Source organism: Streptomyces sp. NPDC017448 (assembly GCF_044330565.1).
In the GTDB taxonomy this organism is placed as follows: domain Bacteria; phylum Actinomycetota; class Actinomycetes; order Streptomycetales; family Streptomycetaceae; genus Streptomyces.
The window spans coordinates 115344-160251 of record NZ_JBIRLM010000017.1 but is presented as its reverse complement, the minus strand read 5'-3'; the positions used below and the strand labels follow the sequence as shown (position 1 = coordinate 160251).

The 44908-nt window shown below is 70.9% G+C and carries 41 protein-coding genes and 5 pseudogenes; 30 read left to right on the top strand and 16 right to left on the bottom strand.

Going from position 1 to position 44908, the window contains the following annotated elements; genetic code table 11:
• Positions 1-165 precede the first annotated feature (165 nt).
• A complete protein-coding gene (locus tag ACH4K1_RS25320; RefSeq protein ID WP_398091750.1) occupies positions 166-294 on the bottom strand; it encodes a hypothetical protein in 129 nt (42 codons plus the stop codon).
• Between the two features lie 124 nt (positions 295-418).
• A complete protein-coding gene (gene sigJ, locus ACH4K1_RS25315; protein ID WP_398091749.1) occupies positions 419-1393 on the bottom strand; it encodes an RNA polymerase sigma factor SigJ in 975 nt (324 codons plus the stop codon).
• 96 nt (positions 1394-1489) lie between these two features.
• Here sigJ and ACH4K1_RS25310 point away from each other — a divergent pair, with 96 nt between their 5' ends.
• Both ACH4K1_RS25310 and ACH4K1_RS25305 read left to right on the top strand, forming a co-directional pair.
• Positions 1490-1864, top strand: a complete 375-nt coding sequence (locus ACH4K1_RS25310) for a hypothetical protein (protein ID WP_398091747.1) — start codon at positions 1490-1492, stop codon at positions 1862-1864.
• A 217-nt stretch (positions 1865-2081) separates the two neighbouring features.
• A pseudogene (locus tag ACH4K1_RS25305) lies at positions 2082-2384 on the top strand (ABC transporter ATP-binding protein); the annotation flags it as partial.
• Between the two features lie 93 nt (positions 2385-2477).
• Here the strand turns inward: ACH4K1_RS25305 and ACH4K1_RS25300 are convergent.
• On the bottom strand, positions 2478-4172 hold the full coding sequence (locus ACH4K1_RS25300) for a carboxylesterase/lipase family protein (RefSeq protein ID WP_398091746.1): 1695 nt from the start codon (positions 4170-4172) through the stop codon (positions 2478-2480).
• 363 nt (positions 4173-4535) lie between these two features.
• Here ACH4K1_RS25300 and ACH4K1_RS25295 point away from each other — a divergent pair, with 363 nt between their 5' ends.
• The 5 genes from ACH4K1_RS25295 (at position 4536) to ACH4K1_RS25275 (ending at position 10385) form a co-directional block, all read left to right on the top strand.
• Positions 4536-5081, top strand: coding sequence for a DUF5709 domain-containing protein (locus ACH4K1_RS25295; protein WP_398091744.1), 546 nt, complete (start codon positions 4536-4538; stop codon positions 5079-5081).
• Between the two features lie 82 nt (positions 5082-5163).
• Positions 5164-6606, top strand: coding sequence for an NADP-dependent phosphogluconate dehydrogenase (gndA, locus tag ACH4K1_RS25290; protein WP_398091743.1), 1443 nt, complete (start codon positions 5164-5166; stop codon positions 6604-6606).
• A gap of 374 nt (positions 6607-6980) precedes the next feature.
• The gene (locus ACH4K1_RS25285) at positions 6981-8108 is read left to right on the top strand and encodes a Dyp-type peroxidase (RefSeq protein WP_398091741.1); all 1128 of its coding nucleotides are present in this window, start codon (positions 6981-6983) and stop codon (positions 8106-8108) included.
• The gene (locus ACH4K1_RS25280; RefSeq protein ID WP_398091740.1) at positions 8108-8905 is read left to right on the top strand and encodes a family 1 encapsulin nanocompartment shell protein; all 798 of its coding nucleotides are present in this window, start codon (positions 8108-8110) and stop codon (positions 8903-8905) included. Before ACH4K1_RS25285 ends, ACH4K1_RS25280 begins: the two co-directional genes overlap by 1 nt.
• A 91-nt stretch (positions 8906-8996) precedes the next feature.
• Complete coding sequence (locus ACH4K1_RS25275) at positions 8997-10385, top strand: diaminopimelate decarboxylase (RefSeq protein WP_398091739.1); 1389 nt, start codon at positions 8997-8999, stop codon at positions 10383-10385.
• A 1511-nt stretch (positions 10386-11896) separates the two neighbouring features.
• Here the strand turns inward: ACH4K1_RS25275 and ACH4K1_RS25270 are convergent.
• The 3 genes from ACH4K1_RS25270 to ACH4K1_RS25260 all read right to left on the bottom strand — a co-directional run bounded on the left by ACH4K1_RS25270 (position 11897) and on the right by ACH4K1_RS25260 (position 14397).
• Positions 11897-12250: a GNAT family N-acetyltransferase gene (locus ACH4K1_RS25270; protein ID WP_398091738.1), complete on the bottom strand. Its 354-nt coding sequence runs from the start codon at positions 12248-12250 to the stop codon at positions 11897-11899.
• Positions 12251-12323: 73 nt separating this feature from the next.
• Positions 12324-12749: an aspartate 1-decarboxylase gene (gene panD, locus ACH4K1_RS25265; protein ID WP_398091737.1), complete on the bottom strand. Its 426-nt coding sequence runs from the start codon at positions 12747-12749 to the stop codon at positions 12324-12326.
• Between the two features lie 1000 nt (positions 12750-13749).
• Positions 13750-14397, bottom strand: a complete 648-nt coding sequence (locus ACH4K1_RS25260; RefSeq protein ID WP_398091736.1) for a hypothetical protein — start codon at positions 14395-14397, stop codon at positions 13750-13752.
• A gap of 172 nt (positions 14398-14569) precedes the next feature.
• Between ACH4K1_RS25260 and ACH4K1_RS25255 the strand changes: the two are divergent.
• A pseudogene (locus tag ACH4K1_RS25255) lies at positions 14570-14749 on the top strand (IS5/IS1182 family transposase); the annotation flags it as partial.
• 277 nt (positions 14750-15026) lie between these two features.
• On the opposite strand, the gene ACH4K1_RS25250 reads toward ACH4K1_RS25255, so the two are convergent.
• Positions 15027-15461 carry a hypothetical protein gene (locus ACH4K1_RS25250; RefSeq protein ID WP_398091734.1) on the bottom strand — a complete coding sequence of 145 codons (435 nt, stop codon included), beginning with the start codon at positions 15459-15461 and terminating at the stop codon, positions 15027-15029.
• 190 nt (positions 15462-15651) lie between these two features.
• Here ACH4K1_RS25250 and ACH4K1_RS25245 point away from each other — a divergent pair, with 190 nt between their 5' ends.
• Entirely contained in the window at positions 15652-16137 is a 486-nt protein-coding gene (locus ACH4K1_RS25245) for a MarR family winged helix-turn-helix transcriptional regulator (RefSeq protein ID WP_398091733.1), read from the top strand.
• A gap of 117 nt (positions 16138-16254) precedes the next feature.
• Here ACH4K1_RS25245 and ACH4K1_RS25240 read toward each other — a convergent pair.
• The 3 genes and pseudogenes from ACH4K1_RS25240 to ACH4K1_RS25230 form a co-directional block, all read right to left on the bottom strand.
• Positions 16255-16569 (bottom strand): annotated as a pseudogene (locus ACH4K1_RS25240) (IS5/IS1182 family transposase); the annotation flags it as partial.
• Positions 16518-16691, bottom strand: a pseudogene (locus ACH4K1_RS25235) (RidA family protein); the annotation flags it as partial. The pseudogenes ACH4K1_RS25235 and ACH4K1_RS25240, both read right to left, overlap by 52 nt.
• A 152-nt stretch (positions 16692-16843) precedes the next feature.
• Entirely contained in the window at positions 16844-18301 is a 1458-nt protein-coding gene (locus ACH4K1_RS25230; protein WP_398091732.1) for an FAD-dependent monooxygenase, read from the bottom strand.
• Between the two features lie 68 nt (positions 18302-18369).
• Between ACH4K1_RS25230 and ACH4K1_RS25225 the strand changes: the two genes are divergently transcribed.
• The 4 genes from ACH4K1_RS25225 to ACH4K1_RS25210 all read left to right on the top strand — a co-directional run bounded on the left by ACH4K1_RS25225 (position 18370) and on the right by ACH4K1_RS25210 (position 21820).
• Positions 18370-18993: a TetR/AcrR family transcriptional regulator C-terminal domain-containing protein gene (locus tag ACH4K1_RS25225; protein WP_398091731.1), complete on the top strand. Its 624-nt coding sequence runs from the start codon at positions 18370-18372 to the stop codon at positions 18991-18993.
• 80 nt (positions 18994-19073) lie between these two features.
• Positions 19074-19466: a hypothetical protein gene (locus ACH4K1_RS25220; RefSeq protein WP_398091730.1), complete on the top strand. Its 393-nt coding sequence runs from the start codon at positions 19074-19076 to the stop codon at positions 19464-19466.
• 73 nt (positions 19467-19539) lie between these two features.
• A complete protein-coding gene (locus tag ACH4K1_RS25215; protein ID WP_398091729.1) occupies positions 19540-19746 on the top strand; it encodes a hypothetical protein in 207 nt (68 codons plus the stop codon).
• A gap of 883 nt (positions 19747-20629) precedes the next feature.
• A complete protein-coding gene (locus tag ACH4K1_RS25210; RefSeq protein WP_398091728.1) occupies positions 20630-21820 on the top strand; it encodes a ricin-type beta-trefoil lectin domain protein in 1191 nt (396 codons plus the stop codon).
• Here the strand turns inward: ACH4K1_RS25210 and ACH4K1_RS25205 are convergent.
• Entirely contained in the window at positions 21810-22823 is a 1014-nt protein-coding gene (locus tag ACH4K1_RS25205; RefSeq protein WP_398091727.1) for an XRE family transcriptional regulator, read from the bottom strand. The genes ACH4K1_RS25210 and ACH4K1_RS25205 overlap by 11 nt on opposite strands.
• A 754-nt stretch (positions 22824-23577) precedes the next feature.
• Here ACH4K1_RS25205 and ACH4K1_RS25200 point away from each other — a divergent pair.
• The 9 genes from ACH4K1_RS25200 (at position 23578) to ACH4K1_RS25160 (ending at position 32767) form a co-directional block, all read left to right on the top strand.
• Positions 23578-24402 carry a hypothetical protein gene (locus ACH4K1_RS25200; protein ID WP_398091726.1) on the top strand — a complete coding sequence of 275 codons (825 nt, stop codon included), beginning with the start codon at positions 23578-23580 and terminating at the stop codon, positions 24400-24402.
• Positions 24365-25858 carry a B12-binding domain-containing radical SAM protein gene (locus tag ACH4K1_RS25195; RefSeq protein WP_398091725.1) on the top strand — a complete coding sequence of 498 codons (1494 nt, stop codon included), beginning with the start codon at positions 24365-24367 and terminating at the stop codon, positions 25856-25858. The genes ACH4K1_RS25200 and ACH4K1_RS25195 overlap by 38 nt, the downstream gene beginning before the upstream one ends.
• Entirely contained in the window at positions 25855-26496 is a 642-nt protein-coding gene (locus ACH4K1_RS25190; protein WP_398091724.1) for a dTMP kinase, read from the top strand. The genes ACH4K1_RS25195 and ACH4K1_RS25190 overlap by 4 nt, the downstream gene beginning before the upstream one ends.
• A 7-nt stretch (positions 26497-26503) precedes the next feature.
• Complete coding sequence (locus ACH4K1_RS25185; RefSeq protein ID WP_398091723.1) at positions 26504-26953, top strand: NUDIX domain-containing protein; 450 nt, start codon at positions 26504-26506, stop codon at positions 26951-26953.
• A 290-nt stretch (positions 26954-27243) separates the two neighbouring features.
• The gene (locus tag ACH4K1_RS25180) at positions 27244-27366 is read left to right on the top strand and encodes a hypothetical protein (protein ID WP_398091722.1); all 123 of its coding nucleotides are present in this window, start codon (positions 27244-27246) and stop codon (positions 27364-27366) included.
• A complete protein-coding gene (locus ACH4K1_RS25175; RefSeq protein WP_398091721.1) occupies positions 27363-27962 on the top strand; it encodes a hypothetical protein in 600 nt (199 codons plus the stop codon). Before ACH4K1_RS25180 ends, ACH4K1_RS25175 begins: the two co-directional genes overlap by 4 nt.
• Before the next feature lie 167 nt (positions 27963-28129).
• On the top strand, positions 28130-30097 hold the full coding sequence (locus tag ACH4K1_RS25170; RefSeq protein WP_398091755.1) for an ATP-binding cassette domain-containing protein: 1968 nt from the start codon (positions 28130-28132) through the stop codon (positions 30095-30097).
• 262 nt (positions 30098-30359) lie between these two features.
• Complete coding sequence (locus tag ACH4K1_RS25165; protein WP_398091720.1) at positions 30360-31835, top strand: NUDIX domain-containing protein; 1476 nt, start codon at positions 30360-30362, stop codon at positions 31833-31835.
• Positions 31832-32767, top strand: coding sequence for an NUDIX domain-containing protein (locus tag ACH4K1_RS25160; RefSeq protein WP_398091719.1), 936 nt, complete (start codon positions 31832-31834; stop codon positions 32765-32767). The genes ACH4K1_RS25165 and ACH4K1_RS25160 overlap by 4 nt, the downstream gene beginning before the upstream one ends.
• A 439-nt stretch (positions 32768-33206) precedes the next feature.
• On the opposite strand, the gene ACH4K1_RS25155 is transcribed toward ACH4K1_RS25160, so the two are convergent.
• Positions 33207-34376 carry a hypothetical protein gene (locus ACH4K1_RS25155; RefSeq protein WP_398091718.1) on the bottom strand — a complete coding sequence of 390 codons (1170 nt, stop codon included), beginning with the start codon at positions 34374-34376 and terminating at the stop codon, positions 33207-33209.
• 155 nt (positions 34377-34531) lie between these two features.
• On the opposite strand from ACH4K1_RS25155, the gene ACH4K1_RS25150 reads away from it, so the two are divergent.
• The 8 genes and pseudogenes from ACH4K1_RS25150 (at position 34532) to ACH4K1_RS25115 (ending at position 41450) form a co-directional block, all read left to right on the top strand.
• Positions 34532-34960, top strand: a complete 429-nt coding sequence (locus ACH4K1_RS25150) for a phosphotransferase (RefSeq protein WP_398091717.1) — start codon at positions 34532-34534, stop codon at positions 34958-34960.
• Positions 34961-35022: 62 nt separating this feature from the next.
• The gene (locus ACH4K1_RS25145; RefSeq protein WP_398091716.1) at positions 35023-35829 is read left to right on the top strand and encodes a PIG-L deacetylase family protein; all 807 of its coding nucleotides are present in this window, start codon (positions 35023-35025) and stop codon (positions 35827-35829) included.
• A 104-nt stretch (positions 35830-35933) separates the two neighbouring features.
• Positions 35934-36503: a GNAT family N-acetyltransferase gene (locus ACH4K1_RS25140; protein WP_398091714.1), complete on the top strand. Its 570-nt coding sequence runs from the start codon at positions 35934-35936 to the stop codon at positions 36501-36503.
• 30 nt (positions 36504-36533) lie between these two features.
• Positions 36534-37433 (top strand): annotated as a pseudogene (locus ACH4K1_RS25135) (transposase family protein); the annotation flags it as partial.
• A 180-nt stretch (positions 37434-37613) separates the two neighbouring features.
• Entirely contained in the window at positions 37614-38717 is a 1104-nt protein-coding gene (locus tag ACH4K1_RS25130; protein ID WP_398091713.1) for an NUDIX domain-containing protein, read from the top strand.
• A 178-nt stretch (positions 38718-38895) separates the two neighbouring features.
• The gene (locus ACH4K1_RS25125) at positions 38896-39231 is read left to right on the top strand and encodes a hypothetical protein (RefSeq protein WP_398091712.1); all 336 of its coding nucleotides are present in this window, start codon (positions 38896-38898) and stop codon (positions 39229-39231) included.
• Between the two features lie 846 nt (positions 39232-40077).
• Positions 40078-40395, top strand: a complete 318-nt coding sequence (locus tag ACH4K1_RS25120) for a hypothetical protein (protein WP_398091711.1) — start codon at positions 40078-40080, stop codon at positions 40393-40395.
• On the top strand, positions 40392-41450 hold the full coding sequence (locus tag ACH4K1_RS25115) for a zeta toxin family protein (RefSeq protein ID WP_398091710.1): 1059 nt from the start codon (positions 40392-40394) through the stop codon (positions 41448-41450). Before ACH4K1_RS25120 ends, ACH4K1_RS25115 begins: the two co-directional genes overlap by 4 nt.
• A 108-nt stretch (positions 41451-41558) precedes the next feature.
• Here the strand turns inward: ACH4K1_RS25115 and ACH4K1_RS25110 are convergent, their stop codons facing one another.
• From ACH4K1_RS25110 to ACH4K1_RS25095, 4 genes are all read right to left on the bottom strand, one after another.
• Positions 41559-41957 carry a DUF4913 domain-containing protein gene (locus ACH4K1_RS25110; RefSeq protein WP_398091709.1) on the bottom strand — a complete coding sequence of 133 codons (399 nt, stop codon included), beginning with the start codon at positions 41955-41957 and terminating at the stop codon, positions 41559-41561.
• 42 nt (positions 41958-41999) lie between these two features.
• Positions 42000-42809, bottom strand: a complete 810-nt coding sequence (locus ACH4K1_RS25105; RefSeq protein WP_398091708.1) for a hypothetical protein — start codon at positions 42807-42809, stop codon at positions 42000-42002.
• A 41-nt stretch (positions 42810-42850) separates the two neighbouring features.
• Positions 42851-44443 carry an ISL3 family transposase gene (locus ACH4K1_RS25100; RefSeq protein ID WP_398091707.1) on the bottom strand — a complete coding sequence of 531 codons (1593 nt, stop codon included), beginning with the start codon at positions 44441-44443 and terminating at the stop codon, positions 42851-42853.
• Between the two features lie 166 nt (positions 44444-44609).
• Complete coding sequence (locus tag ACH4K1_RS25095) at positions 44610-44858, bottom strand: hypothetical protein (RefSeq protein ID WP_398091706.1); 249 nt, start codon at positions 44856-44858, stop codon at positions 44610-44612.
• Positions 44859-44908 lie beyond the last annotated feature (50 nt).

Genomic DNA, 44908 nt, shown 5'->3' with positions numbered 1-44908 from the left:
GCCACACTGCACAACCACGCCCTGGCCGCATGATCAACAAGGCCCCGGCCGACAGCTTCGCCTGCCCACTCACAGCCTTCTGCAACACGCTTTAGTCCGTACCAGGCCGTGCATCGAAAATGGATCTTGCGCGCTGCATGGTCGTGGAGATGGGGCGGGGAGATCTCACGGGTGGGCGTTGCCGGAGCCGTAGTCGTCGAGGCGTATCCACTGGACGACGGTGGTGGCACGGTGGACCTGACGACGGCCTACGCCCGGCTCCGGAGGAACTCCGAGCCCACCGGGTCCGCCCACGCCGCCGGCCTCGCCCCGGGGGCTGCGGCGGACGCCTCCGCGTCCGGATGCGGCTCGCCCTGCGGGGGACACGGGGAGCCCGAGGGACCGGTCCGCGTCGGCCGGCGGCGGCCCCGGACCGGCGTCAGCCGACCGTGCACCCGGCCCCGCCCGTCCGCGCGTCGTCGCCCCGGTCCGCCCCCGGCGGGTCTGCCTCCCGCTCGTACGCCGTCGACCACGGGCGCAGCTTCTCCGGGTTGCGGACCACCCAGATCCGGGCGACGCGCCCCTCGGCGACGTCGAACGCGGCCACGGTCACGACGGCTCCGCCGCGCAGGGCCACCAGACCCGGCAGGCCGTTGACCGTACGCTCCACCAACTCCGTCCCGGGGGCCCGATCGGTGACGGCGACCATGTACGGGGCGATGCGTCCGCCCCCTTCGATCGGGCGGAGCGCGGCTCCGGCCACCCCGCCCCCGTCTGCGGTCATCACGGCGGCCGGGTCGAGGACGTCGACGAGAGCCGCGATGTCCTTGTTCTCCCACGCCTCCTTCACGCGCCGTACCGTCTCGGTCCGCGCGTCCGCGGCCTCCGGGGGCCGGGCGGCGGGCACCCGCCGCCGGGCGGAGGCCGCGAGCTGCTTGCAGGCGGCGGGGGTCCGGCCGAGGACACCGGCGATCTCCGCGAACGGGTAGCGGAAGACGTCGTGCAGCACGAACGAGACGCGTTCGGCGGGGGTCATCGCCTCCAGGACGACGAGGAAGGCCATGGTCACCGATTCGTCCAGAACCATCCGGTCGGCGGGATCGGCGCCCGGGCCGTGGCCGTACTCGGCGGGGTCGGGCAGCGGGTCGGGCAACCACGCGCCGACATAGCGTTCGCGCCGCACCCGGGCCGAGCCGAGCACGTCCAGGCAGATGCGACCGGTCACCGTCGTCAGCCAGGCGCCGGGCGACACGATCCCGTCCCGCTTCCCGCACGGCAACGCGTACCAGCGGGTGTACGCCTCCTGCACGGCGTCCTCGGCCTCGGCGAGCGACCCGAGCAACCGGTAGGCCACGTTGATCAGTTGTCCGCGCTCCCCGGGCGGCCGCCCGGCACCCTTCTCCAACGCTCCCATGGTTTCGGCCTCCGCCTCACCTTTCGCCCGCCCGTGTCGTCAGGTGGGTGAGACCTTATCGATCGACCGCCCGCGGGCGGGAAAAGGGGGCGTGGCATGGCCACCCAGGTGACGGCACGACGGACGGCGCGGCACGGATTCTCGTTCCTGCGGATCACGATCGCCCTGCAGACGCTGACCATCTTCCTCCAGGCGGTCTCCTCGGGGCTGCTGATGACCACGTCCTACGGAGAGGCGCTGCACAGCGTCGGGGCACGTGTGATGTACGGAGCGTCGATGCTGTACGTGCTCGCGGCGGCGCTGGCCTGGAAACCGGGCGGCGGCTCGCTCCGGCCCGTCCTTCACGCGTCCGGCTTCCTGGTTCTGGCGTCGGCCCAGGTCGCGGTCGGCATCGCGCACCTGCCGGCGGTCCATCTCCCCCTGGGCGTCCTGATGTTCGGGCTGAGCGTGCTGGCCCTGGCCCGCCGCTGAGGTTCCCCGGCGACGATCGGCGGCGGAACCCGGGGCGGCGACGTGTCCGCGACACAGTCGCCGCGCCGGTAAATGCCGTCTACAGCTGCCCTCCCTGCAGAGCAGGGGCGCCCATCGGCACGAAGGAGCTGGACAAGGGGATGGACGGGAACACCGGCAGCGGTCGCGGGCGCGTCGTCGCCGCCCTCGACGGGGTGCGCATGAGCCGCCCCACCATCTGCTGCTGCTCGACGAGCCGTTCAACGCGCTCGACCTGCCCTCGCGCGAGGACCTCATCGACACCATGCGCCATCACGCCGGGTTGAGCCCGGAGTTGGCGACGGTGACCGTCACCCACCACCGGGAGGAGCTCTCCCCGGCGATCACCCATGCCCTGCTCCTGCGGGAGGGGCGCGTCCTCGCACGAGGAGTGGTCGAGGAAGTCCTCACCCGGGAGCGCATGTCCGCCTGTTTCGGCCGCTCCATCGAGGTGACGCGGCATGCGGGCCGCCGGCTGGCCCGTGCGGGCGGATGGGTGTGAGGGGCGGCACGGTACGCCTCGCTCCCGTGGCGTACCGCGCCGCCCGGCCCCCGGGGCCGCCCGGCGGACGGTGGGTTCTGGGCCGTGGAGGTGTCAGGGGGCCAGCAGGGGCAGTCCGGCCGTACGCCACAGACCGCGGAGGCCGCCCTCGGACGGCTGTTCGCCGTCTGCTCGCGCCCCTTCCGGACGCCGGGCCGCGTCCGTCCCCGTCGCCGCGTCCGTCCCCGTCGCCGGGTCCATCCCCGTCGCCGCGTCCGTTCCTTCCTCCGCCGTACGCCAGATTCGCACCGTCGCACCGCTCCCGGCGGGCCCGGCGTGTCCGGGGGGTCTGGGGGGTCCGGAGGGTCCGTCGAGGGGCGCCCAGCCCGGGTCGCCGTGCGCGGCGAACGCGGCCCAGGCGCCGGTCATCCGCCGGGCCAGCTCCTGGTCGGCCGCGCCGGGTGGGCCGCCGATCAGGAAGTGGACGCTCTCCTCCTGGAGGGTGCCGAACGCGAACGGAACGTCCGCGCAGTGCCAGGCCCGCACCCGCTGCCCGGCACCGCCCCGGCGGCGGTCGAAGCGGGCGAGGTGGGCCCGGCCGCCCGCCGAGACATGGGCTTCGGCCAAGCGGGAGCTGTATTCGGCGAACAGCAGGTCGGAGAAGAGGGAGAGGTAGACGTCGAGAACCGGGGCCTCCGGCAGGCACGCCCGGTACCCCTCCACGAGCGCGGTCGGCAGGCCGAAGTCAGCCGCGAAAACGTCCAGTTGACCCTCTTCCGCGACCTTCGCACTGCTGCCGACCGCGTCCAGCAGCCAGTACTCCTCCGTGGTGTGGCAGACCAGGAGCTCCACCCCGCCGCCCGCTCCGGCCGCCAACGCCTCCAGCGGGTCGGCGCTCAGGAGGACGCCGTCTGCCACCGGGCCGTAGATCGCCGGGTCGTAGTGGCGCTGTCCCGACGCGGGGTCCCGCCGGTACCGCGCGCAGACCCGGTCCGACGCGGCCACCAGAGACTCAGGGGAGGCGGCGAGCAGCCCGGCGCGGGTAGCGGGCACCCCCGCCTCGGCGGCGACCTCGGCGGTGGTGCGGGCCGCGTGTTCCACCGGGGCGAAGGCGTTGACGGCGCTGTGCAGGACGGCCCGCCGGAACAGGCCGCGCGCCCGGTCGGCCACCGTCAGACAGGCCACCGAAGTGGCACCCGAGGACTGTCCGGCCAGGGTGACCCGGTCGGGAGAACCGCCGAAGGCGGCGATGTTGTCACGGACCCATTCCAGGGCGGCGATCTGGTCGAGCAGCCCCCTGTTGTCGGGGAAGGGCGCGGTGGGGGGCCCGCCGCCCGGGTCGGTGTCGAGGACCGGCGTGCCGTGGTCGGCGTCGGGCACGTGGCCGAACCCCTCGAAGCCGAGGCGGCTGTTGAGGGTGACGACGACGAGCCCCAGCCCCGCCAGCACGGTGCCGTCGAAGTCGGGCTGGGCCGAGGACCCGAAGACGTACGCGCCGCCGTGGACCCACACCAGTACGGGGAGGTCCCCGGGGCCGCCGAGGGGCGCCCAGATGTTCAGTGTGAGGATGTCCTCGTCACCGGGCGACCAGGCCGGAGCTCCGGGCAGCTCGGCCGACTGCGGGGCCACGGGGCCGAAGGCGGTGCAGTCGCGTACACCGTCCCAGGGCTCCGCCGACCGCGGCCCCCGGAACCGGAGGGCGCCGAACGGCGGCGCCGCGTACGGGACACCGCGTACCACGACGATGCCGTCGTCGCGTGCCGCGCGCTCTCCTCGTACCCGGCCCGCCCGCGTCGTGAAGACGTCCACTGCTCCCGCTCCCCTGTGCCCGCCGCGACCGGTGGTCGGCGCGGCCGTCACAGGGTCGCAGGCCACCCCGCACCGGTACCACCGGATTGATCGTGAAGCGCGGGCGGGTCCTCTGACGTTCGCGAGCCCGTACGGACGTTCCCGGGGGGCCGTACCGGGCCGGGCCGTCCGACGACGCGGACAGCCGGCCCGGGAAGACTCTCCGGATGCCGGGGAACCGGTCGCGACCTGCGGACGAACCGGTCCGGGCGGCCCGCCCCGGCACCCGGGGGCCGATCTTCCTTTTGCGGCCGGAGCGGTACCGGAGTGGAATTGCGTACAGGGGACAGCGTTTCTCGGCACTCCCGGAGGAAAGGACGCGCCATGAGCGACACCGACCGGGGGGACGAGGTCTACCAGCCCCAGGAGCCCGAGGCTTCCGACCCCACCGAGCAGCTCGGAGCCGAGGACACGCTCATGGATCCGTCCGGCACCGGCGACCCGCTGGACGAGGGCTATGCGCCGCCGGACCGCCCGTGGGTGGTCGAGGGCCTGGGCACCACGGCTGCGGAGCAGAACCACGGCGACTCGTTGGAAACCCGTCTGACCAGGGAGGTCCCCGAGCCGGACGGCACCCTCGGCGACGGGGTGGGCGATCTCGTGGACGGTGACGGCGAGCCCTGGGACGACGAGGTCGGCGTCGCCCGCGCGGGACGGCTGACCCAGCAGGCGGAATGGACTGTTCCGGCCACCCTCACCGCAAGTGACGTGGGCATCGACGGAGCGGCGGCCTCGGCCGAGGAGGCCGCGATGCACGTGATCCCCGAAGCGGGGGACGACGACGCGCTGCTGGAGCCCTGGCCGCCGCCCCCGGGCGCCGCCGGGGCCGGTACCGCCGCCGTCGGTACGGTCACCCCGCCATCGTCCTGAGCGGGCCGTCCCCCGGCACGGGGCCGCGCCCTTCCCGGCCTCCGCCCTCCCCCGACGTCCTCGGACTCCCAGGAGCACCCAGATGAGCGGCACAGCCCAGATCGGCGTCACCGGACTCGCGGTCATGGGCCGCAACCTGGCCCGGAACTTCGCCCGCAACGGCTACACCGTGGCCCTGCACAACCGCACCACCTCCCGGACGGACGCCCTGGTGGAGGAGGCCGGGGGCGAGGGCGACTTCGTGGCGGCCCGCACCCCCGAGGAGTTCGTCGCCGCGCTGGAACGGCCCCGACGCCTGGTGATCATGGTGAAGGCGGGGGATCCCACCGACGCCGTGATCCAGGAGTTCGCCCCGCTGCTGGAGGAGGGCGACATCGTCATCGACGGCGGGAACGCCCACTTCGAGGACACCCGCCGCCGGGAGAGGGAGCTGCGCGAGCGCGGTCTCCACTTCGTCGGGGTAGGGATCTCCGGTGGTGAGGAAGGCGCGCTGAACGGCCCCAGCATCATGCCGGGCGGCTCGGCCGAGTCCTACGCGTCGCTCGGCCCGATGCTGGAGACCATCGCCGCACGGGCGAAGGACGGCACGCCGTGCACCACACACATCGGCCCCGACGGCGCGGGCCACTTCGTGAAGATGGTCCACAACGGCATCGAGTACGCGGACATGCAGCTCATCGCCGAGGCGTACGACCTGCTGCGCTCCGTCGCCGGGTACTCCCCCGCGCAGATCGCCGACGTCTTCCGCACCTGGAACACCGGGAGGCTGGATTCATACCTCATCGAGATCACGGCGGAGGTCCTCGCCCACACGGACGCGGTGACCGGGAAGCCGTTCGTGGACGTCGTGCGGGACCGGGCGGAGCAGAAGGGCACCGGCCGCTGGACCGTCCAGATCGCCCTCGACCTCGGAATCCCCGTCTCAGGGATCGCGGAGGCGGTGTTCGCCCGGTCGCTGTCCGGCCACACCGATCTGCGGGACGCGGCCCGCGACCTGCCCGGGCCCGCCCGGAAACCGCTCGACAAACCGGCGGCCGCGGCGTTCGCGGACCAGGTGGAGCAGGCCCTGTACGCCTCCAAGATCGTCTCGTACACGCAGGGCTTCCACCAGATCAGGGCGGGCAGCGAGGAGTACGGCTGGAACGTCGACCTCGGCTCCGTGGCGGCGGTCTGGCGGGCCGGCTGCATCATCCGGGCGGCCTTCCTGGACCGCATCCGCGCCGCCTACGCCTCCCGTCCGGACCTGGTCAGCCTGCTGTCCGACCCGGAGTTCGAGCAGGAGATCGGCGCGGCGCAGGACGGCTGGCGGGCAGTGGTGGCCGAGGCCGTGCGGCAGGGCGTGCCGACGCCGGGGTTCGCCGCGGCGCTCTCGTACTACGACGGCTTGCGCGCGGACCGGTTGCCGGCGGCGCTCACCCAGGGCCAGCGGGACTTCTTCGGGGCGCACACCTACCGGCGTACGGACCGGGAGGGTTCGTTCCACACCCTCTGGGGCGGCGACCGGTCCGAGGTCGAGACGGGCTGAGGCGGGCCGGGTGGCGGGCGGGGGCGGTGGCGAGCCGGTGGTGCTGACGGGCCGGGACGGTGGCGAGCCGGTGGTGCTGACGGGCCAGGGTGGTGGCGGGCCAGGGTGGTGGCGGGCCAGGGTGGTGGCCGGGACGGTGACCGGGCCGGCCCGCCGCCCCCTCGGCCCCGACCGGTCCACCCCGCGTGCGAGCGGCCGCCGACCGTGGCTTAGTGGCTGCGAGCCCTGTCCGCCGCCCCCGCCGCCCGTCCGCCGTTCCCGTCATCCGTCCGCTGTTCCCGCCATCCGTCCGCTGTTCCCGTCACCCGTCCGCCGCCCCCCGCCGTCCGTCCACTGTTCCTGCCGTCCGTTCACCGTCGTAGGGGAGTACGCCCATGCCCGACGCCGTCCCCGATCCCGTCTCCGTGCAGCCCGTCGTGGCGCCGGTGACCAATGCGGCGCTGTTCCTGGTCGGCACGATCGAGCCGGGCGGTGAGAAGGCGGTACGGGACGTGCTGCCGGATGTCGCGGCCGTCGCCCGGTCGCTCGGCTTCCGGTATCCGAGCGCCGGGCTCGCCTGTGTGGCGGCGTTCGGCTCCAGCGCCTGGGACCGCCTGTTCGACGGGCCCCGCCCCGCCCGTCTCCGCCCGTTCCCGGAGGTGCGGGGGCCGCGCCACCACGCCCCCGCGACCCCGGGCGACCTCCTGCTGCACATCCGGGCCGACCGGATGGACGTCTGCTTCGCGTGGGCGTCCCAGCTGCTCGACAAAGTCGGCGGGGCCGTGCGGATCGTGGACGAGACGCACGGCTTCCGCTATCTCGACCACCGTGACCTGCTCGGCTTCGTCGACGGTACGGCGAACCCGGTGGGCGACGACGCGCGGGCGGCGGCGCTCGTCGGATCGGACGACCCGGACTTCGCGGGCGGCAGCTATGTCGTCGTACAGAAGTACCTCCACGACCTGGCGGCCTGGAGCGCGCTCACCGTGGAGGAGCAGGAGCGCGTCATTGGCCGCACCAAGCTGGACGACGTGGAGTTCCCCGACGACGAGAAGCCCGCCGACTCCCATCTCGCGCTCAACACGATCACCGACCAGGACGGCGTCGAACGGGACATCCTGCGCGCGAACATGCCGTTCGGAAGCTTCGAACAGGGCGATTTCGGCACGTACTTCATCGGGTACGCCGCCGATCCCGACGTCACCGAGCAGATGCTGCGCAACATGTTCCTCGGCGACGGCGCCGGGGCGCATGATCGCATCCTCGACTTCTCCACCGCGGTCACCGGGTCGCTCTTCTTCGCCCCCCGCGCCGACTTCCTCGACTCTCCCCCGCCCCCGCCCCCCTCGGCCCCCGCCCGGGACCGGCTGGAGCCGGCACCCGCACCGGCCTGCCGGAAGACGCCGGAGCCGGGCGCCGCCGACCCCGACCCCGGCTCCGGCTCCGGCTCCGGCTCCGGCTCCGGCTCCGGCTCCGACGATGGTTCGCTGCGCATCGGCAGCCTGCACGAAAGCGCCCCGTGATGAACAATCTGCACCGCGAACTCGCACCCGTCACCCCTGCCGCCTGGGACGAGATCGAGCAGGAGGCCCGGCGCACCTTCCGCCGCCATGTCGCCGGCCGCCGTGTCGTCGACGTCTCCGGCCCGGACGGCCCGACGCTGGCCGCGGTCGGTGACGGCCATCTGCGCGGTATCGATCCGCCCGCCCCGGACGTGACGGCGCACGCCCGCACCTCGATGCCGGTCATCGAGTGGCGGGTGCCGTTCACGGTGACCCGCGCGGCCGTGGACGACGTGGAGCGCGGCTCGGCCGACAGCGACTGGCAACCCGTCAAGGACGCGGCGCGCACCTGCGCGTTCGCCGAGGACATGGCGATCATCGACGGGTACGGGGCGGCCGGGATCACCGGCCTGCGGGACGGCTCCTCGCACGATCCGCTGCCGCTGCCCGCCGACGCGCGGGACTACCCGGTGGCGGTCGGCCAGGCCGTGACCCGGCTGCGGCTGGCCGGGGTCGACGGGCCGTACCGGCTGCTTCTCGGCGCGGACGCGTTCACCGAGGCGGCCGAGACCTCGGACCACGGCTACCCGGTCAAGACGCATCTGAGCCGTCTGGTGGACGACGAGATCCTGTGGGCGCCCGCCGTCAAGGGCGGGGTGCTGCTCTCCACCCGGGGTGGGGACTTCGAACTCCGCCTGGGCCAGGACCTGTCGATCGGTTACACGGACCACGACGCCACCGGCGTCCACCTCTACTTCCAGCAGGCGTTCACCTTCAGGATGCTGACTCCTGAGGCCGTGGTCGGGCTGATCGCCTGACCGCCGCCGCACGCGACCGGTGGGGAAGCCGGGCGCCCCGCACCGTCGAGAACCCTGGCGGGAGGGAAGAGCCGTCAGGCACGCTGGCCTTATGACGCAGACGACTTCCGCACACCACGAGGACGACGCGACACCGCCCGCCCCGGCCGGCCACGCTGCTCACCGTGACTCCCGCTTCGACGCCGTCGTGCGGGCCGCCGTGGGGCAGGGGTTACTGGGCGAGGGCGGCCAGGTAGCCGGATTCATCGACACGGCGGGGGTGCGCGCCTCCGTCGAGACCCTGCACGACGCCTTCTCCGCCGCACCCGAGGTGCTGCACACCTTCGCCGCCAAGGCGTGCTCGCTCATCCCGGTGCTGCGGCTGCTCGCCGACTGCGGCATGGGGTGCGAGGTGGCGAGCCCCGGCGAACTGCGCCTCGCCCTGGACGCCGGGTTCGCCGCGTCCCGCATCGTCCTGGACTCCCCCGCCAAGACCCGCGAGGAGATCCGGCTGGCGCTCGCCCTCGGGGTGTCCGTCAACGCCGACAGCCTCGACGAGCTGCACCGCATCGACGCCCTCCGCGGCCCGGGCGCCGCCTCGGTGGTCGGGCTGCGGATCAACCCCCAGGTGGGCGGCGGCTCGATCGGGGCGATGAGCACGGCGACGAAGACCTCGAAGTTCGGGGTGGCGCTGTGCGACCCGGGAGCCCGGGAGGCGATCGTGCAGGCGTTCCGGGACCGGCCGTGGCTCACTCGGCTGCACGCCCATGTGGGCTCCCAGGGCTGCCCGCTGGAGTTGATCGCGGCCGGGGTGGCCCGGACGTACGAACTGGCCGAGGAGATCAACGCGACCCTGGGAGTCCGCCGGATCACCAGCCTGGACATCGGCGGCGGCCTCCCGGTCAACTTCGCCGACGAGACCGTACGCCCCACCTACCCGGAGTACGTGGCGGCCCTGACCGCGGCCGTCCCCGGCCTCCTCTCCGGACGCTACTCCCTGGTCACGGAGTTCGGCCGGTCCCTGCTGGCGAAGAACGGGTTCATCGGGGCCCGCGTGGAGTACGTGAAGGACGCCGGGGGCCGCCGGATCGCCCTCACCCACGCGGGCGCGCAGACGGCCACCCGTACGGTGCTGATGCCCGACGCCTGGCCGCTTCGGATCGGTGCGTTCGGCCCGGACGGCGCCCCCAAGGACGGCCCGGTGCTGGCGCAGGACGTCGCGGGGCCGTGCTGTTTCGCCGGGGACGTGGTGGCGTACGGCAGGGAGCTGCCGGAGCTGGCCGAGGACGACGTGGTGGTGCTGTACGACACGGGGGCGTACTACTTCTCCACCCCGTGGGCGTACAACAGCCTGCCCCGCCCGGCGGTGTACGGATTCCGGGCGGGGGCGGGGCAGGAGGGGGCGGTGACGTTCGCGACGGTGCGGGAGGCGCAGTCGTTGGACGCCGTCGCCGCGGAGAGCGGGCTCGCGCACGCGGACGCTCTGGTCGAGAGCCCCTGACCGAGCGGGCGGGGCGGCCCAGGGGGCGAGGCGGCTGAGCGGGCGAGGCGGGCGAGGCGGCCGAGGGGGCGGGACGCGCCGGCCCGGCCCCGCCCCGCCCGCACTGGACGCTGGTGGTTAATTCGGGGCTCGGCGTGACGACAGCGTCCAGCCCTCGTGCGGTGATGGTGCTTACAGATCACGCTGCGGCCACGCGCAGAGTACGACACCCTCCGGCAGACTCGTGTGCTCCAGCAGCCCGACGAATGGAAAGAGCGCTAAAAGAGCGCTATAAAATCCGTGCCGGCGTGAGGGCGCCCCCGCTCAAGGGGTCCAACGTGGCGGTATGCGCAGGTCCCGCTGTTGCGGCCTGACCAGGACCAGCCTCCAGCGCCAACTCACGGGCGTTGCGATCAACCTCACGCGCATCGCCGCCTGGCTCACCGGTACCGGCATGCCCGCAGGCGCGTCTCACACTTTGCGGCTCCTCAGCAGAGCGAGGGCTGAGTAGCGCTCACGGGTCGATGACCCCTTACCGCTTTGCCGATGTCGGATGGCCAATTGGGCCTGAATCGGGCAACGAAGTCGGCGAAGTCCTCGCAAAGATACTGCGGGTCAGAGGGTTTCAGCCGTATCTGCTGATGACCGCTGTGCACCCACCAGACCTCGAAATCGGTCACTGTTCCCTCAACAGGCCAGTCCTCGCTTCGACGACAAGGCAAGAGCAGGACGTCGACGAACCCGACGACGCTGAGGCCAATGTCCACGAAGACACCGATCGCCCCCCGGCCTGGGCACCCGGACGACAGTGCCTGTGAAGACCTGCCCGAAGCGCAGTTCACCTTGAACTCGCTCCCACTCTGTCTCCGTCACCACGTACGCATCCTCGCACCTCAGCACTGGCAGGGACAGGAGAGCCCGGTGCGAGCTTCACCTCACACCGGGCTCAACATCTGCATTCGCCAACAGCGTCCGCTCCGGACGGAGCGGGGCCGGGACGGGCGGGCGGGCGGAAGCCCCGGACGGGCATCGCCGCCGGGTGCTCCCCTCCGCCTGCGCCGCCTCTGCCTCTGCGCGCACGGGCGAACCGGGTCCGGGCCCGGGATGGGACCGGCCCCCGGGTCACGTCCCGGCGGGCTGCGGCTCCGGTTCCGGATCCGGTACGGGGTCCGGGCCGGGTGCCGGGGGCTGCGGGATCGGGTCCGGCGCGGGGCCGGGCGGTACGGGTGCGGGCCCCGGCGGCACCGGCGGCGGACTGGGCACCGGGGTGGGCGGGCCCGGCACGGGTGGAGGCGTCGGCGAGGGCGGTACGGGGTCGGGGTACGGGTGAGTCATCGCGATCCTCCACAGCGGGACGAATGGGACAGATGGAGCTTTCCTCCACCGTCTCCCGGTGCGACTGCCCGCGCCTGCCGAGTCCACACCCGGGCGGGACGACCGTCGTCCATACGGACGTGCGCGGGGCCGCCGGAGCGGGTGAGACACCCCCCGCTCTCCCCCGGAGCCGTCCGAACCGGGGGCCGCCCCGCCGGTCAGAGCAGCTCGGGGTGGTTCCCGAGCTGCCGCTTCGCCTCCTGGACGAGCTCGGTCGACACCTCGGACGCCTCTTCGGGGTGGCGCTGCGCCCACTTCGCCGCGTACGGACACAGGGGCACGACGGGAACCCCCTCACGGTCGGCCATGGCGTAGAACTCGCGCACGAGCCTCCCCGCGATGCCCTTGCCCTCGTGGTCGGGAGGGACGACGGTGTGCACGGCCACCAGTGCGCCGGGGGCCGGGTCCAGGACGAAGTACGCGATGGTCCCGACCGGCTCGCTCCCCTCGTACGCCACGAGGCTGCCCCGCTCCCGGTCGTCCCTGATCTCCACGTCCGCCTTCTCCGCCATGACTCCTGCTCTCTGCCGGCTTCGGGGGCCCTCCGGGCCGGGGCCCCCATGGTCACCTCTGCACGCGGGGGCCTCAGCCGCCCGGGACGACGGCCTGCGGACTCCGCTCCGTGCCGGAGCCGGGGACGGGGGCCGAGGCGTCCGCGCCGAGCGCCACGATCCGGTTGTCCGCGTCCACGTGCACGACACGCGGCACCAGCGCACGGGCCTCCGCGTCGTCGACCTGTGCGTAGCTGATCAGGATGACCAGGTCACCGGGGTGCACGAGGTGTGCGGCGGCGCCATTGATCCCGATGACACCGGAGCCGCGCTCGCCCTCGATCACGTACGTCTCCAAGCGGGCGCCGTTGTCGATGTCGACGATATGGACCAGCTCGCCGGGCAGCAGGTCGGCGGCCTCCATCAGAGCGACGTCGACCGTCACGGACCCCACGTAGTGCAGGTCGGCCTGGGTGACGGTGGCCCGGTGGATCTTGGACTTGAACATGGTGCGCATCATCGAGGTACTCCCGGACGTAGGCTCCCTGCCTGCGTTTTTGCAGGTCAAGGGCTGTTTCCACACCTTACAACGAGTCGCATGCTCGGACAGCGTTCCCCAGGTTTTTCAGGACTCATGCTGACCACTTGCCGACTTTCCTGACACAGCATCAGCTGGCCGAGGGATGGTTTCACCCGCTCTCGCGACCCCACCGCGACGACTGCCCAAGCGTACGCGGCACTCTGCGAACGGCGTCCATGATCACCGTCGCCCTGGCGGCCTGGACGGCGGTCGGGAGCGGGGGCCAGTCGATCGGAAGCCGACCCGCGCAGCGCCATGGGTCAGCGGGCCCACCCCCTCTTTCTTTCTGAAGAAGGAAGGAGGCCCTCTGATGCAACGACGAATGCAGGAAGCGGAGCGGCAACCAGCAGAGGATCGCCGGTTACGCAAACCGGCGATTCTCAGGACCCTGACTATTGCTCGTCCGTCGACTCTTGGCGGCGGCACAGGGCGGGTGCCAAAGACGTTTGGAATTCGGCCGGCACGGAGCGCGAGCCAACCGCGATCAGGCTCAGGCCAGCCTCAAGGAGCTATCTTGCCCATGGAACCGCAGTCGCACTCCGACGAGACCCGCCCCGACAGCATCTCATCGAGCAGGCGCCGTAGCGTCGCGCCTGTCCTCATGGACACGTTTGAGGTCGCTGCGATGCTCAATATGTCCACGAGCTAAGTCTATAGAGAAGCATCGAAACCAGGCTTGAAGGGCTACAACCTCGGCCGAGGCAGGAATGCCAAGGTCCTGCACAAAAGGGCCGAGATTTCCACATGGCTGGAGCAGCAGAAAATCCACTGAGCTTGTCTTTTAACCTGGGGCATTCACGTGACAGCTACGGTTCCTCGCCCGACTCAGGCCCGGTGCCAGGGCAGTGAGCCTTTTCCAACCTCACACTGACGCGTGATGAAGGACCAGAACGGCCTGGACGATCGTGGTGATGCGGTTGGTGCTGCAGGCAAGAGGCCGTCAGTCAAGCGTATTGTGCCGTGCTGCGTACTCCCGGGCCCAGGCGACGAACTCGTCCGCAAGCGGGTAGTCGGTCTCCACCGCCTGGAGCAGGTGTTCCAGGGCCACCGGTGACACCCGGTCCACGTTGAGGAGGGCGGCTGCCCAACCGGGCGGATGGTGATGTCGCAGGCGACCGGAGCGCTGCCGCATCTCGGCCGCCAGGACATCACGGTCCAGGAATCGCCTCATGGCCGGAAACGTGTGCTCACGCAGCACTGCGGCCAACTGCTCGGCACACTCTTCCGGTTCGACGCCGGCTCCGTACGTCCACAAACCGTCCAGCGAGCTGTCATCCGGGGTATCGAAGGCCACACCCGCAGGTGGCTTCACTTCCCACCTGAGCATCCCGGAACCCGAGCTGGGAAGGTGGTCCTTGGCCTGCTCCCAGTGCTGGCGCTGAGTCCAGGCACGTTCCGTCAGCGGAACGACGGACACCCGGACGAAGAAGCTCTGGAGCTTCGGATCCATCGGGTGTGCCCGCAATTCGAGCACCGCGCAGTCGCCGCGTTCCCCCAGCATCCGGAGCACGCCGCCCTCCGGGACAAGCCCGGCTTTTTTGGCGACGGGCACAACATAACGCCGGCGCCAAGCGCTCTGCGAGATCATCGCTCTCCTTCACTTCGGCCACCATGCCGCCAGTTCGAATATCTCCACGGTGACGCCCGCAGCAAGCCGCCTCCAAACTGCCTCTGATGTCCGGCAGTTGGACTGACAACGTGATGAAGCCCCTGGTAGATGGGTTTTCGACCAAGAGAACCGGCTCCCCCAGAGGCTTCACGTGCTTGTCTACCCATCGGGCGTCGACGTGTCCAGTTCCACCCTCCGTTTCCTCACGCAGCAGCTGCGGCTCCACCGCCGTACGATCGGCTCCCGGTGGCGGCGTCTGAGCGCCGGCCGTCAGGCCCTGCTCACCCTCGCCCGACTGCGGGTGGGCTATACCTACGCCCAGCTCGCGGCCGCCGCGCGGTGATCCGTTCCAGCAGCTCGGGATCCATGCACTGGATCGTGGATGGCCGCCTGCCGCCAGCGAGTAGGAACCAGCGAACCGTCCGGCTCTGTCAGACGATCTACTCCGCTGACAACCACCCACGACCAGCGCGAGCACTCCGAGAGCCGGTCACCCCAGACCGTTGACCTGCTGCTTCAGGCTGGCGGAGGCTCACTGGGCCAGCAGCGAGGATCGGGCCGAGCATGCGTGCTGCCCGCATGCCGACCGAGCCGCTGACGAAGGAGTCTCAGTCGACAAGGTCCCTCGCTTCGTAGCCGGCCAGCCCCATGGCAAGCAGGGGCGGTACCAGTGCGTTCAAATACCACGCCGTGTCAATCAGCGCTGGGGCTTCTGAGAGCCCTCGTCGGTCGATCGTCGGGATGAAGGAACAGCGCGATCGGCCAGCATGAAGAAGTAGCTGGCCACCGGTGCCCGCAGCGGAGTGGTAAATGCAGACGCCGACGAGGCAGTTGATGTTGTCTGGTGAATCCACCACGGTCAGGACCGCAGCTGCCTGGTCGGCTGAAGTCGACTGCCAGTCGAACAGATCGTCATTATTGACCATGTAGGAGATCCCAAGCGGCTCCTGCAGCGACCACCCCTCATCGGCCAGAGCTCGCACCACGGCGTCCACTGTGACGGCACGTGCGAACACGAGATCGATGTCGGCGGTCCTGGACATTCGCGGTTCCTGCCGTGGGGCTGGTCGATGTCGGAAGCCTGTCACGCGTTTACATCGGTCATGGAGCGAGGAGGGCACTGTCTGGCTCCGAACATGAGCGAGCGGACGAGCCCACCTGTCGGCCGTCCGGCCCGACTCCTTACCCCAGGGCGCTTGACCTCAAGTCAAGTTGAGTTTCTACGTTCTTCCCATGCCCACTTCGAGCAGCACCTCAGCCCCCTTCGCCCCCTCCCACGACGACGCCGGCCTCATCGCCCAACCCATCGGATACTGGGCCAACGCGGCTGGCCAGGCCGTCGTCCAGAACATCCGGACCGCGCTCGGCGTCCTCGGCCTGACCCAGCCCGCCTGGTGGGTCCTGCACCAACTCAGCGAGCGCCCGAAGGGCTGGGGCCGCGCGGAACTGACCGAGTTCCTCAGCTACTATCCGGGCCCCGACGATGACCTGCCTGGCGACATCGACAGCCTCGTCGCCCGAGGCCTCGTCTTCCAGAACGAGGACGGGCACCTGCTGCGGACCGAGTCGGGCGCGGAGCTGTACTCTCGGGCGGCGGCACGGCAGTCGGAGCTGCGCCGCCAGGTACACGAAGGCATTCCCGACGAAGAGTACGCCCGCACTCTGAAGGTCCTCCAGCGCATGATTCACAACGTGAACGGTGACGCGTGGCACCACTGATCCGAGCCGGGCGGCCCCGGCTCACCGCTCGCGCCGCCCGGTTCCCCGGACCGGTGCCTGTTCAGCATGATCCGCCGGACAGATCTTGGCTGCCCGATCCAAGGCCTGTCCGGCGGATCATGGGCGGAGCCATAAGCGGACTGCCGCTGCGGTGACCGTGCCGTGGAAGACGTAGGCCCTCTTGTCGTAACGGGTGGCGACCGCGCGGGAGTTCTTGAGTCGGTTGATGGTCCGCTCGACCTCGTTGCGCCGCCGGTAGCGGAGTCGGCGACGAGGGCGCGTATCCGGCCGGGAAGGCGTCAGCCGGGGGGCGCGGGGTTGGCGGCGATAACGTCGACCTCGCCGAGGTACTCGGGGGCGAAGAGGGCCGGGACGGTGACGAGGGCGCTGGCGGGTGCGGTGCCGGCACCCTCGCGCAGGGCGGCCAAGACGGGCGGGAGCACCTCGGGGGTGTAGCCAGCGATGTAGATCACCTCCTTGACGATGTCGTCGCGGGTGGCACCGACGGCGGCGAGCGCGGTGGTGATGTTGCGGGCTGGCGGCCTGGGCGGCATGGTCACCGCCGGTGGGGCGGCCGTGGCTGTCCCAGGCGACCTGGCCGGAGAGGTGGACGAGTCGGCGGCCGGTGGTGACGACGAGTTGGCTGATGAGGCCGGGTGCGGCGTGCGGGCCGGGCGGGTCGATGCGCTGGACGGTCACCGGCGGCTCACTTCCGGTGCGTGGTGGCGAGGGCCGCGGCGAGGGCGGTGTCGTTGTGTTCGGCGCCTGCCCAGGCGATGTGGCCGTCGGGGCGGACGAGGACCGCACGGACCTCGGTGAACTCGGCCGGGGGCTGGTACGGCGTGGCGGTGTGGACGTGCAGTGCAGGGTGGGCGTATCCGGCGAGGTGACCACTGCCGGTCAGGTCCAGCAGTAGATACCTGTCGGCGCGCAGCAGCGCGAACAGCCTGGTGTCGCCGAAGGTGAGGTCGGGGGCGCGGGTGCCGGTCAGCGGGTGGGCGTCGGGGGTGGTGGGCGGGTAGGTGACGGCGAGGGAGCTGACCTGGGCGGCCAGGCGGTCGTTGAGGTCGGGCAGGGTGCTGATCAGCCGGGCGAGCAGGCCGCGCAGGTCCAGACCCTCGGGGGTGAAGGCGGTCATCAGGGCGACCTGGGCGCGGCTGATGGCGGTGAGGTCGGCGCCGACGGGGTGGCGTTCGGCGTGGTAGCTGTCCAGCAGGCCCTCGGGGGCCCAGCCGTTGAGCGTGGCGGCGAGCTTCCAGGCGAGGTTGGCGGCGTCCTGGATGCCGACGTTCATGCCGACGCCGCCAGCGGGGAAGTGCTGGTGGGCGGCGTCCCCGGCGAGGAAGACGCGGCCCGCGCGGTACCGGTCGGCGAGGCGGGTGGCGTTGCCGTAGCGGGAGAGCCAAACCGGGTCGCGCATGCCGAAGTCGGTGCTCGCCATGGAGATGACGTTCTCGCGCAGTTCGGCCAGGGTGAGGTCGCCGGGCCAGGTGGTGGTCAGGTCGCGGGGGGTGACGCCGACCAGGCGGTGGATGCCGCCGGGCATGGGGACGGCCATGAGGGTGCCGGCGGGGCCGAAGTAGCTGTAGCCGGGAGCGGGCGGGTTGTCCAGGACCACGTCGCCGAGCCAGCCCAGCACGGTGGACGGGGTGCCGGAGTAGTCGATGCCGGCAGCGGTGCGCACGGCGCTGCGGGCGCCGTCACAGCCGACCAGGTAGGCCGCCTGGAGGGTGGAGGGCCCGTGCGGTCCGGCGGTGTGCACGGCGATGTGGTCGGGGTGCTCGGTGAAGCCGGTGACCTCGTGCCCGCGCCAGATGTCTGCCCCCAGGTCGGCGGCCTGACCTTCCAGCAGTGCCTCGGTGCGCTCCTGGGGCAGGGCGAGGGTGTAGGGGAAGGGGCTGGGCAGGCGGCGGAAGTCGAGCCGGGCGTCGAGGACGCCGAAGTGGCCGCCGGGCAGCGGTATGCCCTCGCTGATGAAGGGCTGGTGCACCCCGCGGGAGGCGAAGGTCTCGATGGTGCGGGGGTGCACGGTCAGGGCGCGGGAGCGGGGGTCGCGCTCGGTGCGCGGCTCGATGACGGCGACGGTGACGCCCGCCCTGCGCAGTTCACCGGCGAGCCACAGGCCCACGGGGCCGGCACCTGCGACAACAACCTGGTAGTTCATGATCTTCCACTTCCTCGACACAACTCTTGGTCGGTGACCAACTGTTTGTGATGCAGTAAACTAGGTCAGTGACCAAGAATCAAATGGGGGAAGAACCCGCGGGCCAACTCACCCGCACCGCCGTGATCGCCGCCGCCCTCCACGTACTGGACGAGCGCGGCCTGGACGGCCTGTCCACCCGTGCGGTCGCCGACCGCCTCGGCGTACGCATGAACACCGTGCTGTGGCACGTGAAGACCAAGGCCCGGATGCTGGAACTGATGGCCGACGCCGTCCTCGCCGGCATCCGCTACGAGGACCTGCCCGACACCGCCCTGGACCGGGCCCGCGAACTCGCCGCCCGCTACCGCCGCACCCTGCTCGCCCACCGCGACGGCGCCGCCCTGGTCACCGGCACCTACCCGGCCGAACCGCACACGCTCCGCTTCGCCGACCACCTGGTCGACGCGCTCCTGAAAGCTGGCACCGACGAGCAGCAGGCGGCCTGGACCGCCTGGACGATCACCTACTTCACCCTCGGCCTGACCCAGGAGGAACAGGCCGCCCCCGAGGAGAGCGACGAAAGGCTCACCCGCGCCGTCGACCCCGAAACGCACCCGGCGCTGCAACGGGCCCTACCCCACCTCCGGCAGAACTTCGAGGAGCGCTTCACCTTCGGCCTGGACGCGGTCCTCTTCCGCATCCGCGCATGACAGCCCGCCCGAGCCGCCCGGCGGCCCGAACCCGACCGAAAAGCACCCGCAGCCCGGTGATCTCGGGGGACAGTGCGGAAGTGACCACGACTTCGGACGCTCCGACTCCTGTACGGCCTGCTCGCCGCCGCCGTCACGCCCGTCTGATCGCCGCGCCGACGACGCCGATCGGGGTGTGTGCGGAGGCGGCGGGGGAGGTGTACGGGCCGATCGCCGCTGTCCCGCCCGCCCAGGAGGGCGTGGCGGTGGAGATGCTGACGTGCACCCGGGCCGCGCTGACCGCGCCGCTGCTGCTGGACATGGTCCACTCCGAGGAAGATGCCCGCCGGCCGGACGAGGTCGTACGGGAAGAGGCGGCGTCCCGGCGGACGTACGCGGCCCGGTGCGCGCCGGCCGACGCCCACGACGCGGTGCACCTCCCGGCCCGGGCCGGGGCCCGGTGCCGCTGCCCACCGCCGGGCAGGGCGCCGTGATGGACCTGGTGGGCGCGGGGGGGGCGAGGCCGCCGCCCGCTGGCGCGAGGACCCGGCAGAAGCCGCCGCCCTGGTGCGGGAGCTGAGGGCCGGCGGCGAGCTGACCATCGAGGAAGTCCTGGACCAGGCGGTGGACGCCGCGGTGGTATGCGGGCTGCCGGCGCTGGCCCAGGCCCGTACCGCCGCCACGTCCGACCCGAGCACAGCGGCCGAGCTGTGCCTGACCGCCGTACCCCACCTCGCGCTCGCCGTCACCCTGGCCAGCGCCGACCTCGACTGACGGACCGCCCGTTGCGGCCGGGGACGGCGAGCGGGGGTGTCCCGGGCGCGGTCAGGCGGGCGACCGATGCACCTGCGGCGGCGAGCACGGCGAGGGTATCGGCGTCGGTGCTGGTGTCGGTCATCCCCCCCCCCCCCCGGACAAGCGGTCTTCGTCGGCGGGGCCGTCGCTCAACTCGACCCGGGCCCCAGAGCTGAAACCGGCGCGGGGTGCCGCCAGCGGGGCGCAGTTCGAGGGTGGCAGTGGTGGGTACGGCGATCTCGTCGTGGGCGAGGAGCCAGGCGGTGATGGCGGAGCGGGTGAAGGTGGGGTAGGTGGGGGCGCCGCTGGCGGGAGTGGGGAAGACGGGGTGGCGGCATCGCCAGTTGACGATGGTGGCGCGGCCGACACCGGCGATCCGGGCGGCCTCCGCCAGGAGCACGGCATCCTCTGCGGGCGGGGTGGGGGCGAGGGCAACGACCAGCGGGCAGGGTTCCGACGCGGTCGGCGGAGGTCGGCACGGGGGAGCCCTTCGATCGACGCCGAGCCGGCCACACCGGGGGCCATTGACGGTGACCGGCTGTGCTGCACAGGGAAGGACCGCATCCACCTGCGGGCCATGAAGCGTCGCAGCCCAGTGCAGGGCGAAGCGGGAGACCGACTGCCGCGTCTACGCGTTCGGAGCCCGCACGTTGTGCCTATATCCGACCGCTGTTTCGACAGTCCGGCGGGCGTAATCTCCCGCCAGATCGGCAAAGATCACCATTACTTTGTGTAGTGATCTCGTTACCCTGTATGGTCCGCAGGGAAATCCTTCATGTGCTTCTCCGTTCCTCGTTCAGTTGGCGCAATTCCCCGCGACCGGGGAATCCCCGCCCTTCGCCGCTCTTGCTGAGGATCCCGCATGCCACATCTTCCACGCCGCTTCGTCTGGCCGGCTATTGTCGTCGCGCTCCTGCCGTTTTCCGGCATGTCCGCCGAGATCTCGACGGCCGCGGCCGCACCCTCGGCTGTGGGCAGCCAGGTCAGGTCCGGCCAGACTCCTGGCGCCTACTCGGACTGGCGCTTCAACACCAGCAGCGCCGTGACGGACGTCGACTTCCGAAACACCGTCGTGACCACTCCGGGGCATGGCGACGTGTTCTGGGCGAACCAGTTCGAGTTCAATGGGAACACTTCCTACATCGGCTTCCAGCTCGCCAAGCAGAACGACGGGCAGTTCCTCTGGTCGACCTGGGCCGACAGCGACCTCCAGTTCAAGGACGGAACCGAGGGATCACACTGTTGGAACAGCGGCGGTGAGGGGCAGCACTTGCAGTGCTCCAACAATGCCGTCAACCACGGCCGCCCGATCACCGGGCACACGTACGCGTTCCACGTGGAGATCAATCCCTTGACGCACTGGGCCAAGGCCACCGTGACCGACGAGACGGCGAACACCAGCTTCGTCCTCGGTGAGGCCCTGCTGCCGAAGTCGTCGCAGATCAACTCGAGTTGGACAAGCTGGGTGGAGTACTGGGACTGGAACAACTCCTACTACGTCTGTAACGACAACGCGTACGCCAAGAACCGGTGGGGGAAGATGACCGCCAACAAGGGCACTCTCACCGCCGAAAACACGGGGACGTCGACCAGCGGCACCTGCCAGGACATGGTCCAGCAGCAGAAGCAGGCCGACGGTACCCTGATTACCGAGACCGGACTCGGTCAGTCCGCCCGCTGGCCCCTGCGCTTCGCCAACGGCGGCTGCCTGGACCGCGGTGGCCGCAACCTGAAGATGATCACCTACTACTGCTCCCTCACCCCTAACAACAACCAGCTGTTCGTCTTCGCCCGCGACGGCAGCCTCCACACCGCGCAGGGCGGCGAATGTCTGCAGGGTTCCTCGCAGTCCGGCGCCGGCGTCGATCTCTACGGCTGTACCGGTGACCTGTCTTCCCAGAAGTGGACGTACGACACCCAGCGCAAGGCCATCGTCAATGCCAAGGGCTGGGCTCTGACGTCCAGTCCGCCGGTAAGCGGAGGCGATGCCCTTGTGACTGCACGGCCCTACGACGGGAGTTCCGAGCAGTTGATCGCCCCCGTCACGGACTAGGGCCTGTCCGGGCGAGGAGTTCGGGAACTCCCTGCGCGCTGGCGAAGGGTTCGAACGCGGGGGTGAGATCGCAGACGAGTTTCACACACCGTGGTGCGCCGATCCGCAGTGCCAGATCGAGGGCCTCGGTCGCCGCAGCGGCAGTCTGCTCCGGCTCCCCCAGTTCCAGGTAGGACCGGGCCTGACAGGTCTGGAAGACGCCGTACGTTTTGATGCGGGCCGGGGGAAGCTCCCCCTGCCCCTCACGGATGAGCTGGTGAGCTCGGCGGGTGTCGCCGAGATCCAGCAGCGCCTGGCCGGAGTCTACGGCGACATCGGCGGTGGAATGCCGGCTGCACCACGAGGGGATCGGGTCAGCGGCCGGTGTGCCCAGGAGGTTCTCGGCAGCGGTCAGCGCCCGCAGGGTGCCCTTGCGGTCGCCCAGGGCGGCGAGTGCACGGGCCAGGCGCAGTTGGAGAAGGGGCTGCGCCGCCGGGTGCCGGGCCCGGCTCAGCGCGCGGCGCAGCAGGTCTGCCGCGGTGGCCGGGCGGCTGCGCCAGGACGCCTGGTAGGCCAGGTCGCTCAACAGGCCGGCGCCCGTGTCGACGTCGCCGAGCTCGTGTGTGCTGTGGAGGCCACCGATCCAGAACCGGACGGCCTCGGCGTGCCGGCTCAAGTCGAAGCGGTGCCAGCCGGCTTCCGAAGCGAGCTTGGCGGCCAGGACGTGGAGGCGTGCCATGTCACGGGTGCCGTGGTTTCGCTCGTCGAGGAGGTCGGTGACGGACTGGAGCAAGGCCTCCAGCACGGAAATGGTACGCACCCGGTTCTCGGTGGCCCGATTCGTGAAAAGCGCTGTCGCCTCCTCCAGGCGACCGGTCTCGTCACCATCGACGAGACCGGCGGCGTCGGACAGTTCCGGTTGTGCCGTGGCGGTGTGGCTGGGCTGGGCCCAGGCCCCGGCCAGGGCGAGCAGGGCGGTGCTGGAGACGGCGGATACGACGAGGCGGCGCCGGGCGTGGTCCACGGTGGCCTGGAATGCCTCTCGCAGTGCTGGGACGGTGTTTGCGGGCCCGGGTTCCACCACGCCGGCGGTGGCTCCCGGCAGCCAGTGCGGCCAGGGTCGGGGGCGACCACGTGAGCGGGGAGACCCAGCGCTTCGGCGATGTAGGCCTGGGAGACGGGGTCGGGCTTCGCGCCCTCCACTTCCCATTTCCACACACGCTGCTTGTCGGCACCGCTGCGCAGCCCTCGGCGCTCTGCGGCGGCGCGGATCCCGTGAGCGAGGTCGACACCGGTCATCCCGCGCGCGGAGCGCGCCGCTACGAGGGGATGTGTTCTCTCAGCCGCCTCTTCATGAAATCAGCAGCCGGCATTTCGCGCGCGGGCAACGGCAAAGCGGGACTACCGCGGGACTACCGCCAACTGCTTTGCACAGGCGCTCTCTTGCTCGACACTCGGTCAACCGGGCGAACGCCGGGGTATGTGCGGCGGCGCTTCTTCTCCCCCAGGTCTCCACTCATACCGCGGCGAAATTCGGGCCGCACCGCGTCCGTACGGGCCACCGCCCGGACCAGCCCCCTGTCGGCCTCACACCGCGCACATGCCGCCCGCATCGCATCACCAAGGAAGGGATTGACGGATGACTTTGTCGCCACCAGCCCGTGCCAGCCGGCTGATCGTACACAGGGCCTATCGGGTTACGGATTGTCCAACCGGTACAGATGGCACGGCCTTTCGCGGCAGGGTGGGGGCACTGACCCATCGCGAGGAGTTCACCCATGAGCGCCGTTCTGACCACCGACCATCCGGCCTGGGGCACGTGTCCCGACGGCCGCTACGTACGAGCCCTACGCAGTGCGAGCGGCCTGTGGTGGGCGTCGTGGGGGCAGCATGAGTTGGAACTGTCCTGCCTGGAGGGGTCAGAGGACGACAAGCCGGTCGCTGTCACGACGGAGCCGGCCGCGTTGCCGCAGAGTGTGCCGAGTGGCCTGCGGGAAGGGCTGGTGAACCTCGGCTTGACAAGGCGGCTCGCCAACCCCTGGCTGTGGGACGCGATCACCACGGCGATCCTGCGGCAGGTCGTACGGGCCGCCCAGGCCCGTCACCTCTACCGCACCTGGTGCCGCACCTACGGCACTGCGGTCCACACACCGACCGGGCAGCTGTACGTGGCGCCCGAGCCCGATCGTGTACTGGAGCTCGACGACGACGAGTTCGCCACCGTGGGGGTGAAGTTCCACCGCACCGCCCTGCGCGCGGCCGCCGCCGCCTACCTCGAACAGAGCGAGTCCTGGCAGAGCCTCCCGCCCGCCGAACTCATCCCTGCACTGATTTCAGTGCCCCGGATCGGCCCGTGGACGGCGTCCGCGGCCGCCTGCGACTTCACCGGCGACTTCACCCACTACCCGCACGCCGACCTTGCCGTACGCACCTGGGCGGCCCGGATCGCCCCGGACCATCCCTGGCCGCAGACCGAGAAGGTCTTCGGCACCTACTGGCGCAACCTCGCGCCCACCGAGCGCGATCTGCACACGCTGACCGTGACCACACTCACCTGGGGGGCCCATGCCCGAACAGCCCAGCACATCGTTACGCGACCATGAGTACGTCGCCGGCCTCGACCCCGACCGCACGGTCGACGCCATATTCGTCAACGCGCCGCTGCGCGACTACACGCTGCGGCCCCGCGTCAACGACTACACCCTGCCCGTCCTCGGCCTCGGCTACATCGCCACTTATGCCAAGGCCCAGGGTTTCAACGTCGGTGTGCTGGACGCCGAGGCTCACGGGCTCGGTATCCAGCACACCGCGCGGATCGTCAACGCGCTGATCCCCCGGTGGGCCGGGTTCAACCTGCTGGCCCCCACCTACCGGATCTCCGCCGAGATCTGCTCGCTGCTGGATCCGCAGATCCTCGTCATGGCCGGCGGCCACCACGCCAAGGCCGCACCCGACCTGGTCCTGGACGACGAGCGGTTTGGCCGCCTGGCCGCCCTGATCATCGGCGAAGGCGAGACCCGGGTGGCCGCGCTCCTCGACGACACGGGCCGCCGCACCGAACTGCCCCAGGTGATGTGGCGCGACCACCTGCTGAACACCACCGGCATCGGCATCCCCCAGGGCGACCGGCACCGGTGGCTGTCCCCCGACATCGACACTCTGCCGTTCGTCGACCGGTCCTTCCTCCCCCAGGACCCCTACCGGGCCGAGGACGGACGTCTGGAGGCGAACCTGGTGTGCTCACGCGGCTGCCCGTACGAGTGCGGGTTCTGCGGCGCCGCCGCGTCGATGAACCCCGACGTACGCATCCGCACCCGCGACCCCCGCAACATCATCGAGGAGATGGACCTCCTCAACGCCCAGTACGGCACGACGGCCTTCCGCGCTGTGGACGACCTGTTCCTCGGCGCCCGCCGCGTCATCCACCACGCCATGGGCGCCTTCACCGAAGCCCGGATCGGTGAGCGCTACACGTGGGACGCCACCGGCCGGATCAACGTCCTGCACCGGGAGGACGACCAGACCCTGGCCACGCTGGCCGCCAACGGGCTGCGGGAAGTGGCCCTCGGTATCGAGTCCGGTTCGGAGCGCATCCTGCGGAGGATGGACAAGCGGATCACCCCGCAGATGACGCACACCGTCACCCGGCGCCTCCTGGAGCACGGCGTCAACGTCAAGGGCTACTTCATCCTCGGCTACCCCGGCGAGAGCCGGGCCGACGCCCAGGACACCACCGCCCACATCCGCTCCCTGTGGGCGCTGTCCGACCGGCTCCCGGGCACCTTCCGGGCCAGCGTGTTCACCTTCCGCCCCTACCCGGGCTCCCCGGTCTGGGCGGACCTGGTGGCCCAGGGCTACGACCCCGAACAGATGCAGGACTACACCGACGTCGACCTCACCGACCACGGAGCCGACGAGGCGATGCGCGGCCGCGACGAGTTCAACTTCACCACCGGTCTCCAGTTCGGCGAGGTTCCGCTCGCCGAACTCAACGGGCACCTGGCTGACCTCTCGCGGGAGCAGTTCCACCGCAACCACGCCCAGAAGGCCGCAGCATGAGCACCAGGGGCGGCATGCTCATCACCCTGGACGGGCCCGGAGGCGTGGGGAAGTCCACCGCCATCGCCGCGACCCAGCGGGCTCTCACCGCGGACGGCCGCACGGTCCACACTGCGACGCAGCCCTCCGCGGCACCTTTCGGGCAGGCCGTGCGCGCCGTCGCCCAGTCCATGCGGGGCCGGGCCCTGGCTCTGGCCGTCGCCGCGGACCGGCTGCACCAACTGGAGACGGAGGTACGGCCGGCGCTGGCCGCAGGACGGACCGTACTGCTCGACCGCTATCTCCCCTCCACCCTGGTCCTCCAGCGCGCCGACGGTGTGCCCGTCGAGGACCTGCTGGCCATGAACGCCGGCGTCGACGTGCCGGACCTGTCGGTGATCCTGTTCGCGCGGGCCGACACGGTCCTGCGCCGGCTCGCCCACCGCGGCACCCGCCACCGGTTCGAGACCGACCCCGCCAACGCCCAGCGGGAGATCGACCTCTACCGGGAGGCGATCCCTCACCTGGAGCGGCTCGGCTACCGCATCCTGACCGTCGACGCCACCGATCTCACCCCCAAGGAGGTCGCGGGCACGATCGTCAGCGCCCTCTCCTCCCTTCCCGCTACCGTCGTCAACCCGACCACCCCCACGCGTTAGAGAGCACATGAACCCCCCCGTGAAGCCGATCATCGACGTCCACGTCATCGTCCGCGCCGGTGAGAAGCTGCTACTGTCCCAGCGCGGAGGCCCCTACGGACATGGGCAGTGGCACGCCCCCTCGGGCAAGCTCGACCCCGATGAGAAGCCCGCCGTCGGAGCCGCGCGCGAACTGAAGGAGGAGACCGCCCTGGACGTCGATCCGGACTCACTCACCCTGCTGCACACGGTCATCCACCATCAGGGCGACGGAACCCCCGACCGGATCGGCTTCTTCTACGAGGCCACCGAATTCTCCGGAGACCCGGTGAACCGGGAGCCGGACAAGTGCCTGGCCCTGGAGTGGTTCGCCGAGCACGACCTCCCCAACGAGCTCATCCCGTACCCGGCCGCCGGGCTCCAGGGCAGCCTCACCGACCCCGGCGGCCTGACCTACCACAACTGGCCCGCCGACTAAGAGCTTCACCCGGCCGGCCCGCCCCCGGACTCCAGCACGATCCGCCCTCCGGACAGTTCGACCCGGCCGATCGTGCAGACCCACCGATCACCGCCACGCGCAGAGCGACACGGCGGTATGCGGCATGCCCCGACACATCCGCGCCTGTGCGCCACTGCGCACGCCCGAACGAAGGCGGCCCATGCCAAGACCCGCCACCACCCGCTTCGTGGCCGGCTCCCCCGGTGCCCGAATCCGCACACCCTCCCCCGCCGGGCGGTGCCCGGTTCGGGGCCGATTCCGTCCGCCGGGTGATCGGCTACTGCAGCAGCGCCTTGAACAGCCTGATCTCCCTCGTCGCGGCCGCCGGTGTCCTGACCGTCCTGCACTCGCTGTTGCTGTTTCTGATGAAGGGCGCAGGTGAGGCTCGGTGAGCGTTGCCGACGAGAAGGCGAAGCCCCCCGTGTGGTCGAGGCAGGCCTTCCGGTTCCTGCTCGGCAGTGAGGCGGTGACCCTGTCCGGGTCGGCGGTGAGCGTCGTCGCTCTGCCTGCGCTGGCCCTATGGGAGCTGCGTGCGTCGGCCAGCGAGGTTGCCGTGCTCGCGTTCCTCGGCAGCCTTCCGAACGCGGTCGCGCTGTGGGCCGGGGCCCTGTCCGACCGGCACCCCAAGAAGCCCCAGCTGATCGTCTCGGAGCTGGCGGCCGCCGGCGCGCTGATGACCGTCCCGGCCGCCGCGGGGGCCGGGGTGCTCACCGTTTGGCGGCTGTGCGCGGTCGCGGTCGTCCTCGGGGCGGCCAAGGTGGTGCACGACGCCGCGGCGATCAGCCTCCTGCCCGCCATCGTCGATCCGGATCAGCTCCAGGACGCGAACGCGCGGCTCGGAGCGGCGTCCTCGGTACCCAGCGACGAGGGCTCGCCGACAGCCGATCTCCGCAGGGACGGAATGGCGGCGTTTCGGCCAACCTCCCCCGAGTCGCGCGTCCTTGTGCGGCAAGGGTCGGTGCACTGCGCACGCTCGGAAATCCGCTGAATCACAGGGCGCGCAAGGCGTCCGAAAGGAACAGGTGCTCGAAATCGTGCGGCGTCGTTGAGCACGGAGACACCACCGCCACGTCCACGAGGGGGAACACATTGACGTCAGTCGAATCCGGCAGCGACGAGACCGCGAGCGGCCCGAGGACCGAGAGCACGGACAGCATCTCCGACGCCGAGCGGGAGCTGTACGGGGGCCGGCTGCGCTACGACCAGTCCTACACCCGCCATGAAGGCCCTTTGACCCGGCTGAAGTTCGGGCACATGGCGGCCGCGCTGCCGCGCATGGTGGGCATGGTGCTGCGCACCGGCTGGAAGGCGGACCGGCGCGCGCTGATGGGGGTCGTGGCGGCCGAGCTCGGGCAGGGCGTCACTGCCGGGTGGGGGCTGGTGGCGGTCAACGGCGTCCTCGCGCAGCTGTTCGCCGACGGCCCGACCGTGGACAAGCTCCGCGACGCCCTGCCGTCCCTGGTGGCGCTCGCCGTCGCGGCAGTGGCCGGCGCCGTTCTGTCGGCATGGTCGACGGCCATGTCCGGCCGGCTGGAGCCCCAGGTGGAGCGAGCGGTCTCCGCGCGGTACTACACGGCCGTCACCCAGGTGGAGGTGGAAGCCACCGAAAAGCCTGAGGTCCAGCGGATCCTGGAGGCGGGAAAGTTCGGTACGGACTCGGCCCGCCGCATGCTGGGGCTGTCGGTCGGCGTCGGCAACGTCGTGATCGGCATGGCCGCGGCCGCGGTCGTGCTCGCCGCGCTGCACCCGGTACTGCTGCCCATGCTGCTGGCGATCGCTCTGCCCAAGGGGTGGGGCGCGGTCCGCTCGGCGCGCCGCGACTACCTCTCCCGGATGAACTGGGTCGACCACCGCAGGGCGATCGCGTCCCTGCTGGCCTACTTGACTCGTCCGCACGCCGCGGGTGAGCTCCGCGTACACGCCGCCGGAGCGAAGCTGCTCTCCAGTTACGAGGAGATGTCCCGGCAGACGGAAGCCGAGCAGCGTCGTCTGGCCCGGGCCCAGGCGTCCACGGACCTGGTCGCGGGCGGATTCGCCGGTATGGCGTCGCTGGCCTGCTACGGGGCGCTGTGGTGGCTGCTGTCGACCGGCGGTCTGCCGCTCGCGGTCGGTGGGACGGCGGTGATCGCCATCCGTACGTCGACGGCGCGGCTGACGTCGCTGGTGCAGCAGGTCAACCGGCTGTACGAGGAGCTGCTGCTCCTCACCGATACCGAGGACGCCGTCAAGGTGGCGGGGGAGAACGCGATCCCCCTCGCCGGTGCCCCGCTGCCCGCGCCGGTGCGGGAGGTGAGGACGTCGGTGGTCTCGTACACCTACCCGGGCGCAGACGGCCCCTCCCTGAAGGGCGTGAGCGTGCGCGTACCGCGGGGCGAGGTGACCGCGCTGGTGGGCGCGAACGGGTCGGGGAAGACCACCCTCACCAAGGTGCTGGCCGGACTGCTGCTCCCCACCGAGGGGACCGTGGACTGGGTGGGCGAGTCGGGCGCCCACGTCGAGCTGCGCGAAGCTGACCGCGCCGAGATCTTCGCCCACGTCGGCCTGCTGGCACAGGACTTCCCTCGCTGGGAGATGACGGCGGCCGCGAACGTCGCCATCGGCGCCGGTGACCGTCCCCGGGACATGGACCGCGTCCGCCAGGCCGCCGGTGAGGCCGATGTGCTTGAACTGGTCGAGGGCCTGCCGCACGGTTGGGACTCGATCGTGTTCAAGGGCTTCGAGCGCGGTGTCCAGCTCTCGGGCGGCCAGTGGCAGAAGCTGGGGACAGCTCGCACCAGGTACCGGCAGGCGCCGTTCCTGCTGGTCGACGAGCCGACCAGTGCCCTCGACCCTCACTCGGAGATCGCTGCGTTCGAGGGGTTGTGGTCCCTCGCCGAGGAGGGGCACGCGGTCGTGCTCGTCACCCACCGCCTCGCCGCGACCATGAACGCCGACCACATCTACGTCCTCGATCAGGGCAGCGTCATCGAGGACGGCACCCACGCGGACCTCATGGCCATCGAGGGCGGCCGGTATCAGGGGATGTTCGCCGCCCAGGCCGCGCAGTACGGGATCGCGGCGGCATCCGACGGCGTTCCCGCCCCCCGCGGTGCGCAGCAGTCCGGCCACCGGACGGCGAGCTGATCCACCCGAGCGCCCAGCTTCCCTCAGCCTGCCCACCACACCGTGCTCACGGCTTCGAAGGCGAGACGACGGCCATGTCCCCCAGCTCCACCGCGATCCACAGAACCGCCGAGGCGCACCTCGGCCGGGGCCCGGGCGAGTGGGAAGCCCTGGCCGGGCTCCACGTCATGCCGTTCCCGGAAGACCCCTTCTGAACCCGCGGGAGACACCTCCGCTCGACCCGGCTCTCAACCGCCCCGTCCACGCTCCCTGTGAGGTACTGATGCCGCCCACCCGATCCCACATCCGTGAAGTCGTCACCGCCTACCTCGACCGCCACCCCGATGAGCGCCGCGCCCTTACACCACTGCTGGACGGGCTCGATGACCCGTTCGACCCCACGTCGCGGGCGACCCTGCCCGGACACATCACGTGCAGCGCCGCCGTGATCGACCACACCGGCCGGGTGCTGCACGTGCGGCACAACGCCTCGGACGGGCTGCTGCTCGCCCCCGGCGGGCATGTCGAGGCCGGTGATGCGACGCTTCTGGCCACCGCCGTCCGCGAGGTCCACGAGGAGACCGGTATCGCCCCGGCGCTGCTCTGTCAGAGCGCCGCTTTCTGCCACGAGCCCGCCGACATCGACGTCCACCCCATCGACGCCAACCCGGCCAAGGGCGAAGCGGCCCACCAGCACTACGACTTCCGGTTCGTCTTCCACCTTGTTCCCTCCTCCACCGAGACGGCTTTGCAGGCCGAGGAGGTTTCCGCCGCCGTCTGGCTGCCGCTCGACCAGGTCACCTCCCCCACCCTGCGGAAGAAGCTTCTCGGCGCCGACCTGAGCCCCGCCCGGGAGCCGGTCAACGCCTCCGTGATCGTCCACGACGCGGCCGGCCGCTACCTGGTGCATCTACGCGACCAGCTCGAGGGAATCTGGGAACCCGGCGTGTTCGCCCTTCTCGGCGGCGGCCGGGCCCCCGGCGACGCCTCCCTGGAGGCGACCTTGCTGCGCGAGCTCAGCGAGGAAGTTCCGGGGCTGCGGCTCACCGGTCTGGAGCCGTTCGCCGTGGAGGAGGCCACGAGCGTGGACGGGCTGGGCGTTCCCGTTCAGATTTTCACCGGCGTGTGGCGGGGGCACCCGGACGCCGCCGGACTGCGCGAAGGGGTCCTGCTGCACTGGTGCACCCCGGACATGCTCGACCGGCTGCCCCAAGCCCCCGGCCTCGGCGACCTGATCCGCCGCCACGCCGCCCAGCACCCCCCGGCCTCCGCCCCGCCCCAGGCGCCCCGCCCGTCGGCCGACCGGTCCCCGGCGGGGACCGAGCTCCACATCGTGGGGGTCCACCTCTACCTCCAGGACGCCGACGGCCGGGTCCTTCTGGGACTACGCCACCCGGACTCCGCGTACGCCGGGAACATCTGGCACGCCCTGGCGGGGCACTGCGAGCGGGAGGACGCGATCAGCTCCCTGATCAGGGAGGCGGAGGAGGAAGCGGGGCTGATCCTCGATCCCGGAGGGGTCGAACTTGTGCACCTGGTCCACAGCCAGCGCTCGCCCACCGCGAGCCCGAGAATCCAGCTGTTCTTCCGGGCCCGGTCCTGGTCCGGTGTCCCGCAGGTGCTGGAACCCGACCGGTGCGTGGAATGGCGGTGGTTCAACCCCAAGGAGCTACCGGACAACACCGTGCCCTACACCCGACAGGCGATCGAGGCGATCCTCGCCGGCCGCCCGTACTCGGACATGGGGTGGACACGATGACGCACCCGGTGAGCAGGGGCGAACGGCACGCCGAGCCGGTGGACGTCCACCTGATCCTGCGCCGGGAGACCGGCGATGGGCCGGAGGTCCTGCTGTCCCGGCGGATCGGGCAGGTGGCTGCCGCCGGCCTGTGGCACCTGCCTTCGGGGCATCTGGGCGGCCCGTGGGAGGACATGGTCACCGCCCTGGCGCGCGAGGCCCGGGAGGTGCCCGGTGTCGTCATCGACCCAGGCGATGTCCGCGCGGCCGTCACCGTGCGCCACCGCTCCCCGGGGGGCGACGCCCGGATCGGAGTGTTCTTCGAGGTGCGGCGGTGGCAGGGCACCCCGAAGGTCATGGAGCACCGGGTGGGCGACGCCATGGAGTGGTTCCCGTTCGATGCCCTGCCGGAGCCGATGGTGGCGTACTGCCGAGCTGGGTCGGATGCCTACCGGTCCGGCGCGCGCATGGCCGTGCACTTCCAGGAGCCCGGCGACCCGATCGCCCACGACCGGACCGTCGACCGGCTGGTCCTGCTCCCGGTCCCCGACACGCGCGGCACGGTCCCGGAGCAGGCGGTACGCGCGTTCGCGGAGCAGGCGGTCGGCCGGATCACCGCTTGGACGGACGTGTCCTGGGCAAGGGCGGAAAGCCGCGTGTGGAGGGCGACCGGTGCCGAGGGCGGCGAGTGGTACGTCAAGATCCACCAGAGCGACCGCTTCCCCCACCGTGAAGTGTCCGCGCTCCGCGGCTGGGTTGCCGGCCTCGGCGCGGCCGCGCCCCGGCTGGTGGCCGCCGACTTCGCACTGCGCGCCGTTGTACTCACCGCAGTGGGCGGCCGCGCCCTGCACGGCCGCCGTTCACCCGCCCGAACAGCAGCGGCGGATCTTCCACCGCATCGGGCAGCTCGCCGCGTCCATCCACCACAGCACCCCGCCCCGCCCCGTCGCTGACAGTCCGCCGGCGGCGAAGCTGGAGCGGCACCTGTCCGGAGCCGTGAACCATCTCGCGCCCGGCGACGAGAAGTTCATCCGCGCTACCGCCGAGAGGGCTCTCGGCCTCGCCCCCTGGAGGCCGTGACTACGCACGGTGACCTCCAGCTCCTTCATTAGACAAGTCGACTGTCGGGTCCAAAGTTGTCGGAACTTTGGCCCATGGATCTCAGCTGTTGTGATGCCCGGTGACGACCCATCCCTCCACGTCCTTGAGGTCGATCACCCCAAAGTCTCCTGCCGAAGATCCGGCATGCGCCGGGCCGAACCTCGGGGAGGGGGCCCACGTCCTCCGCGAACAGCCCTCGGCGCGGGGCGGGCACATGCAGTCGGGCAGTGCGGTCATGGCTTCGCCGTAGCGGTGCGTCGGGTCCGGAAGGCGGCGCGCGGCGGGGCTGTCCTACTCGGCCGGCAGACGGAGCATCGGTTCGAAGGCCGCGTCCTCCTCGCCCTCGACCGAAGGGAGGAAGCCGTCCGGGACGGTGCGGGCGGCCGTGGTGAGAAGGCGGGCCAGGACCTCGGGCTCGGTGGCCGGGGGGAGGCGGAGAGCGGCGAGGAGGCGATCGCGGACCTCGGGGTGGTCCGGGTTGTCCTCAAGGTAGTCGGCGTTGAGCGCGGGGGGACGGAAGCCGGCCAGGGCGTCGTGCCAGGAGGGGAGAACGATGGCCAGGGTCAGGGCCTCGGCTAGGGACTCCGCGATGAGGGAAGCCTGGCCCTCGGAATCGGTGTAGAGGACGGGGCGGACGCGGTCGGAGCCGGCCGGGCCGCAGAGGTAGTGGGTCCCTCCCGCGTTGCAGCCGGCCACAGGCTCCACCGGGAGACCGGCCGGCAGGGCGATCGACTCGATGGGGTCGGTCCGCGTGAGGTCGAACTCACCGTCGCAGGCGAGGTACGCCTCGACCTCGGGGTCGGCGGCGATCCGGCGGAGCAGGGCCTCGTCGGAGAGGGCGGCCGGGTTGAGGCCGCGGGCGGCTTCGGGGGTCAGGGGGTGGCCCGCGAGGACGTGGCGGACGGTGTCGAGGGGGACGGGCCGCCCGTAGTCCTCCTCGAAGTGCGCCTGGACGGTCTCAGGGGAGCGGTCGGTGAGGAGGCGGAAAAGGTGCCCGGAGCCGTCCGGGTCCGAGCTGCCCGAGGGGAACTCAATGCCCGAGCCGGTGCGCCAGGCGCTGCCGCCGGTCTCCCACCACAGGCAGGCGGTGACCCGCGGGGCGCCGAGGCCCTCGTCGACGAAGGCCGGGTCGTCCAGGAGCGGGCGCAGCGCGGCGGGCACCTCGTCGATGACACCGGGCCAGACCTGTTCGTCGTCCGTGCCGTACGGGCTCATCTCCGACTCGTGGTCGAAGCCGCGGACGAGCACACCGGCCGGGGTGAAGAGGACGGAGAAGTCGTCACCCGAGCCGTTGTCCATCAGGGCCGCCTCCGTCCCAGGCCCCCAGGTGGTGGAGAAGGAGTAGCGGGAGAACCGCGGGTCGCGGCAGATCGCCTGGTCCAGCACGGCCAGCGCGCGCAGGTGCGCGCGGAGCTCGGCGGGGTCCGGGAGGAGGGCGGCGGTCGTGTGCACGGTGTCCATGGGCTCATGTAAGCAGCCGGCACTGACATCCAGGGCGGTGGATCGGTCACGCCCTCTCTCACTCAGGGAACGAAAAGCCCAGCTCACGCAGGCGGGGCAAGCACACTGCGAGGCATTGCTCCACAGACGCGGCATCGGTTCGCACAAGGACCACGGTGCCCACCTCCCGGCAAGCGGTGCGTCAGCAGTGGATCGACCGGCACTTCTCCCGCCTGCTCGGCATCCCCACCATCCAGGTCACTTCCTGGACCACCGGCCACGGCGATCTCCACGTGGGGAACCTGCTTCCGCCGCCCTTGGTGCTGATCGACTGGGAGGGTTGGGGCCGGATGCCGGCGGGGTTCGATATCGGACTGTTCCACGCGTACAGCCTGACCGTGCCCGCCACCGCGGCCCGGATCAGAACCACGTTCCCCGACATCCTCCGCACAGAGGAAGGACGGATCGGTGAGCTGGTCGCCTTGGCCCAGCTGCTCCAGGTATCCGAGCGTGGCGGTCACCCCGAACTCACCCCGCACCTGGCCCGGCGCGCCGAACAGCTCACCGGCATCCCGGTGCCGATGCCCCCGGGGGCCGCCGTGTGAACATCCAACAGCCCGGCAGGCCAACCCCCTGCCCGTCACCGACCCACGAAGGGCAACCACCGGTGGCATCTCCGAACACGCCCTCCCTCCTCGGCGTATTCGCCCATCCCGACGATGAGAGCCTGCTGGCCGGCGGGGTGCTCGCACAGCATCATGCCGCCGGCGCCAGCACCGCCGTCGTCACCGCCACCTGGGCGCCGACGAGCCATCGGGCCCCCGAACTCGCCGAGGCCCTGAACGCCTTGGGCGCCGGGCCCCCGCGGCTGCTCGGCTACGCCGACGCCCGCAACCCCGCCTCGGCCCCCGACGGCGCCGTACGCCTCGTCGACGCGCCCCTCGACGAAGCCGTCGGCCGCCTCGTCGCACACATCCGCGAAGTCCAGCCCGATATCGTCATCGGCCACGATGCCCTGGGCCAACTCACGGGGCACCCGGACCACCGGCGCGCCCACCAGATCACCCTCCTCGCCGTCGAGGCCGCCGGCCTGCCGCACCTGTACCCCGAAGCCGGGGAGCCCTGGCAACCTGCCGCTCTGTACGCGGCCACGCACTCGCAATCCGGCGTGGGCCGGCTCGGCCCGCTCCTTCAGAGCGTGGGCAAAACGCTCCTCGCGGTGCCGGACGCGTACGTGACCACGACCGTCGACGTCTCACCGTGGGCCGCGGTGAAGACGGAGGCGATCCTCGCGCACCGCAGCGAGGTCGCCCGCGAGCGGCCCCTGCCCGGCCTGCTCGCCCGCCTGCCCGAAGCGGAACGCGACGAGATCATCCGTACCGAGTCCTTCACCCGGCTCACCCCCGGCCCTACGCCGGGTGACCCTCACCGGCTTACGACTTGGGGAGCGATAGAGGCGGGCCCCCGGCCATGACGTGAAGGCGGCCGTCCCATGCTGCTCCTCCAGCACCCCACCCGGTGACAGACGCGGTCCGAAAACGCCTGGACCGTCAGACCCGCCTCGGCCATGCTCCTCACGTGACCACCTACCTCGAGTCCGAGCGCCTGACTCTGCGCCCCTTCGCCGCCGCCGACGCGGACCTGCTGATCGAGCTGGACAGCGACCCGGCGGTGATGCGCTACCTGACCGGCGGCGCTCCGACTCCGCCGGAGGAGGTCCGCGACCTCGCCATCCCCAGCATCCTCGCCGGCTACGAGCGCTGGAATCACGACCTCGGCCTGTTCGCCGCCAACGAGAAGGACGGCGGCGCGTTCGTCGGCTGGTTCTGCCTGCGTCCGCTCCGCAGCGGCCCGCGTGAGGAGGCCGAACTCGGCTACCGCCTGCGCCGGGCGGCCTGGGGCCGGGGCTACGCCACGGAGGTCTCGCAGGCGCTGCTGGCGAAGGGGTTCGCCGAGCTTGGGATCCGCATGGTCTGGGCCGAGACGATGACCGTGAACCGCCCTTCGCGCAACGTCATGGAGAAGCTCGGGATGACGCTCGCGGAGAGCATCCCCACACCGGAGGACATGATGGCGGTTGAGGGTTCCGAGCACGGGGGTGTGCGGTACGAGATCACGAAGGATCAGTGGGAGCGGCGGCAGGCGTAGGCGGCGCGAGGCGCGACACCCGTGGATGTGATGTCATCAGCCCGCGCAGCCTTGTCTCATCGTGCCCTATCGGGCATATCCCGACAGCATCTTGCCGAACTCGTCGCTGAGCTCGCCCCGGCATGGGAGGCGCAGCAGGAGCGGCGCGGCGGCGATCGCCGCTGCGAGGCCGGTGCTGGCCCGAAGCGTCGTCTGGTGTTCGTCGATCGAGTGCTGGTCACGCTGGCGCACTTGCGACACGATCTTCCGCACTCGGCCCTGGCTGTGCTGTTAGGAGTGGACCGCTCCACAGTGTCAGCCGCGACCCGGCAGGTCCGGCCGCTGCTGGCGGCGCGCGGGTTCGCCGTGCCCGACCAGCCCGCCATCCGGCTGCGCACCATCGAGGACGTGTTCGCCTGCGCCGAGGCCGAAGACGTCGAGCTGCGTATCGACGGCACCGACGTGCAGGTGAGACGCCCGAAGGCCGGGCGTCCGGGCCGCAAGGCGTTCGTATCCGGCAAGCGCAAGCAGAACACCATCAAGACCACCACGTTCAGCGACGGCCAGGGCCGCGCCCTCTATTCCGGGGTCGCGCGGCCAGGACGAATGCACGACCAGACCGCGGTGCGCACCGAGGGCATCGCCGAGCAGCTGCGCTGCCGCCCCGGCGTCAAGGTGCATGTCGACGAGGGCTACCGGGGCCGGGCCGACCAGTTCCCACACCAGGTCATCGCTCCACCTCGCAAGCCGAAGAAGGACGCGGCCCTCGGCGAACAGCACGCCTGGCGGCACGAACGTCGAGCACAGTCCTCCAACCGGATCTGCGTGGAGCGCGCCAACGCCGAGTACAAGCAGTGGAGGCCCCTGCAGCGCTACACCGGCCGCCGCGAAGACTTCGCCGAGATCCAAGCCGCCATAGCCGGCCTGGTCTCCGACCGGTCAGCCCGCCGGGCCGCCCGCCTCAAGACGAGCAAAGAACTCGTCCTCGCCGCCGACGCCCGCCCGACGTTCTGCTGATCAATCCCAGGCGGATTGCTCAGCCGAGCCTGCCCAGATTCTTATCGCACCCCAAGCCGTTATCGCCTGACCAACCGCTGTCCCCATGGTTCCGCCCTCACGGCCGGAGACGAGATGACCGCCACGCCCGCCCCTGACGCGCCGCCCAGCACGATGATGACCGACGAGGAGTACGGAGCCTTACGCGCCTCGGCAGCCCTGTGGGCCGGTACGTCCGTGCTGATCACCGACCAGCGCGGCCGGGTCCTGATCCAGCACGTCGACTACCGCACGACCTGCCTCCTCCCTGGCGGCGCCGTCGATCCGAACGAGTCCCCGGCCCGGGGCGCCGCGCGGGAACTGCAGGAGGAACTCGGCGTCACCATGAACGTCGACCGAGGGCTCGCTGTGGACTGGGTCAGCGCCGACAGCCTCAACGCCCCTGCCGGCATGCGCTTCCCCGGCGAGATCCTGCACGTCTACGACGGAGGCACGTGGGACGACGAGCAGATCGCCGCCATCCGGCTGCCCGACCGCGAGATCACGTCCGTCGAGTTCGTCGAACCCGCCCGGCTGCCCGATCTGATGGCCCCCGGCGACGCCCGGCGGGCCCTGTCCGCCCTGCGCGCCCGCATCAACTCCGCCGGGCCCGCCCTGCTGGAGAACGGCCTTTCCATCACACCCACCGTCTTGGACCGGGCCGGTGCCCTTCGCACCGCCCGCGCCCGGCACCACCTGCCCTTCCACGCCGAACCCGCCCCGGAGCAGCTCTCGGTGGTCCAGGTCTGGGGCTGGCCCCTCGGCCCCGACGGCCGCGTCCTGGTGTTGCTGGAACCGGACACCGGCGCAGCCCTCCTGCCGGGCGGCGCCCCCGAACTCCCCGACCGTGGCAACCTCCTCGTCACACTACGCCGGGAAGCACGCGAAGAAGCAGCGGCCGAGTTCGGCGTACCGCTGTTCCTCGGCCACCTCTGCGATCCCGACAAGCCGTACGCCCGCCTCCGCTACGCCGCACCCCTCACCCGCCTCGGCCCGCCATCCGCCGACCCGGCAACCGGCCGCACCCACATCCGACTCCTGGCCACACCCGAGCAGGCCCTGGAGCTCTTCGACTGGGGACTCCCGGCGGCCGACCAACTCGCCGCCGTTCACCGGGCCCGCGCACAATTCGGGATCCCCCGTGCCGCGCGGCAGCCCCTCACCGAACTGCCGGACGCCGCCGACCTCACCGCCTTGTAGCCCTCGGTCCGCTTCGAAACGAGGACTCGCATGAGCAACACATCACCCGCCCTGAGCAGCAGTAGCAGGTCGCATAGCGTCCGCTCCATGGCGAGGACACTGCGCCTAACGAGCTCGTGCGCGGTAAGGGAATGACCTCGCTGGGTTTGCCGGTGAGCGCGGTTGGTACTGTCCGGCCGTGACTCTGACGGACCTTCGAGACGGATTCCGCGACGCTGAGCAGCGCCAGTGTGTTCAGGCGATGATCGCCAGTCGCCTGGCGGATGATCGCGAGCCGCAGGAGTGCCGGTATCTCATGCGCTTCTGGTGGCAGCTGAGCATGCCGTATCGGGAGGTATCGGTTGCGGAACTGCGTCTGAATGTCGGCCGGCAGAAGCTGGACGTCGTCATGGAACTGGTCAGCGCCATCAGGTCGTCCCACGAAGAGATCGACGCATGGCTGTCCGGCGCAGTGCAGACGTTCCCGGTGCTCCAGGACCATGGCTTCAGCGCCACCTTGGACAGCCGCGATTGAGGCCAGAGCTTCGTCAGGCGCCGCCGGCAGATCAGTGCGCATACGAGGGTGAGGAAGGCTTCGTGGATGCCGTCGCGGCTCTCCCAGCGGATCCGTGGACGCCGGAACCAGTGCGGATGCGCGAAGGCACGCTCCACGACCCAGCGTTGGGCGCCCGACCCCGAGCCGTGCTCGGAGCCCGGCGGGCGATGACCGGCTTCACGCCGAGGGCCCGGACGAGACGGCGGTACTGGTCATGGTCGTAGCCGCGGCCGCCCAGCACGATGCCCGGGCGGCACCGAGGCCGGCCCCCGCTTGCCCCGCCCTCGCTGGTGTCACAAGGAATTCGACGCCGTCGCCCCCGCGCAAGGGCGCACCGGCAGCCCCTGGTTCGCATGCCCTGGCCTCGTGCCACGGAGAGGACTCGTCCGGGTCGGCCCGCCACCCGGCAGGCACACGGCCCCGGGGCGGGCGGTGAGAATCCGCGGTGAGGGGTTCCGCGCGCGGGCTCGGTGTACGCCGCCGACGACGATCAGGCCGCCGAGCTCGCCCTGCGCGACACGAAGGGTCCGGCAGGTCAACGCCGACGACGAGACGGGGGAACTCCTCGACTCGTCGTCCGCGGCCGCACCGACGGCCCCCGCAGTTGGACCTGGCACGACCCGGTCGTGCTCCCCGTCCTCGCCCATGGGGCCGCCGCGGATGTCAAAGTGTGACGCATGCCCGCCCCGTCGCCCTGAGGGGTATGCGGGACTGGCCCTCCGGTCCGCCCGGGTGACCTGCCACCAGACCGGCGGGCGCGGGAAACGACTGTTCCTGTTCGCCCTCCACCCATCAGAATGAGCACATCTTCAAGAAGGGGGCCTCATGCCGAACCGGTCCGAGAGCAACGGAATTTCCATCACCCACGCGCTGGAGGCACACGGCTGGTCGAACGAGGAGACGGCCGCGTACGAAGCCGCGATCGAGGCGGTCAACGGGGCCGTCGGCGCCTACAGCAGCCTTATCGCCGCCGAGGAGGCCAAGCCGCAACCGGACCAGTCGCTGATCACGAAGGCGCGAGAGGCGCAGACCAGGCTCGCCCGTGAGCGGGAGGCCCTGCGGTCCGGCGACCGCAAGCAGATCGCCGCCGCCCGCCGGAAGTACGCGCAGCTGGCCAGCGACGTCCGTGGGGGACAGGCGTGATCGACCCCCAAGAGGTGGAGCGCCACCGGTTACCGGAAGTCGAGAACCAGCGCCTCTTCCGGGAACGGATCGTCCCTGACCTTCTGGCAGGCGCCGAACCCCAGGAAACGCCGACAGTCGTCTTCCTTGTCGGCCAGCCCGGTGCGGGCAAGAGCAAGGTGACCGAGATGGTCGCTGCCGTGCTCAACCAGAACGGCGGGTTCGTGGATGTCGACAGCGACCTCTACAAGCCCTACCACCCGTCCTACGACGCTCTCATGGCACAGGACGACACGCTCATGGCCGCTTACACCCGCGCCGACGGCCGGGCCTGGATGGCGCAGGCCGAAGAGTACGTTCGCGCTCATGGGCTGCACGCGATCATCCAGGAGACCTCGCAGAACGCACAGGCCGTCGAGGACAAGATGCGCGCGTACCGAGAGTCCGGAGCCCGCGTCGAGGGCTTGTTCATGGGCGTCCCGAAAGCACTGAGCGACCAAGGCATCGTCAACCGGTACTTTGAGCAGCTCGCGGACCGGGGGCAGGGCCGCCTCACCGTCCAAGCCAACGCCGACGAGTCGTTCGAGGGCATCCTCGATCTCGCCGACCGAGTTGATCGCGGGGCCCTGGTCGACCTGGCGAGCGTCTACCGTCGAGGCGAGAGCAAGCCGCGCTACAGCAACAGTCTGGACGACGCCGGGCAGTGGGTGGCTCCTCCGAGGCTGCGCGACGGGGTCGAAACCGAGCGGACCCGCCCACTCGGCAAGGACGAGAGCGCAGGATTCGTCAGCACCCAGCTGCGGCTGCGTGAAGCCAGCCGCCCGCTGGGCCCGGAGTGGCCGGATCGGTTGGCCCGGATCGAGCGGAACGCGGCCCCGATCCTGTTGCCCGCCGACGCCAAGCTCCTGGCGCCGCCGACACGGCCGTTGCCGGCGGCGGCGCGATCCCGCAGCACCACCACCGCCCGCAGGCCGGACCAGCCGAGCCGCGGTCCTGCCCCGAACGCCGGTTCCAGGCAGCAGCCTCCCCAGCACAGGCCGGAAGGGCCCGGAGCCGGGCGAGGACGGAGCAGATAGCAGCAGGTGGAGGGGCGGACCGCACCCACAGGGCCAGGTCCGCCCCACCGGCATGTCGATCGCACGGCTGCGAGGGTACCGATCGACCACGAGCCGTAGCGCGGCAGGTCATGACCGGTCTGCGGGGCGCCAGGCGCGGGGAGCCGAACCGGGCAGCCGGTGCTCGACCCGGTGCTCGCCCTTGTCGCATCCGGCGAAGGGGCCGCCGGAGCCTCGCAGTTCACGCAGGACGGGGTCCAGATGGCCGCGGTGCCACCCCGAGGTCCCGGTGTATCCGCAGGTGGCCGGGTCGGTCAGGTTTTCATCCGGCCGAGGGCGAGCAGAGAGGGGGCGTCCAGGACGAGCCCGCCGTCCGATACCTGGTTGTGGGTCCTGAACAGCGCGGCCAGGGCGGCGCGGGCGTGCTCCCAGCGTCCCGTGGCGGCCAGGGTGGCACGGTATGCGCGCAGGGGGCCGGGGGGCTCTCTTCACGAGTTCGGGTTCTGGCTCAAGTTCCGTGGAGCGCATACGTTGAGTTACGGCCAACATGTAGAAACATGGGCCTCTTTGTCAGAACAGCGGGTCTTCGGCGCAGCCGCCTGTCCCGTTGCCCGCCCACCACGAATCGTGGTCCTCCATGCGGGTGCGTAGTTCACGGACGGCGATGTCGTGCACGTTTTCCAGGGGGCCGGTGTCGTGCCCCCAGGCGTTCAGCGCGTCCAGTGTGCGGTCGCGTTTGCGTCGGTCCGTGCTGGTGCTGAGCAGGCGGTGGGCGTGGTCAGCCAGCTCATTCCGGTGCCTGATGAGGGCGTGGTGCTCTATGAGGGGAAGGGCGGCGACGAGGGCCGCGTCGCGCACCTTCGCATTGTCGTCGGTGAGGAACGGTTGAACGGCGGTGTAGATCAACGGGCGCAGCTCCCGGAAAGCTCGCATGTCGGGGCATGCGTCGAGGAAGCCTTCATCGAAGTGGCGTTCGCCTATCGCGACGGTCTCGTCGTCTGCGTCGTAGGCGGTGTTGCCGAGCCAGTCCAGTAGCGTTTCGCGGGTGGGGTGGCGCAGTGGTCGGAGGTCGGCGCTGTGGGGGTGTTCGCCTGCTGCGGTAGCCGGGTGGTGGAGGATGGCCGCGACGTAGAGCGCTACAGGCACGGTGGCTTCGTAGATGCTGTTCTGGTGTGTCACTTCGCCGAGCGAGTCCTTGGCGGCGGCCTCCCTTACGGCTGGATCGAGGTCGAGGAGACGCGTAAGCGCGGCCGGCAGGGACTCGCCGGTCCCGTACGGAGTGGCGAGCGACGCCCAGTCCGTCCTGTCCAAGAGCTCCTGAAAGCAGGGGAGCTCGGGATGAGGGTCGTTCTCCGTCGTTCGGCTGCCGCTGTTGGTCACAGGCCGAGGCTATAGCGTGGGCAAGCCTGCGCTGGGCGTGGTCATCCATAGAGAAGGACGCGCTTTCGTAGGAGATTGAACCCGGCTCGGCCGAACATCTGACGCTTGAGCATCTTGATCCGGTTGACGTGTCCTTCCACCACTCCGGAGCTCCAGGGCAGGGTGAGGCCGGCGATGACCGCCTCGCGATCACGGTCGATGCCTGCGGCGAGCGTATGGAGGCCGGGAAGGTTGTCTCGCCGGACGGCATCGAGCCACTGCAACAGCCGTTCGCCCTGGCGCTCTGTGAGCATCTGGCCGCAGGAGCGGACGTGGCCGGTGAGAGCGTCGAGTTCAGGGCAGTGGACCGGAATGGCCTTGGGCCGAAGGTGCTCGGTCTCGGTGAGGGTCTCCGGTCGGCGAAGGATCCATCCGGCGACGACCCGGGGTGACGGTGGCCGAGCCGTGATGGGGCCTGGCGAGAGCCGCTTCTCCCCGAAATAGGCGCGAACCCGCTGGTGGCTGCCCTGATAGCCGAGCGGCACGATCTCCTCCCACGCCCTCCCGGCGTTTGTCCATCCCTGGTTCCAGCGGTCATCCAGGTAGGACTTGAAAGCGTCGAGCTTGGACGGCCGACCCTGCCACTGCCCCTGGAACAGCTCCTCCGGAGTGGCCGCGTCAGCGAAGAGCTTGACGGTGCGGGAGGTCATCCGGAGTTGGCGGCCGATCGCCCTCCGGCTGAGCCCGGCGGCCAGCAGTCCGTGGACGGTCGCGTGGTTGACGCGGGTGCGGTCGGCGAAGCGGTGTTCCCTCGGCCAGGGCGAGCCAGAGGGGTCTTCGAATTTCTCCGGCTGAGGGGCACGCTGGGCTGGATCTGGCGCCGGGACCTGCAGGCATCCGCGGTGGTCTGCGACGCACCGTTCCGCAGCCTCGCTCAGGTTGCACCACAGGTGCCGCCTGTCCGCGACCTGCACCGCCTGTAGTGCCCCGGCCGTAGCATCCTCGGCGAAGAATGGTGCCCCCTCGCGGCAGATCACCTCCGCCTCGGGCCGTTTCGCGAGCCAAGCGGCCAGGCTGGACGCCTCCCGGTCGGGCAGCAGGTCCACTGGACGCCGGCTCTCGACGTCGACCAGGACCGTCCCGTAGTGACGCCCTTTACGAGTCGCGTACTCATCGACGCCAACCACCCGCAGAGCCGGAACTTCGGGGACAGGCAACGCTTCAACCAGCCGCAGCCCCGTGCTGCGGCTCACGGACACGCCGAACACACTCACCAGGCGGGCACCAGCCCGACCGGCGAGCGCGAGGCCGACCGCGGCCAGCGTCGACCGCAGCCGCTCGGTCCGCCGACTGCACCGAGGGGTCAAGCCTGGCAACTGGTCGGCGAAGGTCCGCCGCTCGCACGAGATCACCGGGCAGAAGAATCTGCGGACGCGCAGGTAGAGGACGACTCGTCTGCCTTCGCTGGGCCCATCAGCAGGAAAGCGCAGGTAGGAGATGTGAATCCGCCGTGACCAGTTTCCGCACTCGGAACAGATGGCTCCGACTACCGTACTTCGGGCCTCTATGCGTACCGCTTCGTCCTCCACGTCGACCGACAACACCGCCACGTCGGCGATGGACGGGAACAGCAACTCATCCAGCCGGAGCACCACTTCTTCAATGGGCCGAACTGCCAGCCACACAACACCCGGTACAGGTCAGTTCCGGGCAACCCGCCAGGTTCCGATCGCCTGGCAACCGTCACTCAGCGTGCATGGTCCACGGAAAGTGAGCCAGACCCGACTCGGGTTCTGGCACAACTTCTGTGGTGGATCGTTCTCAGGCGGGAGACGGGCTGGTGGGCTCCGCAGTGTCGTGGACCAGCTCAGCGAGCTGCAGCAGAAGCCCGTACGTAGCCATTCGGCCGTGGACGCGGAGGAAGTAGGACCGGCTGGAGCACCTGAAGATCTCTCGTCGGTTCACCTTCCAGAGCTTGTGCTCGTACGTGCTCGCCGCCTCCAACAGGGCCGATTCGGCTTCCTCCGCACTGCCGTCGAATTCCGCGAGCGTACGCGCGTCTCGATCCATCTCGCTGACACCGTCGACGGGTATGGCAAGCACAGTCCATCGGGACACAT

Coding starts and splice junctions, on each gene's coding strand:
- sigJ (WP_398091749.1), bottom strand. CDS start 1,393: ATGGGAGCGTTGGAGAAGGGTGCCGGGCGGCCGCCCGGGGAGCGCGGA.
- ACH4K1_RS25310 (WP_398091747.1), top strand. CDS start 1,490: ATGGCCACCCAGGTGACGGCACGACGGACGGCGCGGCACGGATTCTCG.
- ACH4K1_RS25295 (WP_398091744.1), top strand. CDS start 4,536: ATGAGCGACACCGACCGGGGGGACGAGGTCTACCAGCCCCAGGAGCCC.
- gndA (WP_398091743.1), top strand. CDS start 5,164: ATGAGCGGCACAGCCCAGATCGGCGTCACCGGACTCGCGGTCATGGGC.
- ACH4K1_RS25285 (WP_398091741.1), top strand. CDS start 6,981: ATGCCCGACGCCGTCCCCGATCCCGTCTCCGTGCAGCCCGTCGTGGCG.
- ACH4K1_RS25280 (WP_398091740.1), top strand. CDS start 8,108: ATGAACAATCTGCACCGCGAACTCGCACCCGTCACCCCTGCCGCCTGG.
- ACH4K1_RS25275 (WP_398091739.1), top strand. CDS start 8,997: ATGACGCAGACGACTTCCGCACACCACGAGGACGACGCGACACCGCCC.
- ACH4K1_RS25270 (WP_398091738.1), bottom strand. CDS start 12,250: ATGGCGGAGAAGGCGGACGTGGAGATCAGGGACGACCGGGAGCGGGGC.
- panD (WP_398091737.1), bottom strand. CDS start 12,749: ATGATGCGCACCATGTTCAAGTCCAAGATCCACCGGGCCACCGTCACC.
- ACH4K1_RS25260 (WP_398091736.1), bottom strand. CDS start 14,397: ATGATCTCGCAGAGCGCTTGGCGCCGGCGTTATGTTGTGCCCGTCGCC.
- ACH4K1_RS25250 (WP_398091734.1), bottom strand. CDS start 15,461: ATGTCCAGGACCGCCGACATCGATCTCGTGTTCGCACGTGCCGTCACA.
- ACH4K1_RS25245 (WP_398091733.1), top strand. CDS start 15,652: ATGCCCACTTCGAGCAGCACCTCAGCCCCCTTCGCCCCCTCCCACGAC.
- ACH4K1_RS25230 (WP_398091732.1), bottom strand. CDS start 18,301: ATGAACTACCAGGTTGTTGTCGCAGGTGCCGGCCCCGTGGGCCTGTGG.
- ACH4K1_RS25210 (WP_398091728.1), top strand. CDS start 20,630: ATGCCACATCTTCCACGCCGCTTCGTCTGGCCGGCTATTGTCGTCGCG.
- ACH4K1_RS25200 (WP_398091726.1), top strand. CDS start 23,578: ATGAGCGCCGTTCTGACCACCGACCATCCGGCCTGGGGCACGTGTCCC.
- ACH4K1_RS25195 (WP_398091725.1), top strand. CDS start 24,365: ATGCCCGAACAGCCCAGCACATCGTTACGCGACCATGAGTACGTCGCC.
- ACH4K1_RS25190 (WP_398091724.1), top strand. CDS start 25,855: ATGAGCACCAGGGGCGGCATGCTCATCACCCTGGACGGGCCCGGAGGC.
- ACH4K1_RS25185 (WP_398091723.1), top strand. CDS start 26,504: ATGAACCCCCCCGTGAAGCCGATCATCGACGTCCACGTCATCGTCCGC.
- ACH4K1_RS25165 (WP_398091720.1), top strand. CDS start 30,360: ATGCCGCCCACCCGATCCCACATCCGTGAAGTCGTCACCGCCTACCTC.
- ACH4K1_RS25160 (WP_398091719.1), top strand. CDS start 31,832: ATGACGCACCCGGTGAGCAGGGGCGAACGGCACGCCGAGCCGGTGGAC.
- ACH4K1_RS25155 (WP_398091718.1), bottom strand. CDS start 34,376: ATGGACACCGTGCACACGACCGCCGCCCTCCTCCCGGACCCCGCCGAG.
- ACH4K1_RS25130 (WP_398091713.1), top strand. CDS start 37,614: ATGACCGCCACGCCCGCCCCTGACGCGCCGCCCAGCACGATGATGACC.
- ACH4K1_RS25120 (WP_398091711.1), top strand. CDS start 40,078: ATGCCGAACCGGTCCGAGAGCAACGGAATTTCCATCACCCACGCGCTG.
- ACH4K1_RS25110 (WP_398091709.1), bottom strand. CDS start 41,957: ATGCGCTCCACGGAACTTGAGCCAGAACCCGAACTCGTGAAGAGAGCC.
- ACH4K1_RS25095 (WP_398091706.1), bottom strand. CDS start 44,858: ATGGATCGAGACGCGCGTACGCTCGCGGAATTCGACGGCAGTGCGGAG.